This is a genomic window from Acidimicrobiales bacterium (genome assembly GCA_035531755.1).
In the GTDB taxonomy this organism is placed as follows: Bacteria; Actinomycetota; Acidimicrobiia; order Acidimicrobiales; family UBA8190; genus DATKSK01.
Genome location: DATKSK010000042.1, coordinates 1 through 57,671, shown reverse-complemented (window position 1 = coordinate 57,671; position 57,671 = coordinate 1). Strand labels below are relative to the sequence as shown.

57 protein-coding genes (1 of these 57 running past the window's edge) are annotated in these 57,671 nt (G+C 71.4%); 38 read left to right on the top strand and 19 right to left on the bottom strand.

What is annotated here, in order from left to right; translation table 11 throughout:
- Positions 1-812: the beginning of an alpha-amylase family glycosyl hydrolase gene (locus VMV22_08995; protein ID HUY22467.1), read on the bottom strand. Its footprint begins 976 nt before the window's first position; only the first 812 of its 1,788 coding nucleotides appear in the window; its start codon is at positions 810-812; the stop codon falls past the left edge of the window.
- 47 nt (positions 813-859) lie between these two features.
- On the bottom strand, positions 860-2,287 hold the full coding sequence (locus VMV22_08990) for an ABC transporter substrate-binding protein (protein HUY22466.1): 1,428 nt from the start codon (positions 2,285-2,287) through the stop codon (positions 860-862).
- Positions 2,288-2,518: 231 nt separating this feature from the next.
- Between VMV22_08990 and VMV22_08985 the strand changes: the two genes are divergently transcribed.
- Positions 2,519-3,727 carry a family 1 glycosylhydrolase gene (locus VMV22_08985; GenBank protein HUY22465.1) on the top strand — a complete coding sequence of 403 codons (1,209 nt, stop codon included), beginning with the start codon at positions 2,519-2,521 and terminating at the stop codon, positions 3,725-3,727.
- Between the two features lie 275 nt (positions 3,728-4,002).
- Here the strand turns inward: VMV22_08985 and VMV22_08980 are convergent, their stop codons facing one another.
- Both VMV22_08980 and VMV22_08975 read right to left on the bottom strand, forming a co-directional pair.
- Positions 4,003-4,479 (bottom strand): nuclear transport factor 2 family protein, encoded by a 477-nt coding sequence (locus VMV22_08980; protein HUY22464.1) that lies wholly within the window; start codon positions 4,477-4,479, stop codon positions 4,003-4,005.
- Between the two features lie 133 nt (positions 4,480-4,612).
- Positions 4,613-5,107, bottom strand: coding sequence for a hypothetical protein (locus VMV22_08975; protein HUY22463.1), 495 nt, complete (start codon positions 5,105-5,107; stop codon positions 4,613-4,615).
- Between the two features lie 87 nt (positions 5,108-5,194).
- On the opposite strand from VMV22_08975, the gene VMV22_08970 reads away from it, so the two are divergent.
- Both VMV22_08970 and VMV22_08965 read left to right on the top strand, forming a co-directional pair.
- On the top strand, positions 5,195-5,572 hold the full coding sequence (locus VMV22_08970; GenBank protein ID HUY22462.1) for a cupin domain-containing protein: 378 nt from the start codon (positions 5,195-5,197) through the stop codon (positions 5,570-5,572).
- 743 nt (positions 5,573-6,315) lie between these two features.
- Positions 6,316-6,564, top strand: coding sequence for a hypothetical protein (locus VMV22_08965; GenBank protein ID HUY22461.1), 249 nt, complete (start codon positions 6,316-6,318; stop codon positions 6,562-6,564).
- 34 nt (positions 6,565-6,598) lie between these two features.
- Here the strand turns inward: VMV22_08965 and VMV22_08960 are convergent, their stop codons facing one another.
- Positions 6,599-8,050 (bottom strand): aspartate aminotransferase family protein, encoded by a 1,452-nt coding sequence (locus tag VMV22_08960; protein ID HUY22460.1) that lies wholly within the window; start codon positions 8,048-8,050, stop codon positions 6,599-6,601.
- Positions 8,047-8,511, bottom strand: coding sequence for an Lrp/AsnC family transcriptional regulator (locus VMV22_08955; protein HUY22459.1), 465 nt, complete (start codon positions 8,509-8,511; stop codon positions 8,047-8,049). The genes VMV22_08960 and VMV22_08955 overlap by 4 nt, the downstream gene beginning before the upstream one ends.
- A gap of 50 nt (positions 8,512-8,561) precedes the next feature.
- Here VMV22_08955 and VMV22_08950 point away from each other — a divergent pair, with 50 nt between their 5' ends.
- Positions 8,562-9,857 carry an FAD-dependent oxidoreductase gene (locus VMV22_08950; protein HUY22458.1) on the top strand — a complete coding sequence of 432 codons (1,296 nt, stop codon included), beginning with the start codon at positions 8,562-8,564 and terminating at the stop codon, positions 9,855-9,857.
- A gap of 31 nt (positions 9,858-9,888) precedes the next feature.
- On the opposite strand, the gene VMV22_08945 is transcribed toward VMV22_08950, so the two are convergent.
- Complete coding sequence (locus tag VMV22_08945) at positions 9,889-11,268, bottom strand: aspartate aminotransferase family protein (protein ID HUY22457.1); 1,380 nt, start codon at positions 11,266-11,268, stop codon at positions 9,889-9,891.
- Between the two features lie 215 nt (positions 11,269-11,483).
- Here VMV22_08945 and VMV22_08940 point away from each other — a divergent pair, with 215 nt between their 5' ends.
- The 3 genes from VMV22_08940 to VMV22_08930 all read left to right on the top strand — a co-directional run bounded on the left by VMV22_08940 (position 11,484) and on the right by VMV22_08930 (position 13,825).
- The gene (locus tag VMV22_08940; protein HUY22456.1) at positions 11,484-13,097 is read left to right on the top strand and encodes an APC family permease; all 1,614 of its coding nucleotides are present in this window, start codon (positions 11,484-11,486) and stop codon (positions 13,095-13,097) included.
- Positions 13,097-13,525: a universal stress protein gene (locus VMV22_08935; protein ID HUY22455.1), complete on the top strand. Its 429-nt coding sequence runs from the start codon at positions 13,097-13,099 to the stop codon at positions 13,523-13,525. The genes VMV22_08940 and VMV22_08935 overlap by 1 nt, the downstream gene beginning before the upstream one ends.
- A 66-nt stretch (positions 13,526-13,591) precedes the next feature.
- Positions 13,592-13,825, top strand: coding sequence for a hypothetical protein (locus VMV22_08930; protein HUY22454.1), 234 nt, complete (start codon positions 13,592-13,594; stop codon positions 13,823-13,825).
- A gap of 31 nt (positions 13,826-13,856) precedes the next feature.
- On the opposite strand, the gene VMV22_08925 is transcribed toward VMV22_08930, so the two are convergent.
- Positions 13,857-15,242 carry an RtcB family protein gene (locus VMV22_08925; GenBank protein HUY22453.1) on the bottom strand — a complete coding sequence of 462 codons (1,386 nt, stop codon included), beginning with the start codon at positions 15,240-15,242 and terminating at the stop codon, positions 13,857-13,859.
- 44 nt (positions 15,243-15,286) lie between these two features.
- On the bottom strand, positions 15,287-15,739 hold the full coding sequence (locus tag VMV22_08920; GenBank protein HUY22452.1) for an archease: 453 nt from the start codon (positions 15,737-15,739) through the stop codon (positions 15,287-15,289).
- Positions 15,740-15,744: 5 nt separating this feature from the next.
- On the opposite strand from VMV22_08920, the gene VMV22_08915 reads away from it, so the two are divergent.
- Together VMV22_08915 and VMV22_08910 are read left to right on the top strand one after the other, a co-directional pair.
- The gene (locus VMV22_08915) at positions 15,745-16,422 is read left to right on the top strand and encodes a universal stress protein (GenBank protein HUY22451.1); all 678 of its coding nucleotides are present in this window, start codon (positions 15,745-15,747) and stop codon (positions 16,420-16,422) included.
- A gap of 20 nt (positions 16,423-16,442) precedes the next feature.
- Positions 16,443-17,399, top strand: a complete 957-nt coding sequence (locus VMV22_08910) for a hypothetical protein (protein ID HUY22450.1) — start codon at positions 16,443-16,445, stop codon at positions 17,397-17,399.
- A 41-nt stretch (positions 17,400-17,440) separates the two neighbouring features.
- Here VMV22_08910 and VMV22_08905 read toward each other — a convergent pair whose 3' ends face one another.
- Positions 17,441-18,652: a saccharopine dehydrogenase C-terminal domain-containing protein gene (locus VMV22_08905; GenBank protein HUY22449.1), complete on the bottom strand. Its 1,212-nt coding sequence runs from the start codon at positions 18,650-18,652 to the stop codon at positions 17,441-17,443.
- Between the two features lie 239 nt (positions 18,653-18,891).
- On the opposite strand from VMV22_08905, the gene VMV22_08900 reads away from it, so the two are divergent.
- Entirely contained in the window at positions 18,892-20,331 is a 1,440-nt protein-coding gene (locus VMV22_08900; GenBank protein HUY22448.1) for a gamma-aminobutyraldehyde dehydrogenase, read from the top strand.
- Between the two features lies 1 nt (position 20,332).
- Here the strand turns inward: VMV22_08900 and gabT are convergent, their stop codons facing one another.
- Positions 20,333-21,652 carry a 4-aminobutyrate--2-oxoglutarate transaminase gene (gene gabT / locus VMV22_08895; GenBank protein HUY22447.1) on the bottom strand — a complete coding sequence of 440 codons (1,320 nt, stop codon included), beginning with the start codon at positions 21,650-21,652 and terminating at the stop codon, positions 20,333-20,335.
- A 201-nt stretch (positions 21,653-21,853) separates the two neighbouring features.
- On the opposite strand from gabT, the gene gdhA reads away from it, so the two are divergent.
- The 3 genes from gdhA to VMV22_08880 are packed head-to-tail and all read left to right on the top strand — an operon-like array spanning position 21,854 to position 26,253.
- Positions 21,854-23,212: an NADP-specific glutamate dehydrogenase gene (gene gdhA, locus VMV22_08890; GenBank protein ID HUY22446.1), complete on the top strand. Its 1,359-nt coding sequence runs from the start codon at positions 21,854-21,856 to the stop codon at positions 23,210-23,212.
- Between the two features lie 11 nt (positions 23,213-23,223).
- A complete protein-coding gene (locus tag VMV22_08885) occupies positions 23,224-24,960 on the top strand; it encodes an APC family permease (protein HUY22445.1) in 1,737 nt (578 codons plus the stop codon).
- A gap of 57 nt (positions 24,961-25,017) precedes the next feature.
- Positions 25,018-26,253, top strand: coding sequence for an acetyl-CoA hydrolase/transferase C-terminal domain-containing protein (locus VMV22_08880; protein HUY22444.1), 1,236 nt, complete (start codon positions 25,018-25,020; stop codon positions 26,251-26,253).
- 40 nt (positions 26,254-26,293) lie between these two features.
- Here VMV22_08880 and VMV22_08875 read toward each other — a convergent pair whose 3' ends face one another.
- A complete protein-coding gene (locus tag VMV22_08875; protein HUY22443.1) occupies positions 26,294-26,731 on the bottom strand; it encodes a universal stress protein in 438 nt (145 codons plus the stop codon).
- Between the two features lie 202 nt (positions 26,732-26,933).
- Between VMV22_08875 and acsA the strand changes: the two genes are divergently transcribed.
- The 18 genes from acsA (at position 26,934) to VMV22_08785 (ending at position 45,596) form a co-directional block, all read left to right on the top strand.
- The gene (acsA, locus tag VMV22_08870) at positions 26,934-28,724 is read left to right on the top strand and encodes an acetate--CoA ligase (GenBank protein ID HUY22442.1); all 1,791 of its coding nucleotides are present in this window, start codon (positions 26,934-26,936) and stop codon (positions 28,722-28,724) included.
- Positions 28,721-29,761 (top strand): pyruvate dehydrogenase (acetyl-transferring) E1 component subunit alpha, encoded by a 1,041-nt coding sequence (gene pdhA, locus VMV22_08865; GenBank protein HUY22441.1) that lies wholly within the window; start codon positions 28,721-28,723, stop codon positions 29,759-29,761. Before acsA ends, pdhA begins: the two co-directional genes overlap by 4 nt.
- Entirely contained in the window at positions 29,758-30,732 is a 975-nt protein-coding gene (locus VMV22_08860) for an alpha-ketoacid dehydrogenase subunit beta (GenBank protein ID HUY22440.1), read from the top strand. The genes pdhA and VMV22_08860 overlap by 4 nt, the downstream gene beginning before the upstream one ends.
- Positions 30,733-32,226 (top strand): dihydrolipoamide acetyltransferase family protein, encoded by a 1,494-nt coding sequence (locus VMV22_08855; GenBank protein HUY22439.1) that lies wholly within the window; start codon positions 30,733-30,735, stop codon positions 32,224-32,226. It begins immediately after the preceding gene.
- Positions 32,223-32,465, top strand: coding sequence for a phosphopantetheine-binding protein (locus VMV22_08850; GenBank protein ID HUY22438.1), 243 nt, complete (start codon positions 32,223-32,225; stop codon positions 32,463-32,465). Before VMV22_08855 ends, VMV22_08850 begins: the two co-directional genes overlap by 4 nt.
- Before the next feature lie 142 nt (positions 32,466-32,607).
- Complete coding sequence (locus VMV22_08845; GenBank protein HUY22437.1) at positions 32,608-33,042, top strand: hypothetical protein; 435 nt, start codon at positions 32,608-32,610, stop codon at positions 33,040-33,042.
- Complete coding sequence (locus tag VMV22_08840; GenBank protein HUY22436.1) at positions 33,039-33,965, top strand: hypothetical protein; 927 nt, start codon at positions 33,039-33,041, stop codon at positions 33,963-33,965. The genes VMV22_08845 and VMV22_08840 overlap by 4 nt, the downstream gene beginning before the upstream one ends.
- Before the next feature lie 19 nt (positions 33,966-33,984).
- Positions 33,985-35,373 (top strand): V-type ATPase 116kDa subunit family protein, encoded by a 1,389-nt coding sequence (locus tag VMV22_08835; protein ID HUY22435.1) that lies wholly within the window; start codon positions 33,985-33,987, stop codon positions 35,371-35,373.
- A complete protein-coding gene (locus tag VMV22_08830) occupies positions 35,358-35,777 on the top strand; it encodes an ATP synthase subunit C (protein ID HUY22434.1) in 420 nt (139 codons plus the stop codon). Before VMV22_08835 ends, VMV22_08830 begins: the two co-directional genes overlap by 16 nt.
- 4 nt (positions 35,778-35,781) lie before the next feature.
- A complete protein-coding gene (locus tag VMV22_08825; GenBank protein HUY22433.1) occupies positions 35,782-36,000 on the top strand; it encodes a hypothetical protein in 219 nt (72 codons plus the stop codon).
- On the top strand, positions 35,997-36,605 hold the full coding sequence (locus tag VMV22_08820) for a hypothetical protein (GenBank protein HUY22432.1): 609 nt from the start codon (positions 35,997-35,999) through the stop codon (positions 36,603-36,605). Before VMV22_08825 ends, VMV22_08820 begins: the two co-directional genes overlap by 4 nt.
- Complete coding sequence (locus tag VMV22_08815) at positions 36,602-38,329, top strand: V-type ATP synthase subunit A (GenBank protein HUY22431.1); 1,728 nt, start codon at positions 36,602-36,604, stop codon at positions 38,327-38,329. Before VMV22_08820 ends, VMV22_08815 begins: the two co-directional genes overlap by 4 nt.
- Positions 38,326-39,789, top strand: coding sequence for a V-type ATP synthase subunit B (locus VMV22_08810; protein ID HUY22430.1), 1,464 nt, complete (start codon positions 38,326-38,328; stop codon positions 39,787-39,789). The genes VMV22_08815 and VMV22_08810 overlap by 4 nt, the downstream gene beginning before the upstream one ends.
- Complete coding sequence (locus VMV22_08805; protein HUY22429.1) at positions 39,782-40,450, top strand: V-type ATP synthase subunit D; 669 nt, start codon at positions 39,782-39,784, stop codon at positions 40,448-40,450. The genes VMV22_08810 and VMV22_08805 overlap by 8 nt, the downstream gene beginning before the upstream one ends.
- Positions 40,447-40,908: a universal stress protein gene (locus VMV22_08800; protein HUY22428.1), complete on the top strand. Its 462-nt coding sequence runs from the start codon at positions 40,447-40,449 to the stop codon at positions 40,906-40,908. Before VMV22_08805 ends, VMV22_08800 begins: the two co-directional genes overlap by 4 nt.
- Positions 40,909-41,198: 290 nt before the next feature.
- Positions 41,199-43,190: a PAS domain S-box protein gene (locus tag VMV22_08795; protein HUY22427.1), complete on the top strand. Its 1,992-nt coding sequence runs from the start codon at positions 41,199-41,201 to the stop codon at positions 43,188-43,190.
- Positions 43,191-43,208: 18 nt separating this feature from the next.
- Positions 43,209-44,273 (top strand): HD domain-containing phosphohydrolase, encoded by a 1,065-nt coding sequence (locus VMV22_08790; GenBank protein ID HUY22426.1) that lies wholly within the window; start codon positions 43,209-43,211, stop codon positions 44,271-44,273.
- A 384-nt stretch (positions 44,274-44,657) separates the two neighbouring features.
- Positions 44,658-45,596 carry a DMT family transporter gene (locus VMV22_08785; protein HUY22425.1) on the top strand — a complete coding sequence of 313 codons (939 nt, stop codon included), beginning with the start codon at positions 44,658-44,660 and terminating at the stop codon, positions 45,594-45,596.
- An 88-nt stretch (positions 45,597-45,684) separates the two neighbouring features.
- Here VMV22_08785 and VMV22_08780 read toward each other — a convergent pair whose 3' ends face one another.
- Positions 45,685-46,203 carry a hypothetical protein gene (locus VMV22_08780; protein ID HUY22424.1) on the bottom strand — a complete coding sequence of 173 codons (519 nt, stop codon included), beginning with the start codon at positions 46,201-46,203 and terminating at the stop codon, positions 45,685-45,687.
- Between the two features lie 324 nt (positions 46,204-46,527).
- Here VMV22_08780 and VMV22_08775 point away from each other — a divergent pair, with 324 nt between their 5' ends.
- Entirely contained in the window at positions 46,528-46,899 is a 372-nt protein-coding gene (locus VMV22_08775; GenBank protein HUY22423.1) for a limonene-1,2-epoxide hydrolase family protein, read from the top strand.
- On the opposite strand, the gene VMV22_08770 is transcribed toward VMV22_08775, so the two are convergent.
- The 4 genes from VMV22_08770 to VMV22_08755 all read right to left on the bottom strand — a co-directional run bounded on the left by VMV22_08770 (position 46,877) and on the right by VMV22_08755 (position 49,517).
- On the bottom strand, positions 46,877-47,596 hold the full coding sequence (locus VMV22_08770; GenBank protein HUY22422.1) for a pyridoxamine 5'-phosphate oxidase family protein: 720 nt from the start codon (positions 47,594-47,596) through the stop codon (positions 46,877-46,879). The genes VMV22_08775 and VMV22_08770 overlap by 23 nt on opposite strands.
- 166 nt (positions 47,597-47,762) lie before the next feature.
- Positions 47,763-48,641, bottom strand: a complete 879-nt coding sequence (locus VMV22_08765; GenBank protein HUY22421.1) for a glycosyl hydrolase — start codon at positions 48,639-48,641, stop codon at positions 47,763-47,765.
- A gap of 35 nt (positions 48,642-48,676) precedes the next feature.
- On the bottom strand, positions 48,677-48,862 hold the full coding sequence (locus VMV22_08760; GenBank protein ID HUY22420.1) for a hypothetical protein: 186 nt from the start codon (positions 48,860-48,862) through the stop codon (positions 48,677-48,679).
- Between the two features lie 61 nt (positions 48,863-48,923).
- On the bottom strand, positions 48,924-49,517 hold the full coding sequence (locus tag VMV22_08755; GenBank protein HUY22419.1) for a GNAT family N-acetyltransferase: 594 nt from the start codon (positions 49,515-49,517) through the stop codon (positions 48,924-48,926).
- 152 nt (positions 49,518-49,669) lie between these two features.
- Between VMV22_08755 and VMV22_08750 the strand changes: the two genes are divergently transcribed.
- Positions 49,670-50,428 carry a fatty acid desaturase gene (locus VMV22_08750; protein ID HUY22418.1) on the top strand — a complete coding sequence of 253 codons (759 nt, stop codon included), beginning with the start codon at positions 49,670-49,672 and terminating at the stop codon, positions 50,426-50,428.
- 115 nt (positions 50,429-50,543) lie between these two features.
- A complete protein-coding gene (locus VMV22_08745) occupies positions 50,544-52,502 on the top strand; it encodes a long-chain fatty acid--CoA ligase (GenBank protein HUY22417.1) in 1,959 nt (652 codons plus the stop codon).
- A 142-nt stretch (positions 52,503-52,644) separates the two neighbouring features.
- Here VMV22_08745 and VMV22_08740 read toward each other — a convergent pair whose 3' ends face one another.
- Complete coding sequence (locus tag VMV22_08740) at positions 52,645-53,646, bottom strand: TIGR03617 family F420-dependent LLM class oxidoreductase (GenBank protein HUY22416.1); 1,002 nt, start codon at positions 53,644-53,646, stop codon at positions 52,645-52,647.
- Positions 53,647-54,160: 514 nt separating this feature from the next.
- Here VMV22_08740 and VMV22_08735 point away from each other — a divergent pair.
- From VMV22_08735 to VMV22_08720, 4 genes are all read left to right on the top strand, one after another.
- Positions 54,161-55,096, top strand: a complete 936-nt coding sequence (locus VMV22_08735) for a PQQ-binding-like beta-propeller repeat protein (protein HUY22415.1) — start codon at positions 54,161-54,163, stop codon at positions 55,094-55,096.
- 403 nt (positions 55,097-55,499) lie between these two features.
- Positions 55,500-56,681, top strand: a complete 1,182-nt coding sequence (locus tag VMV22_08730; protein HUY22414.1) for a GerMN domain-containing protein — start codon at positions 55,500-55,502, stop codon at positions 56,679-56,681.
- Between the two features lie 129 nt (positions 56,682-56,810).
- A complete protein-coding gene (locus VMV22_08725; GenBank protein HUY22413.1) occupies positions 56,811-56,999 on the top strand; it encodes a hypothetical protein in 189 nt (62 codons plus the stop codon).
- 32 nt (positions 57,000-57,031) lie between these two features.
- Positions 57,032-57,328 carry a hypothetical protein gene (locus tag VMV22_08720; protein ID HUY22412.1) on the top strand — a complete coding sequence of 99 codons (297 nt, stop codon included), beginning with the start codon at positions 57,032-57,034 and terminating at the stop codon, positions 57,326-57,328.
- 123 nt (positions 57,329-57,451) lie between these two features.
- Here the strand turns inward: VMV22_08720 and VMV22_08715 are convergent.
- A partial coding sequence (locus VMV22_08715; GenBank protein ID HUY22411.1) for a hypothetical protein occupies positions 57,452-57,671 on the bottom strand: 220 nt, incomplete at its 5' end.

Below are 57,671 nucleotides of genomic sequence, written 5' to 3'. Positions count from 1 at the left end.
AGGACCCGCGGGGGGTCGTACGACTCGGCCAGCCGGCGCCACCGCCGCAGGACGTCGTGGACCTCCGGGCGGTTCGCACTGTAGACGGGTCGCTGTCCGAAGAGCTGAGCCTCGAAGTCGTCGTCCTCGGTGGCGGGTGGGTTGTCCCGGAGCAGGGCGTCCTTGACGATGATGTTGCAAACGTCGATGCGGAACCCGGCGACCCCCCGGTCCAACCAGAACCGCAGGACGTCGTCGAAAGCAGAACGGACGTCGTCGTTCCACCAGTTGAGGTCCGGCTGCTCGGACAGGTGGTTGTGCAGGTAGTACTGACCGGTGACGGCGTCGAGCGTCCAGGCCGGGCCCCCGAAGCTGCTCACCCAGTTGTTCGGCGGCGTCCCGTCGGGCTTGGGGTCCGCCCAGACATACCACCCGCGTCGCGGCGACGTCCTCGAGGAGCGGGAGTCGACGAACCACGGGTGGTCATCGCTCGTGTGGTTGGGCACCAGGTCCATCAGGACGCGCACACCTCGACGGGCCGCTTCGGTGACGAGGAGGTCGAACGTGTCCAGTGTCCCGAGCTCGGGCAGCACGGCGCAGTAGTCGGCGACGTCGTAACCCCAGTCGGCGTTGGGCGAGACCGTGATCGGGCTCAGCCAGATCCCGCCCACCCCCAACCACACGAGGTGGTCGAGCCGGTCGATGATGCCGCGCAGGTCGCCCGTGCCGTCCGCGTCCGAGTCGGCGAACGAGCGGGGATAGACCTGGTACAGGACGTCGGTCTGCCACCAGGGCGCCGCGGGCGTGTCCCTGTGGCCCGGCATCGCGGGCATGGGCCGAGGCCCCGTCGCGATCGGGGCCGACCCCGTGTCGTCGGGCGTCACGACCCGGGGAGTGGTTGCCAGTCGTTCACGACGACCCAGCACACCGTCTGGGGAGTGTGGTCGAGCGGCATCTTGCACTGGCTCGACACCGGTGCATTGGTGTGGAGCCTGACCACCCGGTACTCGGTGGGGCCCGAGAACTTGTCCGGGCCGTAGGTCAGAGTCGGGGAAAAGCCTCCCGGGAAGTCGGAGATCGTGGCCATGGCGGCGTCGAACGTCCGCCGATCGAGGTGCGGGCCGGCCGCGGTCGCCGCCGCTGCGAACAGGCGGATCTCCTGGCACCAGGCCTGCACCGGCCCCTGTTCCTCGATGTAGAAGTTCTGGTTTCCCTCCGGGACCTGCGGATAGGCCTTGTGCCACGTCGCGAAGCAACTCCGCACGCCGGTGTCGTAGCCACCGTCCGCCTCCGGGCGGGTGTCGTCGATCCCCCCGAGCGTCTCCGTCGTGACGCCCTCCTGCCCGTCGAGCGCCTTTTCGTAGGGGAGGGGGATGAGCCCCAGCGCCGCTTGGATGGAGTTCTCGTAGTCCGACAACAGGAGCCTCGGGAAGTACTGCTGCGTCGTCTCGGCCGCGAGGACAGGGAAGAAGACGTTGAACGGTATGAGCGGGATCACCGAGGTGACGCCGTCCGATTTCAACTGCTGCACGACGAAGGGCGCCTGGGCATCGGTGCCGGCGATGTCTGACGGGTTGGCGGGGATCGTCTTGACGATCGGCGTCACGCCCACCTGTTGCAGGTCGGGCAGCAGGTACTGGTTCAGCGCCAGTTGGTCGCTCGCCCGGTCACCGACGACCACGGCGACCTTGGTGGCGTTCCCGAGCAGCCCGGCGGCCACACCCCACTGCACCGTGGCCTTCAGGATGGCGGCATCGTCGGGGCCCGTCCACCACAGGTAGGGCGCGCCCTGGCGCGTCCAATCCGTCACCGTCGTCCACTGGCTGAGCAAGGGCGTATGGCCCTCCTGGGTGATGCACAGCTGGTTGTCGCCCGACCAGGTGCCCACCCCGTCGAGCACGGCGAAGGCCGGGGAGCCCCCTTCGGTCCAGTCCTTGCACATGGCCCGCATGACCACCTCGTTCGTCGGGTCGAAGTGGACGATCACCGGGTCGATCTTCCGGCCGTGTATTCCCCCGGCGTCGTTGATCTGCTTGACGAAGAGGTCGATCGCCTTGGCCTGCTCGCCGTACTCGATATCGCCGGCGAAGCCGAGGTTGGAGGCCAGCGCCTGCAGGTTGGAGACGGGGAAGACCACCTTGATGGCGTGGGCGCTGACGCCGGCGCCGTCGGCGGCGCCTCTGCCGGGCGCCCCTGCCGGGGTCGGTGCGGTGGTGGAGCCCGGAGAGCCGCCGGACGAGCCCGAACCGACGAAGAAGGAGGCGGCCGCCACGACCGCCACGGCGACGACCACCGAGCCGACCTGCACGCGCCGGGGCCTTCGACGGAACCGCCGCCACGATCGTTCCCAGCGCCCACGGCCCGACCCGGCCATCTCCACCTCCTGCCCCGCCACCCCGGAGGTCCCCCTCGGGCGATCGGCCCTTCCGGCGGCCCAAGATAGGCGGCTCGCGGGGAGGGCCGCGTTCCCGGCAGTGTCTGGTGCCGCCCGCCCGAGGCGGTGCCGGCGAGCGGTGCCGGCGAGAGATACCGTTCGGTCGTGGACGGTCCCGACCCGGCGGCGCCGGCGATCAGCTTCCCCCGAGGTTTCCTGTGGGGAGCGGCGACGGCTGCCCATCAGATCGAGGGGGGCAACGTCAACAACGACTGGTGGGCGTGGGAGCACGAACCTGGCTCGGGATGTGCGGAATCGAGTGGGGACGCCTGCGACTCGCTGCACCGTTGGTCCGAGGATGTCGAGCTCGTCCGGACCATGGGCCTGGGCGCCTATCGGTTCTCACTCGAGTGGAGCCGGATCGAGCCGGCCGAAGGTGAGTTCTCGGTCGCCGCCCTGGACCGGTACCGCCGGATCTGCGCGGCGTGTCGCGACGGGGGCGTCGTCCCGGTGGTGACGTTCCACCATTTCACGAACCCGAGATGGCTCAGCGCGCGCGGCGGCTGGGAAGCGGCTGACGCACCCGACGCGTTCGCCCGTTTCGTGGCGCGGGCCGTCGTCGCCCTGGGCGACCTCGTCGGGTGGGCGTGCACGATCAACGAGCCCAACGTCGTGGGCGTCGCGGGGTACACCACGGGGACCTCCCCGCCGGGGGTGACGGGGGATCTCGCCCGTCACCTGGCGGTGAACGAGGCGATGGTCCGGGCCCATCGCCTCGCCGTCGACGAGCTGCGGTCGGGCCCCGGTGACTTTCCCGTCGGTCTCACGCTGTCCATGGACGAGTTGGTGGCCGAGCCCGGTGGCGAGGGTGTACGTGACGCGGCGCGCGAGATCCTCGAGGACTCCTTCCTGCGCGCCACCGGGGGAGACGATTTCGTCGGCGTGCAGTGCTACACGCGTCTGCACTTCGGGCCACAAGGCCAGGCCCCCGACGACCCCACGGTGCCCACGACCCAGATGGGGTGCGAGTACTGGCCACAGGTGGTGGAGCACTGTGTCCGGCGGGCGGCGGCGGTGACCGGCCTGCCGGTCGTCGTCACGGAGAACGGGATCGCCACCGACGACGACGCCGCACGCATCGCCTATCTGGACGAGGCGCTGCGCGGCGTCCGGCGCTGTCTCGACGACGGCGTGGACGTGCGTGGGTACTTCGTATGGAGTCTCCTCGACAACTTCGAGTGGAGCCACGGGTACCGGCCCACGTTCGGCCTGCACGCCGTCGACCGCGAGACGTTCGCCCGTCGCGCCAAGCCGAGCGCGTCGTGGTTCGGCGCGGTGGCCCGGTCGAATGCGTTGGTGGCGCCGCCGGGCTGAGCCGACGGAGGGCGTCGACCGGCCGAACAGACGCGGCTGCCGGGCCGAACAGACGGCGATGACGCGGTCACATGGTCCGCAGCGCCTCGGACGGCGACAGGCGCGTGGCCCTGCGGGCGGGTAGACCCCGGCGGTGGCCAACGGCGCCCCTTCGTCCCCGAGGACTCCATCCCCGCCCTGTACGAGCCGTTCGGGCGGTCAGAGGTCAGGGTGAGCCCAGAGCGGGGGGCCTGTCTCGGACTGCCCTGGGCGCAGGATCGCGCTCGTCGCGGCGGCTACCCGTGGGCGAAGTCCGTCGTGGTCCCGCCGGCCCGGATCGAGCGCACGGCCCCGGTCGAGTAGTGGCGGTGCTCCTCGAAGATCCGGTCGTAGCCGGTGTGGGCGATCCTCCATGCCGCGCCGTCCTTGGCGTACCGGTCCTCGTACAGCGCGGTGCCGTGAAGCTCGAAGTCGTGCGCGGGGACGATCACGCGGTCCTCCAGGTACCACCGGCCCGTGGCGGTCGTGGCGCTCGTGAGCGAGATCTCGGGATGGTGGCCGTTGTGCATCGTCACGATGCCCGGATCGCCGAGGGACTCCTGGAGGAAGGCCACGATGGCGGCCCGCCCGGTGTGCTGAAGGGTGCCGGACTGGTACCCCGTGGTGGCGTCCTCGGTGAGGAGCTCGCCGAGCTCGGAGAATCGCTTCAGGTCGAGGAGGCGGAAGTACGCGTACTTGAGCTGTCGGATGGCTTCGATCTCGGCGAGGTCCACGGGTCTCCTCGAAGGGGTGCCGGTTCTCGGCACGATCGCGTCGGGCGGGCTCGCCGGACGCCCGCAGTGTACCGGCGGGTCCGACATCCGCTCCGATTCCGCCCGAATGCGACCGCCGGCATGCCGGTGCCGCCTACGCTTTGCACATGTCGCGACGCACCGTCACCGCCGGCGCTGCCGCAGCCGCCATGACGGCGCTGGGCGTGACGCTGGGCGTCGCCGTCTCCGGGGGCACGCCGGCCACATCGCCCGGGCACCATCGCACGACGACGTCGCCGGCCGGGGACCCGGGCCCGAAACCGGCGACGGCGCCGGCCGGCTCGGGCACGGCCCTGGCGACGACGACTCCTCCGCCGACGACTCCTCTGCCGACGACCGCCGTCCCGCATGCGGCCCCCCGTTCGACGACGACGTTCATTCCCCGCTCCTCGAGCACCACCACCACGGCACCGGCACCGGCGGTCGGCGGCCCTGCCGGCTCGTCGCTCGGCGACTCCACCACGACCACCGGTGCGCCGACGCCGACAACCACGACCGGCGCGACCACCACCACCGCGTCGACCACGACGACCGACCCCACCGCGACGACGTCCGCGAGAGCCGTGCCCGGGTCGTCGACTGCCGGCATCGCAAGGTTGCCGCTTCGGTGACCGGCCGCGCCGGGACCCGCTCCACTACGTTGTGCCGCCGACAGCCGAAGTAGGAGATCCAGAGCATGGACGTCCGGTCGATTGAGGACATGGCCCCCACGATCGAGCACAACGGCACCACCCCGGTCTGGTGGCTGGTCCCACCCCAGGAGATGCGTGCTGCCACCGAGGGGGGATTCCTCGAGCTCGTGAGCGAGTGGGAGATCGCGGGTGGTGGGGCGGTCGACGCGCACTCCCACCCGACGCACGAGTTCTACTACATCATCTCTGGCCGCGGGATCATGAAGATCGCCGACGAGGAGCGCGCCGTGCAGGCCGGCGATCTCGTGTACACGCCGCCCGACACGACCCACAGCATCTGGCCCGTCAGCGAGCACGCGCCCCTGCGCGGACTGGCCTTCGCCATCGGCACGCCCGGCGCGGGGAAGGTCGACTACAGCTGACGGGTGGTCACGGCTGAACCGCCGAAGGCGCCGGAGGACGGTTCGCCTTCCGGGCCCGGACGCGTGGCATATCGCGCGGCGCGTGCAGTGAGCAGAAGTAGCCGTCGTTGTAGACGGACAACTCGGTGCCACAGTCACGTTCTCCGCAGACCCGGCCCGACGCGAACCTCCGCGGGGCGCGCTCGTCGGCACTGAGCCCGCCACCGGTGGCGCTGACGTACTTGGCACGTGATTGCACCTGCTCCACCTCCATGCCTCCGCCTGCGCAGTCCCGGGAGCCTCCAAGACACTCGGGCGGTGCAGAGCGAGGGATCGGCACAAGCCGGGAGAGGTTGGCGGTCCAACCAGATCACTGCCTGCAACAGAACCTCGGGTGAGGAACTTGTCATGCCCTGCCCCCAAAGGAGCGTTGGCCCCCGTGCGCCCGTCGGGGGGCAGGACACTCCGACAATGACAGCTAACGATCGCGACGAATAGAGCAGAACGGCACAACACCAAAGATCGTCCAGGGAGCGCGACCTACGGCTGCATCGCGTCGTCGAGCCCGGAGGACGTCTCGAAAACGCTCAGGCATGAACCAGGCGCAGATCGATGATGGCGAAGGCCCGCCATGAGAGCAATGGCTGCAGATAGAGAGAGACGACGCGCTACCATTGACCGCGAAGGTCCCGGAGCCCCGCTTCCTTCTCCCCGGCTGATGGCCTGGGTATTGAGATGGAGGCACAGAAATGGGTTTGACCGGAATGGTCTTCAGCATCATTGCGATGGCGGCCGGTGCGGTCATGTACTGGGCCGTGACGGCGCAAGGGCACGGGTTCAGGCTTTCCACGGTGGGTGTCATCCTCATGGTCCTCGGGGCCGTCGGCCTCGTCGCCTCGGCGATCGTCTACGGCACGTCACGCCGTCCGGCCGGAAGCCGCGATCGCACGTACGACCGCCAGGCGACCGACTCCCAGGGGGTCGCGACGACGGTGCACGAGGAAGTGCACTGACCCACGGTAGGGCGGCGTGCCGACACCGCCGCCGTCACGAGCGTGACAGCGTGGTGCCCGCCTCGGTGAGGACGGCGCGAAGCGTCGCCTCGATCTCGTCGAGCTCGCTGTCGCCGCACACCAGGACCGGCGCGAGCTGGACGACGGGGTCGACACGGTCGTCGGCACGGCACACCAGCCCTTCGGCGAACAGCCGGGGGGCGACATATCCCCGCACGAGGGTGGTCCGTTCCTCGGGAGTGAAACGTACGCTGGGGTCGTCGGGGTCCTTCACCAGCTCGACGGCCCAGAAGAAGCCGTCGCCGCGCACGTCCCCCACGATCGGCAGGTCGCGCAGGCCTTGCAGCCTTGCTCCCAGGGCGGGGCCGGTGGTGGCGACGTGCTCGATGATCCCCTCGTCCTGGAGCACGTCGATGTTGGCGAGCGCCACGGCGCACGAGACCGGGTGCCCGCCGAACGTGATCCCGTGGGCGAAGCTGGCGTCTCCTTCGAGGAACGGCGCGGCCAGGAAGTCGCGGCAGAGCACTCCGGCGAGGGGCGCATACCCCGACGTCACGCCCTTGGCGAAGGTGACCATGTCGGGCTGGTAGCCGTAGCGCTCGGCGCCGAACCACGTGCCCAGGCGGCCGAAGCCGCAGATGACCTCGTCGCTGACCAGCAGGACGCCGTGGCGGTCGCAGATGTCGCGTACCAGGGTGAAGTAGCCGGGCGGGGGGACGAAGCATCCCCCTGTGTTCTGCAATGGCTCCAGGAAGACCGCTGCCACGGTGTCGGGGCCCTCGGCGAGGATGGCGTCCTCGATGGCGCCTGCGCAGGCCGCCGCGAAGCGTTCGTCGTCGACGGTGACGTCGGGGCCGAATGCCGAGCGGAAGCGGTTGGTGTTGGTGACGTGCACCACGCCCGGGACGAGGGGCTCGAACGGGGTGCGCAGTGCCTGCAGGCCGGTGATGGCGAGCGCGCCCATGGTCGTGCCGTGGTACGCCTGGTCACGGGCGATCACCTTGGTACGCGCCGGCTGCCCGATCGCTTTGAAGTACGCCCGCGCCAGCTTCCACGCCGACTCGACGGCCTCGGAGCCGCCCGTCGTGAAGAAGACGCGGTTGAGGTCGCCGGGAGCAAGTGCCGCCAGGCGTGTCGCCAGCTCGACGGCCGAGGGGTGGGCCGCCGACCAGATGGGGTAGTAGGCGAGCTCCTGGGCCTGGCGCCGACCCGCCTCGGCCAGCTCGGCGCGGCCGTGCCCGGCCTGGACCACGAAGAGGCTGGACAGGCCGTCGAGAAAGGAGCGGCCGGTGCTGTCGGTGAGCCGTGCACCCGAGCCCCGCACGAAGACGGGTAGCTCGCCGTCCTCGAAGGACCCGAGCCGCGTGAAATGCATCCAGAGGTGACGCCGGGCCTCGTCCTGGAGCCGGACGTCCTGGAGCCGGACGTCCTGGAGCCGGGCGCCCTGGTGCCGGTCGACGTGCGGGCGGTCGGGCGACGTGCTCACGGCGCGCCCCAGGCGTACGTCTGCTTGTGGATGCGCAGGTACATGAAGGTCTCGGTGTCCCGCACGCCGTCGATGGCGCGGATCTTGTCGTTGAGCAGTTCGAGAAGGTGCTCGTCATCCTCCACCACGACCTCCACGAGCACGTCGAGTGATCCGGCCGTCAGCACCACGTAGACGACCTCGTCCATCGCCGCCACGGTGTCGGCGACCTTCCGGGTGTCGCCTTCCACCGTGAGCCCGATCATCGCCTGACGCCCGAACCCGATCATGCGGGGGTCGGTCACGCCGACGATCTGGACGACACCCGCGTCGATCAGGCGCTGGACCCGTTGGCGCACCGCCGCCTCGGACAGGCCGACGGCCGGCGCCATCTGCGTGTAGGGCCTGCGCCCGTCCTGTTGGAGCTGCTCGATGATGCGCTTGTCGACGTCGTCGAGGACCACCTTCCCTTCGGGCCTCACCGTGGCGCTCCGGGGTTGTCGACGCCGCCGGGCGGTGCGAACCTTGCCCGATGGCCCCGGTCGCGCCCTGCACGCCGGGCTACCGGTCGGCTCCCTACTGGTGGGACGAGGTCGAGCTCCCGCGCCCGACGTCGGTGCCGCTGCCCGCCGAGGCGGACGTCGTCATCGTGGGCGGGGGCACCACGGGGCTGACCGCGGCCCTGGAGCTCGCTCGTCGAGGACGCCACGCCGTCGTCCTCGACGGTGACGGCATCGCCGCCGGGGCGAGCAGCCGCAACGGCGGCATGGTCCACCCCGGGGGCAAGCTGGCCCTGCCCGAGTTGCTCGCCCTGCCGGACGGCCGCCGCCTGTGGGACGACACCGTGGCGGCCTTCGAGGGCGTCGAGTCGCTGTGCCGGGACCTCGGTATCGACTGCGACTGGCGCCGGACGGGCCATCTCGAGTTGGCCCACCATCCCCGCACCGCCGAGCACCTGCGCACCGTGGCGGACGCCCACGCGTCGATCGGCGAGGACGCCCGCTACGTCACCAGGGCGCAGCTGGGGGCCGAGATCGGGTCCGACGGGTTCGCCGGGGCCCTGCTCGTGAACCGCAGTGCCGGGCTCCACCCGGCCAAGTTCGCTGCCGGCATCGCCCGGGCTGCCGCCGCTGCGGGCGCCGACCTCCACGGCGCCACCGCCGTCGCCCGCATCGAACCGAGCGGTGCGGGTTACGTCGTGCACACCTCCGGTGATGTGCTGCGCGCCGGCGAGGTGGTGGTGGCCACCAACGGCGCCACCGACCGGCGGCTGGTGCCGTGGCTCGGCCGGCGGGTGCTCGGCATCGGCAGCTTCATCATCGCCACCGAGCCGGTGGCGCCCGACCTGGCGGCGTCGGTCGACCCGCACGGCCGGATGTTCTTCGACACCAGGAATCTCCTGCACTACTGGCGCTTGTCGCCCGACGGCCGCCGGGTCCTGTTCGGCGGGCGGACGTCGTTCTCCCCGACGACGGTGGAACAGTCCCGCGACCGTCTGTACGCGGCCATGGTGCGCATCCACCCCCAGCTGGGCGGCGTCCGCGTCGACCGCGCCTGGGGAGGCCAGGTGGCGCTCACCGCCGATCGGGTCCCGCATGTGGGCCGTCACCCCGTCACGGGTGTCGTGTACGCCATGGGGTACTGCGGCAGCGGCGTGGCGCTGTCGACCCACTTCGGTGGCGCCGTGGGCCGGTGGCTCGCCGGCGACGGGGACCTGCCGCCCTTCGCCGGCCGGGCGTGGCCGCCGGTGCCGTGGCCGGCGCACGTGCCGTGGCTGCTCGCCGCGGCGGGGTGGTGGTACCGGGCGCGCGACGCCCTCGGACGCTGAGCCCGTTGCCCGCCGGCCGTGCCGCACGTCGTCATCCGGCGACAGCGGCGCAGAATTCGTGGAAGGCGTCCACGAAACGGTCGATGTGACGATCGTCGTGCTGTACCGACAGCGTCCACTGCTCCTCGTTGCCTGGCGTCATGAAGATCCCGCGGTTGACGAGCCACGCCCAGGACGCGTCGAAGAGGTCGGCGTCGGTCTCGAGGAAGCTGCGGTAGTCGACGAGCGGCTCGCGCCGATAGGAGACGCACCCCTTGCAGCCGAGGTCGATCACGTGTGCCGGGATGTCGTGGGCGGCGACGGCCTTGGCGCACCCCTCGGCCAGGCGAGTCCCGATGCGCCCGAAATGCTCGTAGGCGTCGGGGGTGAGTACCTCGGTCAGCGCCGCCAGCCCCGCCGCAGCCACCAGGGGGTTTCCGTTGAACGTCCCCTGTTGGGCGATGCCGGTGCCGATCTCGTCCATGATGTCGGCCCGTCCCCCGAAGGCCCCGGCCGGCACCCCGCCGGTGATCGACTTGGCGAAGCAGGCCAGGTCGGGCTGGACGCCGAAGCGCTCGATGGCGCCCCCGGCGGCGATGGTGGCGCCGCACTTGACCTCGTCGAAGACGAGCACGACCCCGTGGCGCGTGCACAGCTCCCGGACGCCCTCCAGGTAGCCGGGTGCCGGCAGGACGATGCCGATGTTCATCATCACCGGCTCGAGGATGAAGCACGCGATCTCGTCCCCGCGCTCCGCGAAGAGCCGCTCGAGCGCGCCGAGGTCGTTGTAGGGGACGACGAGAGTCCACTTGGCCATCTCGAGCGGGATCCCCTTGGATGCCGGCGGTTGCGCCCCGGTCTGTTCGGTCGCCTCGATCAGATGGAGGCTCGGCGCCACGGAGAACATCACGGCATCGTGATGTCCGTGGTACGAGCCCTCGATCTTGCAGATGACGTCGCGGCCGGTGACGCCCCGCGCCACGCGCACGGCGTCCATCGTGGCCTCGGTCCCTGAATTGGTGAAGCGCACGCGCTCGAGCCGGAAGCGCCGGCACAACTCCTCGGCCAACACCACGGTCGCTTCGGTGGTGACGGCGAAATGCGTTCCCGAGTTGGCGGCGCGCTCGATGGCCGCCGCCACCGCCGGGTGGGCATGGCCCACGGCAGTCGACCCGAAGCCGTTGTGGAAGTCGACATAGGCCCGGCCGTCCACGTCCCACACCTCGGCGCCCTTGCCCCGCGACAGGTAGATGGGATACGGATCGCCCGCCTGGAACGACGACGCCACACCGAGCGGCATGCTCCGGCGGGCGCGGTCGAACAACTGGTGCGAGCTCGGTGTGGCGGCGAGCAGGGTGGCGAGCTCGGATGCGAACAGCTCGCGCGCCCGGGCGCTCAGCCGCTCCCTGTCGGGGTTGGTGTGATCGCTCACGGTCTCCGGTCCTTCCTCCACCGTCCGCGCCGCACCGGGACGATCCCCGTGCTCCGCCGTCGCCATCCGGCCCTCGTCCCCGACGGGCCCGGACTGGCGCTGATGTGGACGGGCAATGGAAACTGCCATTGGCCCCCCAGTATGCAACGAAATCGCTTGTCACGGTCGGCGTGCTCTGCGAATATGCTCCGAACGGCACGGGAGAGGGGTGGTAGTTGACGACCACGACCGCGGACTCCGGAGAGCTCGGCGCAACACCCTTGGGGGAGCCGCCCGGCGGCAAGGGCCTCAAGACCGGGGCCCTCGGGATGGTCTCGAGCCTCGTCATCGGGGTGGCGTCGACAGCCCCCGCCTACAGCCTGGCAGCCACCCTCGGCTTCGTGACCTTCTACGTGGGTGTGCGGTCCCCGGCGGTCATGCTCCTGGCCTTCGTGCCCATGCTGTTCATCGCCGCGGCGTACTACTACCTGAACCGCGCCGACCCGGACTGCGGGACCACCTTCACCTGGGTGACGCGGGCCATCGGCCCCAAGACGGGGTGGATGGCGGGGTGGGGCATCCTGGTCACCGACCTCGTGGTGATGCCCAACCTGGCATCGGTGGCGGGCGTGTACACGTTCTCGCTCTTCGGCGCCCACGGGATCGCCGCCGACTCCTCGGGGTTCTGGGTCACCTTCGTCGGCGTGGCGTGGCTCGTCATCATGACCGCCATCTGCTACATCGGCATCGAGCTGTCGGCCCGCACCCAGGTGGCCCTCCTCGGCGCCGAGATCGTCATCCTCGTGGTGTTCGCCGTCGCCGCGCTGGCCAAGGTGTACGGCGGCGGGATCGCCCACAGCATCCACCCCGCGTGGGCGTGGTTCGACCCGTTCAAGATCCCCTCCCTGGGCGCGCTGTCGGCCGGGATGCTCCTGGCCGTCTTCATCTACTGGGGATGGGACACCGCCGTCACCGTGAACGAGGAGGCCAGGGACACCCGGCGCACACCGGGCCGCGCCGCCCTGCTGGCCACGATCGTCCTGCTGCTCATCTACGTCATCGTGTCGACCGCCGCCCAGGCGTTCCACGGACCCGGGTTCCTCACCAACCACAGCGACGACGTGCTCGGCCACCTTGCGAAGGACGTGCTCGGGTCGCCGTGGGACAAGCTGCTCATCATCGCCGTGCTCACCTCGGCCTCGGCGTCGACGCAGACCACCGTCCTCCCTGCGGCACGCTCGTCGCTGTCGATGGCGGTGCACAAGGCCTTCCCCAAGCGCTTCGCCGACATCCACCCGCGGTTCCTGTCCCCGGGCTTCTCGACCTTGGTCTTCGGGGCGGTGGCGATCGTCTGGTACGTGGGCCTGACCCTCATCAGCCCCAACGACGTCCTCGCCAACTCCATCCTGGCGCTGGGCTTCGGCATCGCCTTCTACTACGGCCTCACGGGCTTCGCCTGCGTCTTCTACTACCGCCGCCACATCTTCAGGAGCATGAAGAACTTCATCTTCATCGGGCTCGCCCCGCTGCTCGGGGCCGTCATGCTGACGATCCTGTTCTTCGTGGCCATCTTCTATTACTCCGACCCCGCCAACTCCAACACCGGCAACCAGGCCTGGTTCCCGGCCCTGCATTTCAGCTTCCACATCTTCCACTGGCACCTGTACGTCAAGAAGGGCCTCGGCCCTCCGCTCGTCCTCGGCGTCGGCCTGTTGCTGATCGGAGTGCCGCTCATGGTGATCTGGCGTCTGCGCCATCCGGAGTTCTTCCGGCGTGACCGCGAGGTCGCCGAGTCCGTCGACGCGCCGGCTCCGCCGCTCACGCCGGGCGTCACCCCGGTGGTCGACTGATGGCCGGCGACATCGTCCTCGGCTACGACGGCACCGACGGGTCGAAGGCGGCCCTGCGCGTGGCGGTCAGCGTGGCCAGGGCCTTCGACGCGCCGTTGACCATCGTGTTCGGCTACGAGCCCAACCCCATGGGCGGGGAGACCGCCGACTACAAGGACCAGCTCGAGAAGATCGGCAGCGACATGCTGCGCACCGCGGTGGCCGAGGCCAACGCGCTCGACCCCTCGGTGCAGGTGGAGCCCATCGTGGCCGCCCTGCGGCCCGCAGAGTCGCTCCTCGAGGCCGCCCTGGAGCGCCAGGCCCGGGTCATCGTGGTCGGGGGGACCGGCGAACGGCCCATCCTGGGTGCGATCCTGGGGTCGGTGCCGCACAAGCTGCTCCACCGCTCGACGGTGCCCGTCCTGGTGGTGCCCGCCGACGGGGAGTGACCACCGGCACACGCGGGGGTACGCTTGACGTCGATGGGGGGGAAGTAGCGAGTGGGAGCGGCCCTGGTGGTCGCGCTCGTGGCCGAGGTGCTCCTGGTGGGGTGCGCCGTGGCCGCCTTCGTGCTGCACCGCGCCCGGCGGCGGCGCCTGGAGGAGCTGTTCACCCGGGCCCACGCCGCGGCACGGCGCCTGGCGCTCGACGCCCGGATCGTGGACGCCAGCGTCGCCGAGCTGTCGGAGCTCGTGATCGACGACGCCCTGCGCGAGCTCGGCCTCGGCTCCTCGACCGACCCGCGCTAGCGGGCCGCCGGCACCGGCGGCCGTGGGACGGTCACCCCTTCAGGACTCCGACCGGCCGCAGCCGGGCGACGCGCCGGGCGAGGCCGGCCCGCTCGCAGATGGCGACCACGTCGTCGACGTCCTTGTATGCGAACGGTGCCTCCTCGGCGAGCCCACGTGCCGATGCCGCCCGTACCGAGATCCCCTGTTCCTCGAGTTGCTGGCGCAACACCGCGCCCCGGATGCTCCGGGTGGCTGCATGCCGGCTCATCGTGCGGCCCGCGCCGTGGCAGGTCGAGGAGAACGCCCCGCCCGGGGCGCGGCCGACCAGGACGTAGGACGCCGTGCCCATCGATCCGGGGACCAGCACCGGCTGGCCCACCGGTCGCAGGTCGTCGGGCAGGTCCGGGTGCCCGGGGGGAAGGGCCCTCGTCGCCCCCTTCCGGTGCACGCACAGGAGCCGCCGTCCCCCGTCGACGTCGTGCCATTCGAGCTTGGCCAGGTTGTGCGACACGTCGTAGAGAAGGTCCAGCCGATCGGTCCCTACGGCCGTGGCGAACGCGCTGCGCACCGCCGCGGTCAGGGCCTGACGGTTCGCCCGGCCGAAGTTTGCCGCCGCTGCCATCGCTCCCAGGTAGGCCCGGCCCTCCCGCGACTCGACCGGGACGCAGGCGAGCTGGGGGTCGGGCACGACGATCCCGTACCGCGCCATCGACGATTGCATCTCCTTGACGGTGTCCGAGCAGACCTGGTGCCCGAGGCCGCGCGACCCGCAATGGATCATCACGCACACCTGCCCCGGCCGGATGCCGAAGGACCCGGCTGCCTCGGCGTCGACGATCTCGTCGACGACCTGGACCTCGAGGAAATGGTTCCCCGAGCCGAGGCTGCCGAGCTGGCCCGCGCCGCGCCGACGGGCCCGGTCGCCCACCGCGCCCGGGTCCGCACCGGCCATCACCCCTCCGTCCTCGCAGCGGGCCACGTCGGCGTCGAGGCCGAGACCCCGGGCCACGGCGTGGCGGGCCCCGTCGCGTAGCACGGCGGTCAGCTCGGCGTCGTCGGCCAGCTCCCACACGGCCCCCGCCCCGAGCCCCTTCGGCACCCGGGCCTCGAGCTCGTCCATGAGGGTCTCCACGTGGGGGGCCAGCTCGTCGAGGCCGACAGGAGAGAGCAGCAGGCGCACCCCACAGGAGATGTCGAAGCCGACGCCGCCGGGGGACACGACCCCGCCCTCGACCACGTCGGTGGCGGCGACGCCGCCGATCGGGAACCCGTAGCCCCAGTGGATGTCGGGCATCGCGTAGGAGGCCTCCACGATCCCCGGCAGGGTCGCCACGTTCGCCACCTGCTCGAGCGACTCGTCGCCGGTGATCTGGGAGAGCAGCGCGGCCGAGGAGAAGACGATCCCCGGGACGCGCATCGTGCCGGTCGGTTCCATCCGCCAACGGTCCGGCCCGGCCGGGTGGAGGCGTCGGGTGCCGCTCACACGTCCACGACCGCTCGACACGTCCACCGCCCCTCGTGCTCGCCGACCTCGAGGTCGTGGTACGACACACCCTTCGGCACGGGCCCGACGAGCTCGACCTGGCGCCCGGTCACGACCACCATGTCACCCGCGATCCCACCATCCTCGGCTTCGACGACGTGGAAGCGGACGGGCACGGCGCCGAAGACGTCGGCGACGTAGATCACCTCCTCGAGCAGGGCCACGAGGACGTCGGCGTCGGGACCCGGCTCCGCTGCCAGGGGCAGCGTCCGAGTGGCCGCATCGTCGCCGTGTACCTCGGCGAACACCTCCACCAGGGCTGTCATGGCCTCGGCGAGGCACGAGGTGCGATCCTCGCCCCACGCCTCGAGGATGCAGTCGGCGGTGTGAGGAGCGAGCCGGTGTCCGCGACCCCGCGACGCTTCCCGCTCGGGTTCCGGAGGCGCCATTCAGGGTGCTGCTTCGGAGGCGGCCATCACCGCACCGTTGCGCGGATGCCCGGAGCGGGCAAGGGTCGAAGGTCCCACGGGTGCGGGCGGGCTGGCCGCAGGACCTTCGCCCCTGGTCGCCTGCGACGTTGGCGGCGCAGCATGGGAGGAGAGATCGCCGCCGGGTTGGCGACCGGTGCCGGACAGGAGGTCCTGACGTGCACGAGCCATCGGCAAGCGGGCGCACGGGCACTGAGCAGCCCTGCGACCCTGACGGGAACCGGATCGTCGTGGGCGTGGACGCCTCCGAGGAATCGAGAGGGGCGCTCCGGTGGGCGCTTCGGTATGCCGAGCTGGTCGGGGCGCGCCTCGAGGTGGTGCACGCGTGGCACCTCGCCGACGAGCACGCCTGGTTGCAGAGCCTGCCCCCGCCCGCCAACCCCACGGACGTCGCGCGCAAGGCGCTCGCCGTCATGGTCGACGAGGTGATGGGGCCGAATCGCGCCGTGCACGTCCACACCGACGTGCGGGAAGGTCACGCCGCGCACGTGCTCACGGAAGCGGCCAGGGGTGCTTCGGTGCTGGTGGTCGGCAGCCGCGGCTTCGGAGGGTTCGACGGCCTCCTGCTCGGGTCCGTGAGCGCACACTGCGCCGCGCACGCACCGTGCTCGGTCATGATCGTCCGCTCCGACGAGGCGCCTTGAAGGATGCACACCCTGGCCACGTGAACCTCGAGCCGAGGTCGATCGAGCTCCCCGGCGGCCGCACGCTCGTCGTGCGCCCGGAGACCGAGGACGATGCCGACGCCCTGGCGGCCTTCTACGCGACCCTCACCGACGACGACCTGTACCGCCGCTTCTTCCAGGCACGCGTGCCGAACCGGCGGTCGCTCGACGCGATGGTGCGCGTCGGCAGCCGGGGCGGTACCGGTATCGTCGCGGAGGTCGTCCGCACGGGCCGGCCGGACGCCATCGTGGCGGAGTGCAGCTACGAGTTGCTCCCCGACGGCGACGGGGAGCTCGGGATCGCCGTGGGCCCCGGGTGGCGGGGTTGGCTGGGCCCGTACCTCCTCGACGTCCTCCTGGAGGCCGCCGCCGCTCGCGGCGTGACGAACGTGCACGCCGACGTCCTGGTCGAGAACCGGCCGATGCTCGCCCTCGCCCGCGCCCGCGGCTACGTGACCGCCGACCACTACGAGCGCCCGGCGATCGTCCGCGTGGTCATGGGAGCGGTCCACAGGCTCCCCGCCTGGCCGGACGGCCACGACCGCACCCGCGTGCTCGTGGAGTCCACCGGGGGGCGGTGGTACGCCGAAGGTCAGGCCCGGGCGGCGGGCCTCCATGTGCTCGTGTGCCCCGGACCGCTCCGGGACTCGTCGCGCTGTCCCGCCCTGGTGGGCGAGCCCTGCCCCCTGGCGGCTGGCGCCGACGTCATCGTCGACGCCATACCGCTCGGAGAGGCCCGGGGGCGGGCCCTGCTCGACGCGCACGGCCGGATGCACCCCGGTGTGCCGGTGTGCGTCGAGCTCTCTGCGGGGGCGTCCGCCCGTCACGGGTCGTCACCGGCGGAAGCAGACGACGCCGTGCTGGTCGTCGACCTCTTGCAGCGGACGGCCGGCGGACGCACCTCGTCCGTGGGGTCGGGACCGCCCCGCCAACCGCGTGGCCGGGGAGGGAGATGACGCCCCCCCCACGCCGAAGGCGGTGAAGAAGGACACCGGGCTCAGCGCACGGCGCGCTCCTCGCATCCCCAGGGCGAGCCGTGGTCGACGAGGAGGTCGAGGAACGGTCCCGCCGGGAAGGCCTCCGGGCCGAGGACGCCCGCACCCGTCCACACGCCCGACGCCACGAGCTCCAGGGCGACGACAGGGTTGATGGCGGTCTGCCAGACGACGGCCTGCGAGTCGTACTCGGCCATGGACCAGGCGTTGTCCACCACGTGGTGCAGGTAGACCTCGCGCCGGTTGCCGTCCTTGCCGGTGCCCTTCACCCACGTCCCCGCGCAGGTCACGCCCTGCATCACGTGCCCGAGCTCGGCCGGGTCGGGCAGGCAGGCGGCCACCACGTCCCGGGGCGACACCTCGCGGCCATCGACGCGGACCGGGCTGGTGGAGTCGAGCCCGAGCTTGTGCAGCGTCTTCAGCACGCCGATGAACTCGTCACCGAGGCCGTACTTGAAGGTGACCCGGTCGGCCTGCACCCAGCGCGGGACGAGCAGCACCTCCTCGTGCTCGACGTTCACGCACTCCACCGGGCCGATGCCGGCCGGGAAGTCGAAGACCTCGAGCTCGCTGAAGGGCTCCGTGGTGTACCACCCCTTGTCCTTCTCGAAGACGACGGGCGGGTTGAGGCACTCCTCGATGGTGGTCCAGATCGAGAAGGTGGGGGCGAAGTCGTAACCCTCCACCACCAGGTTGGCCCCGTCGCGCACGCCCACCTCCTCGATCGAGGAGAAGAGCGTGTCGGCGGCGTGGCGGGCGAAGACGTCGGAGAGCCCGGGCTCGACACCCATGCCCACGATCGCCAGCTTGCCCCGCTCCTCCCACTGCCCGGCCATGGCGAACTGCTCGTCGCCGAGCTTCACCCCCGTCTTGGCGTAGGGCTCCTCGGGGTGGGGGTGCGACAGGGACATGGCCATGTCGAGGTAGTGCGTCCCCGCGGCGAGCGCGCCGCGGAACAGCGGCATGACGAACCGGGGGTCGACGGCGTTCACCAGAACGTCGCACCGCTCGGCCCGGAGCAACTCGGCAACGGCCGTCTCGTCCGACGCATCGAGCTTCACGGCGGTGAAGCGGTCGCTCGCCGCCTGGGCGGCACGCTGGGCGCGGTCGAGCGCATGGTCCGCCACCACGATGTGCTCGAAGACGTCGCGCCGGGCGGCCGTCCGGGCGAACGCCGTCCCCACTCCACCCGCTCCCACGAGCAGGACGCGCATGACGATCTCCTCCCGCCGCCCGCCCGGCCCGTCGTCCGGGTCGACCCGACGCCCGGGCACGGTGCCCGGCGCCGTTCGTGTCCACCACATGTTCCCCCGGCGCAGCCCGGAGCGGCTAGGGCCGGAGGTCCCGGCGGGAGAGCGGGGATGCCCAGGACAGCGGGGGTGGGGCCCCTTGTCCGGCGACGCCGCGAGTGCGATTGTGGGCACCGGCGGACCGACAGGGAGAGGGACCATCCATGGCTGGGGACCGACGTGTGCTGCGCAACTTCGTGGGTGGCGCCCACCTCGACACCAGGGACGGCGACACCGAGGACGTCGTCAACCCGTCCACCGGCGAGGCCTACGCCACCATGCCCGTGTCGGGCCCCGCTGACATCGACCACGCCATGCGTGTCGCCCAGGACGCCTTCGAGAAGTGGCGCGAGGCCACCCCCTCGGAGCGGAGCCTGGCGCTGTTCCGCATCGCCGACGCCATCGAGGCCAAGGCCGAGGAGCTCGTCGACGCCGAGTGCGAGGACACCGGCAAGCCCCGGGCGCTCACGCTCTCCGAGGAGATCCCGCCGATGGTCGACCAGATCCGGTTCTTCGCCGGGGCCTGCCGCCTCCTCGAGGGCCGATCGGCAGGGGAGTACATGTCGGGGTTCACGTCGTACGTCCGCCGCGAGCCGGTCGGGGTGTGTGCCCAGGTCACACCCTGGAACTACCCCATGATGATGGCCGTCTGGAAGTTCGCGCCGGCCATTGCCGCGGGCAACGCCGTCGTCCTCAAGCCGGCGCACACCACGCCGGTCACGACGGTGATGCTGGCCGAGATCGCCGCCGAGTTCCTGCCGCCGGGTGTGCTCAACGTCGTCTGCGGCAACCGCGAGACGGGCCGTGCGCTCGTGTCGCACCCCGTGCCCCGGATGGTCTCCATCACCGGGAGCGTCAGGGCCGGGCGCGAGGTCGCCATGGCCGCCTCGGAGGACGTCAAGCGCGTGCACCTCGAGCTCGGTGGCAAGGCCCCGGTGATCGTCTTCGACGACGCCGACATCGACAAGGCGGCCGAGGCCATCGCCGTGGCCGGCTACTTCAACGCCGGGCAGGACTGCACCGCGGCCACGCGGGTGCTGGCCGGGCCCCGGGTGCACGACGACTTCGCGGCCGCGCTGGTCGAGAGGGCCCGGGCCCAGACGGTGGCGGGCCCCGAGGTGGAGGGGGCCGATTTCGGGCCCCTGAACAGCGCCGACCAGCTGGGGCGCGTCACGACCTTCGTCGACAACCTGCCGTCGCACGCCGACGTCCGCACCGGCGGCCACCGGATCGAGGGACGGGGCTATTTCTACGAGGCCACGGTCGTGAGCGACGTGCACCAGGACGACGACATCGTGCAGCAGGAGGTGTTCGGGCCGGTCATCACCGTCCAGCAGTTCTCCGACGAGAGCGAAGCGCTGCGGTGGGCGAACGACGTGGAGTACGCCTTGGCCTCGTCGGTGTTCACCCGCGACCACGGCCGGGCCATGCGCATGGCCAAGGGGCTCGACTTCGGGTGCGTATGGATCAACACCCACATCCCCCTGGTGGCCGAGATGCCCCACGGTGGCTTCAAGCACTCGGGGTACGGCAAGGACCTGTCGGTGTACGGGTTCGAGGACTACACGCGCATCAAGCACGTCATGAGCGCGCTCGACTCGTGAGTCAGGCGGCTGCCACCGCCTCCTCCAGGATCGTGAGCCCCTCGTCGAGCAGGTGGTCGGGGATGACGAGGGGGGGCAGGAGCCGGATGACGTTGCCGTAGGTCCCGGCCGTGAGGACGAGCAGTCCCCGGGCGTGGCACGCGGCCGCGATGCGGCCGGTGGCGGCCGTGTCGGGCGTGATGCCGTCGGGACCCACGAGCTCGATGGCCACCATCGCCCCCCGCCCGCGGGCGTCCCCCACGACGCCGTGGGCGCCCGCCATGGCCCGGAGGCGGGGCAGCGCGGCGTCCCCGATCCGCCGTGCCCGTTCCAGCAGCCCGTCCTCCTCGATGGTGGCGATGGAGGCCAGCGCGGCGGCGCACGCCAGCGGGTTGCCGCCGAACGTGCCGCCGAGCCCGCCGGCATGCACGGCGTCCATGAGCCCGGCGCGGCCCGTGACGGCCGCGACGGGCAGACCGCCCCCCAGGCTCTTGGCCGTGGTCACCAGGTCGGGGACGACGCCCTCGTGCTCACACGCGTACCAGGCGCCGGTGCGGCCGAACCCGGACTGGATCTCGTCGGCGACGAGCACGACACCCGTGGCCGCGCACCACTCGGCCAGCCCGGCCAGCCACCCGGGCTCGGGCACGACGAAGCCGCCCTCACCGGCGATGGGCTCCACCACGATGCAGGCGATCGAGCCCGAGCCCACGGTGGTCTCGAGCAGGTCCACGACCTCCGACAGCTTCCCCGTCTGCCGGAAGGGGTCGGAGTACGGCGCCCGGTAGACCTCGGGGGCGAAGGGGCCGAACCCGCGCTTGTAGGGCATGGCCTTCCCGGTGAGGCTCATGCCCAGGAGCGTCCGGCCGTGGAACCCGTGGTCGAAGGCCACGACCGCCGGGCGGCCGGTGGCGTAGCGCGCCACCTTCACGGCGTTCTCGACGGCCTCGGCCCCCGAGTTCACGAGGAACGACCGCTTGTCGTGGGCCCCCGGGGTGAGCTCGTTGAGCCGCTCGCACACCTCCACGTACCCCGTATACGGCGTGACCTGGAAGCAGGTGTGGGTGAACCGGTCGAGCTGCTCGCGCACCGCCGTGATCACCCGGGGCGCGCTGCTGCCGACGTTGGTGACCGAGATGCCCGATGCGAAGTCGATGAGGCGGTTGCCGTCGACGTCCTCGACGATCCCGCCACCGGCGCGCGCCACGAACACCCCCAGGGTGGTCCCCACCCCTGCGGGGACGGCGGCGGACCGGCGGGCCATGAGCCGGCGCGAGCGCGGCCCGGGGATGTCGGTCAGCAGCAGGCGCTCCTGTGGGACTCGGTCGGTGGTCGTGTCCATGGGGCCCCTCGTGCTCGGGTGTTCGCCGCTTCGAGCATACGGGCGCGGCGTCGCCGCGTCACGGCCCGAAACCGCCGGTGACCAGCGCCGATGGACAACAGGACCTTCGACCCTGGAGCACCGGTATGCCTGATCGTACGGTCGCAGGGAGGCTGAGGAGGCACGACGCGGCCACAGGGACACCGGGAGGGAGGACAGGGCGTGGACGGCTACGTGGAAGGCGTGCTGGAGCGCGTCCGCGCCAAGAACCCGGGCCAGCCCGAATTCCTGCAGGCCGTCGAGCTGGCCGCCGTCTGCCTGGTGCCGGTCCTCGACCGTCGGCGCGACTTCCGGGAGGCGAAGATCCTGGAGCGCCTGGCCGAGCCCGAGCGCGTGATCATCTTCCGGGTCAACTGGGTCGACGACGCCGACGAGGTCCAGATCAACCGCGGGTTCCGCGTGCAGATGAACAGCGCCATCGGTCCCTACAAGGGAGGCCTGCGATTCCACCCCACCGTCGACCTGAGCGTGCTCAAGTTCCTCGCCTTCGAGCAGGTGCTCAAAAACGCGCTCACCACCCTTCCCCTCGGCGGCGCCAAGGGGGGATCGGACTTCGACCCGAAGGGCAAGAGCGATGCCGAGGTGCGCCGCTTCTGCCAGTCGTTCATGACCGAGCTGGCCCGGCACATCGGGCAGTTCACCGACATCCCCGCCGGCGACATCGGGGTCGGTGGGCGCGAGATCGGTTTCCTGTTCGGGCAGCACAAGCGCATCACCAACCAGTTCACGGGCGTCATGACGGGGAAGGAGCCCGACTGGGGCGGGTCCTTCATCCGCACCGAGGCAACCGGCTACGGCACCGTGTACTTCGCGGCCGAGATGCTCGCCACCAAGGGTGAGGACCTCACCGGGAAGTCCTGTCTCGTGTCGGGCAGCGGCAACGTCGCCCAGTACACCGCGCAGAAGCTGCTCGACATGGGGGCGCGGCTCCTGACCATGTCCGACTCCGGCGGCTTCGTCCTCGACCCCGACGGCATCGACCGGGACAAGCTCGACTGGCTCATGGATATGAAGAACGTCCGGCGCGGTCGGATCCGCGAGTATGCCGAGCGCTTCCCCCGGTCCACCTACGTCCCGGCGCAGCCCAACGGCGAGAACCCGTTGTGGGACGTGCCCGCCGACTGCGCGTTCCCCTGCGCGACGCAGAACGAGATCGGCGCCAAGGACGCCGCCAACCTCCTGCGCAACGGCGTGGTCCTGGTGGCGGAGGGTGCCAACATGCCGACGACGTCACGGGGCGTGGAGCTGTTCGTCGATGCGGGGATCCTCTACGGGCCGGCCAAGGCGGCGAACGCCGGCGGTGTCGCCGTGTCGGGCCTCGAGATGGCACAGGACAGCGCCCATCTGCCCTGGCCGACGGCGCAGGTCGACGCGAAGCTGCGCGCCATCATGCGCGACATCCACGGGCAGGTCCGACGAGCCGCCGAGGAGTACGGGGCGCCGGGCAACTACGTCGCCGGGGCGAACATCGCCGGTTTCGTCAAGGTCGCCGGCGCCATGCTCGACGAAGGCACCATCTGAAGGAGGGCGCCATGTCCACGACGACACCCGCACCGAGCGCAGGACCGCCGCCTCCCGCCACGGCGCTCTCGCATACCGAGGACCCGGCCGAGAAGGGCCTCAAGACAGGGGCGCTGAGCCTGGCCTCGAACATCGTGATCGGCGTGGCCTCCACGGCACCCGCCTACAGCCTGGCCGCCACCCTGGGGCTCATCGTCGTCGGCGTCGGGTTGAAGGCCCCCCTGGTGACGGTGATCGCCTTCGTGCCGATGCTCCTGGTGTCCATCGGCTACAGCGAGCTCAACAAGGCGGACCCCGACTGCGGCACCACCTTCACCTGGGGGACCAGGACGTTCGGACCCAAGGTCGGGTGGCTGGGGGGCTGGGGCATCATCGCCTCGGACGTGCTCGTCATGGCCAGCCTCGCCCAGGTGACCGGGCAGTACAGCTTCCACCTGTTCAACGCCCACGGCATCGGCAGCAACCCCACGAGCGAATGGGTCCTGCTCGTGGGGCTCCTGTTCCTGGTCGCCATGACGTACGTCTGCTACCGCGGCATCGAGATCTCGGCCCGGGTCCAGCGGCTGCTCCTGTCGGTGGAAGTGGTGATGCTCGTGGTGTTCGCCGTGGTGGCGCTCATCCGTGTCGCCATCGGCAGCGCTCCCGCCACCCACCTCACGCCGAGCTGGTCGTGGTTCACCTTCAGCGGGACGTCGTTCTCGGCGATCGTCGGCGGCGTGCTGCTCATGCTGTTCATCTACTGGGGGTGGGACACGTCGGTGTCGATCAACGAGGAGACCGCCGACCAGCGTCGCAACCCGGGCCTGGCGGCGATCATCTCCACCGTGCTCCTGCTGTCCATCTACTTCCTCGTCACCATGGCGGCCCAGGCGTACGCCGGCATCGGCGCCAAGGGCATCGGCCTGGCCAACCCCGCCCACAGCAGCGACGTCATCTCGGTGCTCGGCACGGCCGTGTTCGGCGCCGGCTGGTTCGGGTCGGTGCTCTCCCACCTGCTCATCCTCATGGTGCTCACCTCGGCGGCGGCGTCGACACAGACCACGATCCTGCCGACCGCCCGCACCGTGTTGTCCATGGCGGTCTACAAGGGCCTGCCCGACGTCTTCGGCAGGATGCACAAGCGGTACCTGACGCCGACGGTCGCCACGGTGTCGATGGGGGCCGTCTCCGCCGTGCTGTACGTGGCGATGAACCACCTGGCCGGCGGCTTCCTGATCCCCGACGCCGTCACAGCCATCGGGATCTGGATCGCCTTCTACTACGGCCTCACCGGCTTCACCTGCGCGTGGTACTACCGCAAGGTCCTGACCCGCAGCGCCCGCGACCTGTGGATGAAAGGCATCCTGCCCGTGCTCGGCGGGCTGATGCTCTACTTCGCCATGATCTGGTGCGTCTGGAGGGACTGGAACTTCAACAACACCACCGCCGCCAGCTGGACCTCGTGGCACCTGCCCTTCCCGCCGCACTCCGACGTCGGGGGCGTCTTCCTGATCGCCCTGGTGTCGGCGGTGATCGGCGTCGTCTGCCTGGTGGCGTGGCGGCTCGCCGGCCCGGCGTTCTTCGGGGGGGAGACGCTCAACCGGTCGACCCCGACGCTCGTCCCCGAGGACGTCGGCATGCCCGTCACCCCCGCCTCGGCGGGCACCGACGAGGGCCCCCGCCCGGGCACCGACGAGGGCCCCGGCCCGGGCACCGAGCCGGGGGGCCCCACATCCGGCACCCGATCGGGGACCGCCCCGGCTGCCTGAGCACCCCCGACGGACGGCCACTGGTGGGGCCGCCGCCGGGTCCGTAGGGTCTCGACCGTGGAGACCGTCTCCGAGCGCGAGCTCGTCAACCGCCTCGGTGCCATGCCGTGGGCCGAGCCCCGTGCCGTCGCCAGCGGGAACTTCGCCATGCCGATGCGGCTGGTCGAGCTGTTCGACAGCGCCGTCGAGAACTACCGGCTCTTCGTCCTCAACGCCCAGAAAGGCACACCGTCCCGTTCCGGCGTCGTGCCGGAGACGCCCTTCGTGGGCCCCGGCATGCGGGGCCTGGCCTCACTCGACTACCTGCCCATGCGCCTTTCGCTGGTGCCGATGCTCTTCGATGTGGCGCGCCCTCCCGACGTCGTCCTCGTGCACACGTCGGTCCCCCGTGCGGGACGGGTCTCGCTCGGGATCGAGGTGAACATCCTGCCCGCCGCCATCGAGCGCGCGCGGTCCCGTGGCGGGCTGGTGATCGCGCAGGTCAACCCGAAGATGCCCTACACCCTCGGCGACGCCGAGATCGACTGCGAGCTCGTCGACCTCGCCGTCGAGGTCGAGGAGGCGCTGCCCTCACCGGCACCGCCACCGCCCCGAGCGGCCACCGTCGCGATCGCCGAGAACGTGGCGTCACTCGTGGCCGACGGGTCGACCCTCCAGATCGGCATCGGGGAGGTGCCCGACTCGGTGCTCGGGTTCCTGCGCACGAAGCACTCGCTCGGCGTGTGGTCGGAGGTCATCAGCGACGGAGTGCTCGAGCTCGAGCGGGCCAACGCCTTGGACGAGGCGCGGCCGGTCACGGCGTCGTTCCTCTTCGGGTCGCCTGATCTCTACGCCTGGGTCGACGGCAATCCCCGGGTCCGGATGATGCGGACCGAGACCGTCAACGACCCCGGCAACATCGCCGCGCACCACTCCATGTGCTCGGTGAACAGCGCACTCCAGGTCGACCTGTATGCGCAGGCCAACGCCAGTTACGTGAACGGGCGGATCTACTCGGGCTTCGGTGGGCAGCCGGACTTCGTCGTCGGGGCGCTGCACTCGGCCGGCGGCCACGCCATCATCGCCCTGCCCTCGTGGCACGCCAAGAGCGACACGTCCACCATCGTCGGCCGGCTCGATGCACCCGTGACGTCGTTCCAGCATTCCGTCGTGGTGACCGAGCAGGGTTGCGCGTTCGTGTTCGGTCGTAGCCAGCGCGCCCAGGCCCGGCTGCTGATCCAGGAGGCCGCCCACCCCGACGCCCGCGACGGGCTCTGGGAAGCGGCCGCGCGTATCCGGGGAGACAGCCCCTAGCCTCGGCCCCTGGCCCTGGCGGCCCAGCCCCGCCGGCCCGTCAGCTGCGGATCGGGCTGTGTGTCGGTCGGACGATGACGACGGGGCAGTGTGCGTGGGTGAGGCAGTGCAGGCTGACCGAGCCGAGGAGGAGCCCGGCGAACCCGCCGTGCCCCCGGTTGCCCAGGACCAGGAGGTCCGCCCCGGAAGCCTCGGTGATGAGGACCTTCGCCGCCGGGCCTTCCATGGCGCGGGTCGTGACCGCGATCGACGGATGCTCGCCGAGGACGCGTTCGACGATCCCCTCCACCGCCCGTCGGGTCACCGCCAGCGGATCGGTCCCCGGTGGCTCGTGCGGGATCCAGGCATCGGGGTTCAGGCGCTCCCACGCCATGACCACGTCGAGCGCGGCGCCCGTCGTCTCGGCCTGCCGAGCCGCCCACCGCAGGGCGTCCTTGGAGCGGTTCGAGCCGTCCACTCCCACGACGATCCTCGTCATGGGCCCCACGCTCGCGCCCCGCCCACGCAGGCCGATAGGGAAGAAAGTCCCACGGCGACCTGGTGCGCGGCATGAGGCAGGGGAACCTCGACCTCGGCCCAGGTGACGTTGGACCCTGGGAGCGACGCCGGTCGGGGCGTACCGTCGAACGCGCGGGTGGCATCGGGACGGGTTCGGGCGCCCGGCAGGAAAGGGGTGGCCCGTGCAGTGGCAGGCGATCCGCAAGGCGGAGGGCGGCGGTGGTTCGCCGGCGCCCAACATGGCGGACTACGAGGCCGAACGGGCCGGGTTCACGTGGGCGGCCGCCCGACAGGCGCTCGACGGGCTGCCCGGTGGTCGGGGGCTGAACATGGCCCACGAGGCCGTCGACCGTCACGCCGCGGGGCCCCGGCGCGATCACGTGGCGCTGCGGTGCATCGACCGCTCCGGCGCCCGTCTCGACGTGTCGTACGGTCAGCTCGCCGAGCGGTCCAGCCGCTTCGCCAACGTCCTCGACAGCCTGGGCGTCGAGCCCGGCGAGCGCGTCTTCGTCCTCGCCCCCCGCGTTCCCGACCTCTACGTGGCGGTCCTCGGGACCCTGAAGCACCGCAGCGTGCTGTGCCCCTTGTTCGCGGCGTTCGGACCCGAGCCCATCCGCCAACGTCTGGCGCTGGGATCGGGCCGCGTCCTCGTCACCACCGCCGGCCTCTACCGGCGCAAGGTCGCCGGGATCCGCCACCAGCTGCCGGATCTTCACCACGTCCTGCTGATCGGCGGGTCGTCGGCGGATGCGGGCCCCGACGACACCCTCGACCTCGAGACGCTGCTGGCACAGGCCGCCCCCTCCTACGAGATCGCGCCGACCGACCCCGAGGACATGGCGCTGCTGCACTTCACGAGTGGGACGACCGGGACCCCGAAGGGCGCGGTCCACGTGCACGAGGCGGTGGTGTCGCACCACGCCACGGGGAGGATCGCCCTCGACCTGCACCCTGACGACGTCTTCTGGTGCACGGCCGACCCCGGGTGGGTCACGGGCACCTCCTACGGCATCCTCGCCCCGCTGGTCCACGGTGTGACCAGCGTCGTCGACGAAGGCGATTTCGACGCGCAGCGGTGGTACTCGACGCTCGAGGACGAGGCCGTCACCGTCTGGTACACGGCACCGACGGCATTGCGCATGCTCATGCAGGCGGGTGCGGCGGCGGCCCAGGAGCACGACCTCAGCCACCTCCGCTTCGTGGCCAGCGTCGGCGAGCCCCTCAACCCCGAGGTCGTGCTGTGGGGCCAGGAGGCGCTCGGCCTGCCTGTCCACGACAACTGGTGGCAGACCGAGACGGGCGGGATCATGATCGCCAACTACGCATGCATGGACATCAGGCCCGGCTCGATGGGCAGGCCGCTGCCGGGCGTGGAGGCCGCCGTCCTCGTGCGCGACGAACACGGGAACGTCGTGGTCGGCGAGGACGGGACAGCGACCCTGGCCGCTGCGGGCCAGGAGGGCGAGCTCGCCCTCCGCCCCGGCTGGCCGTCGATGTTCCGCGGGTACCTGGGCGATGACGACCGCTACCGGTCGTGCTTCGCCGGCGGCTGGTACCTGAGCGGGGACCTGGCCCGGCGTGACGCCGACGGCTACTTCTGGTTCGTGGGCCGTGCCGATGACGTCATCAAGTCGGCCGGCCACCTCATCGGGCCGTTCGAGGTCGAGTCGACCCTGATGGAGCACCCCGCCGTCGCCGAGGCCGGGGTCATCGGGAAGCCCGACCCGGTGGCCGGGGAGCTCGTCAAGGCGTTCGTGGCGCTGCGCCCGGGCTTCGAGGCCACCGACGAACTGCGCCTCGAGCTCGTCGGGTTCTCGCGCAAGCGGCTCGGGGCCGCGGTGGCACCACGCGAGATCGAGTTCGACCAGCACCTCCCGCACACGCGCAGCGGGAAGATCATGCGGCGGCTGCTCAAGGCGCGCGAGCTCGGCCTGCCCGAAGGAGACATCTCGACGTTGGAGGGGGCATCATGACCGAGACCGCGGACGCCCCCGGCGCCGCGGGGGCCACCGGCTCCCGGGACCGCGCCGTGACCGTCGAGGCCGATCATCGAATCCATCTGCTGCGCCAGATGGTGCGCATCCGACGGTTCGAGGAGCGCTGCGTGGAGCTCTACAGCGCCGAGCGGATCCGCGGGTTCCTGCACCTGGCGATCGGCGAGGAGGCGTGCTCCGTCGGCGTCATGGAGCGCCTCCTCCCCGACGATGCCGTCGTCACCACCTACCGAGAGCACGGCCACGCACTGGCGCGGGGCATCACCATGCGCTCGGTGATGGCCGAGCTCGAAGGCAAGCGTGAGGGGTGCAGCCGGGGCCGCGGTGGTTCGATGCACCTGTTCGACGCGGCGACGAGGTTCTACGGGGGCAATGCCATCGTCGGTGGTGGTCTGCCCCTGGCGGTCGGCCTCGCCCTGGCCGACCACATGCAGGCGCTGCCGCGCGTGACAGCGTGCTTCTTCGGCGACGGTGCGGTCGCCGAGGGCGAATTCCACGAATCCATGAACCTGGCCGCGCTGTGGCACCTGCCCGTGCTGTTCTGCTGCGAGAACAACCTCTACGGCATGGGGACAGCACTCGATCGCGCCGAATCGGAGACCGACCTGGCGCTCAAGGCGGCCTCGTACCGGGTGCCGTCGTGGGAGGTCGACGGCATGGACGTGCTCGGTGTCGAAGAGGCAGCGCTCCACGCCGTCGAAGCGGTGCGGGCCGGCGGCGGGCCGCACTTCCTGGAGCTGCGCACCTACCGGTTCCGCGCACACTCCATGTACGACCCCGACCGCTATCGCGACAAGGCGGAGATCGAGCAGTGGAAGCACCGCGACCCCATCCCGATGCTCGCCGATCAGCTTCGCAGCGACCAGGTGCTCACGCAGGACGATCTCGACAGCATGGAGGCGGAGGTCGCCGCCGAGGTCGAGGACGCCGTGGCCTATGCCGAGGCCGGCGAGCTCGAGCCCGTCGAGGACCTCGAGCGTTTCGTGACCTCGGAGCCCAAGGGAGCGGCATCGTGAGCACCGTGACCTACCGCGAAGCGATGCGCGAGGCGATTCGTGATGCCATGCAGCGAGACGAGCGCGTCTTTCTCATGGGGGAGGACGTGGGGCGCTACGGCGGCTGCTATGCCGTGAGTCTCGGACTGCTCGAGGAGTTCGGCCCCGATCGCGTGCGCGACACGCCGCTGTCGGAGTCGGCGTTCGTGGGGGCCGGCATCGGGTCGGCTCTCGGCGGCATGCGGCCGATCGTCGAGATCATGACCGTGAACTTCAGCCTGCTCGCGCTCGACCAGATCGTGAACACGGCGGCAGCGCTGCTGCACATGTCGGGCGGCCAATTCAACGTCCCCCTCGTGATCCGGATGACCACCGGTGCCGGTCGGCAATTGGCCGCGCAGCACTCCCACAGCCTGGAGGGCTGGTATGCGCATGTCCCGGGCCTCCGGGTGGTTGCACCGGCCACGCTCCAGGACGCACGGGGCATGCTGTGGCCCGCACTGTGCGATCCGGACCCGGTGCTCGTCTTCGAGCACGGCGGCCTCTACAACGTGGAGGGCGAACTGGCCGATGACGCGGGTGACGTCGCGCTCACCGGTGCGGCCGTGGTTCGCCCGGGGACCGACGTGACGCTCATCGCGTACGGCGGGACGCTGCGGACCGCCGTGGCGGCGGCTGATGCGCTGGCCCCCGAGGGCATCGACGCCGAGGTCGTGGACCTCCGCAGCCTGCGGCCACTCGACACCGAGACGTTCGTGTCGTCGGTCATCAGGACGCACCGGGCCGTCGTCGTCGACGAGGGGTGGCGATCGGGGAGCCTCTCCGCCGAGGTCAGCGCACGGATCGTCGAGCACGCGTTCTACGACCTCGACGCCCCCGTGGCGCGGGTGTGCTCGGTGGAGGTGCCCATGCCGTACGCCAAGCACCTCGAGGATCACGCCCTCCCGCAACGTGACGACGTGGTCGCCGCCGTGCACGGACTGGGGGCGTAGGTGGGGGAGTTCCGCATGCCGTCGCTCGGCGCCGACATGGACAGCGGCATCGTCTCCCGGTGGATGGTGAAGCCCGGCGACGAGGTCCACCGTGGGGACATCGTGGCGGTGGTCGAGACCGAGAAGTCGACCATCGAGGTCGAGATCTTCGAGAACGGGATCGTGGAGGAGATCGTCGTCCCCGAGGGCGCCGAGGTGCCCGTCGGAAGCGTCCTCGCCCGGGTCGGTCCCGGCGAGGCGGCCACGGTCGGCGCCCGGGCTCCGGCTCGAGCTGAGGCGGCCCCGGTGGAGGCGGCACGGGCACCGGCGAAGGCGGCACGGGCACCGGCGATTCCGGCACAGGCACCGGTGGAGGCGGCATCGGGAGCGCTACCGGCGACGGCGGCGCCGCCGCAGCGACCGCCGACGCTTCCCCCCAAAGGCGTGATCACGTCCCCGGTGATCCGCCACGTGGCCCGCACGCTCGGCGTGGACCTGTCGACGATCGTGGGGAGTGGAGCCGGGGGGGCGGTCACGCGGGCGGACGTGGAGGGCGCGGCCCGGGTGGCGCCCGCACGGGCCTCCGTGCGCTCCTCGCCCTTGGCGCGGCGGTTGGCCGCCGAGACCGGAGTCGACCTGGCGTCGGTGAAAGGGACCGGGCCCGGCGGGGCGGTGGTCGAGCGCGACGTGCGCCTCGGCGTGCCGTCACCGCAGGAGGGGGACCGCGTGGCGGCCGCCGCCACCGCGATGCCGATGGGGACGCCGATGGGGACGCCGACGGCGATGGCGCCAGGCGACGTGGGTGGTGGCGGGAACGAGCCGGCCTCGACGGCGGAGGCGGGTGTCGATCGCCAGGCGGCCCTGCGGCACGCCATCGGCGCGCTCATGGCACGCTCCAAGCGGGAGATCCCCCACTACTACCTGAGCACGACCATCGACATGAGCCGTGCGTCGGCGTGGCTCGAGCGTGCCAACCTCGACCGGCCGGTGACGAAGCGCCTCGTGATGCCGGTGCTGCTGCTCAAGGCGACCGCCCTGGCCGTCGCACAGGTCCCCGAGATGAACGGCTTCATGGTCGCCGACCGCTTCGAGCCGAGCCGAGCCGTCCACGTCGGGGTGGCGGTGTCCCTACGATCGGGCGGCGTGATCGCCCCCGCCGTCCACGACACCGATCGATCGAGCCTCGACGACCTGATGGCGAGCCTGCGCGACCTGGTCGGCCGGGCACGCACGGGCGTGCTGCGCAGCTCGGAGATGAGCGATCCCACCATCACCGTCACCAACCTGGGCGACCTGGGCGTCGAAGCGGTGTTCGGCGTGATCTACCCGCCACAGGTCGCATTGGTCGGGTTCGGCCGGGTCGCCGAGCGACCGTGGGCCTCCGAGGGAATGCTCGGGGTCCGCCCGTGTGTCGTCGCCACGCTGTCCGCCGATCACCGGGCGAGCGACGGCCACCGCGGCGGGATCTTCCTCTCCGCCATCGACCGCCTATTGCAGGAGCCGGGGGAGCTATGACAGACGACGAGGCACTCGACGTGATCCGCACCGTGCTGCACGAAGTGGCCCCCGAGGCCGACCTGGCCCAGGTCGGTCCCGGGGAGACGCTGCAGGAAGCGCTCGACCTGGACTCGATCGACTTCCTCAACTTCGTGGTGGGGCTCCACGAGCGGACCGGCGTCGAGATCCCCGAGCACGACTACCCCCGCCTGTCGACTGTCCAGGGGTGCGTGGCCTACCTGGCCGCGGCGGGCTGAGGGCCTGGGCCCAGCCGGGGCGCCCGCTGCCGCCACGGAAGGCAAAAGTCCTGGTAGGAGGGACCTTTGCCTCTGCCATGGTCGGCCGTGCGGCCGTAGGCTCGGGACAGGGTCGCGGCGCGACGGGCGTAAGGAGGTGGCCGTGCCGGCACTCGAGGCGTTCTTGCGTCGTCTGCGTTTCCCGGGCGTGCCCGGTGCGCCGGGAGCGGCCGGCGTCCCGGTGGACCGCGCCGTCGAGGTGGCGTCGGAGCTGGCGCCGGTCTTCGCGCTCCTGGCGGAGGCCGAGCGCCGTGCCGCCGATCTCGTGCGTGGCGCCGAGCAGCACGCTGCCCGTCGGCGCGCCGACGCGGACGAGGAGGCCGAGCGGTTGGTGGCCGAGGCGCGCGCCGGCGCCGGCGCCGAGCTGGCGCGGACGGCCCGAGCCGATCTCGACCGGTCCGCCGATGAGTGCCGGGCGCAGCTCGCCGTCGCCCGGGCCGAGGTCGAGCGGGTGGAGCGGGTGTCCCGGGAGCGGATGCCCGCGGTCGTCGACTCGGTGGTCCGGGCAGTCACCGCCGCCGGGAGGCCGGTCGCGTGAGTGCGGGGTGGGTGGCCGCCGAGGTTCGGGGACGAGGCCTGTGCCGCCGTCGGATCGGGGCCGGAGGGGCCCGGGAGCTGGCGGCCTCACCGTCGCTGGCCCGTGCGGTCGAGGCCCTGGCGCGCACACCGTACGGGCACGACGTGCGGCCCGGGATGGACCGGGGCAGCGCGCAGCATGCGGTGACCGCGACCCTCGTCTGGCACCTCCGCGTGCTCGCGGGCTGGGGGCCGGCGGTGGCGGGGGGCGGGCTGCGGGTGCTGGCCACGGGCATCGAGATCGACAACGTCGCCGGGCACCTGGCCGGCCTCGCCGGGTACGGGGCGGAGCCGCCGTTCCGCCTCGGCGCCTTGTCGACGGCCTGGCCGCGCGTGTCCGGCGCCCGCACCCCCGAGGAGGTTCGCCGGGCACTGGCCACATCGGCATGGGGTGATCCCGGCACCGGCGACCCGTCGGCCGTCCGGCTCGCGCTCGAGATCACCTGGGCGCGTCGCGTGGCCGACGGAGCCCCGGCGGCGTCGCGCTGGGCGGCGTCCTACGCGGCCATGGTGATCGGACGGGCTCTCGTGACGGGGGCGCTGGCGTCGCTGGGCGCACCGCAACGGCGAGACGCCCGACGCGTGCTCGGCGACCGCTGGGCCGGCGCGACCACGCTGCCCGAGCTGGCCCGGAGCGTTCCGCGCTCGGCGGCATGGGTGCTCCACGGCATCGAGGGCCCCGAGGACCTGTGGAGGGCCGAGGCCCGGTGGTGGGCCACGGTCGAGAAGGAAGGGTCCGACCTCGTCGGCAGGTCGCGCGCCGGCGAGGCGTCCACCGTCGGGGCGTTCGGGCTCCTCGCCGCGGACGCATGGCGAGCACGGGGCGCACTCGAGATCGCCGCACGCGGCGGCGCCGAGGAGGAGGTCCTCGATGCGGTGGGGTGACGTCCTCGAGCCTGCCCGCATGGAACGGGTCGCAGTGGTCGCCCCGCGGGACCGGCTGCGCACCGTCCTCGTCGCGGTGGCCGACGCCGGTGTGGTCGAGCCCGAGATCCTCGGCGAGGCGGCACGCGGCCCCGCCACCGAGGTGTGGGAAGAACCGCGACGCGAGGGGCCCGACGGGAGCCCGGTCCGTCCCGTGTTGGCGCCTGAGGAGCTCGACCCGGCGCAGCTGGAGCGGGACGGGCGCCTCGGCGAGCTGGCCGGTGAGGTGGACCTCCGGCGGGTGGCGGCCTCCGCCGTGCACGAGGGGGTCGCCGCCGCCGTCGCCGGTTGGAGCCCCGCCGGCGCCGTCGACGCACTGGCGGACCGGCTGCGGGCGCTCGGCGGCGCTGTCGTCCGGCTCCCGGTGCCCCGGGGCGCGGAGCCGCCCACGCTCCTGCGCGGCGGCGGAGCCACCGGCGCGTTCCAACCGCTCGTGGACACCTTCGCCACCGTTCCGTATGCCGACGTCAATCCCTCGGTGTTCGCCGGTCTGGCCTACGTCGTCATGTTCGGGATGATGTTCGGCGACGCGGGCCACGGGCTGCTGCTGGTGGTGGCCGGGCTCTTGCTTCGGACGGGCCGCCCGGCGCGCCTCAGGCGCCTGCGCCGGGTGGCCCCGTTCGTGATCGGCGCAGGCCTGGCCAGCGCGGCGTTCGGCTTCGCCTACGGCGAGGCGTTCGGGCCGACCGGCCTGGTCCCGACCCTGTGGCTGGCACCCCTCGACCACGCCACGTCCCTGCTGGCCGTGTCCGTCGCCGCCGGCGGTGTGCTGCTGGCCGTCTCCTACGGGCTCGGCACGGTGAACCGTTGGCGCGAAGGCGGCGCCGGGCACGCGTTGACGGCCGTGTCGGGGCTCGCCGGCGTGGGGCTGTACCTCGGCCTGGCGCTGGCCGGCCTCGGCTGGTACCGGCACCTCGGCGCGCTTGTCGTCGTCGGGGTCTCGTGCGCGATCGCAGGGCTCGTGCTCGGGTTCGCAGGCCTCTACGCGGAGTCCGGGGGCCGCGCCGCCGGTGCCGTCCAGGCCGGCGTCGAGATGTTCGACGCCGTCGTGCGCCTCGGCACGAACACCGTGTCGTTCGCCCGGCTCGCCGCGTTCGGGCTGACGCACGCCGCCCTGGGCGGCCTGGTCTGGTCGGGGACGACGGGACTGTGGCACAAGGGGCCGGCGATGTGGTTGGCCGCCGCCGCCGTGTTCGTCGTCGGGAACGCGGTGGCGTTCGCCCTGGAGGGCCTGGTGGCCGGCATCCAGGCGCTGCGACTCGAGTACTACGAGATGTTCTCCCGGATCTTCGTCACCGAGGGCCGGACGTTCCGCCCCTGGCACATCGCGATGCTCACCCCGAAGGAGGGACCATGTTCGCCTGGTTGATCGGTCTGCCCGCGCTCGCCGCGGTGGCGGTGGCGATCGGCGCCCTGCTGCGGCGCCGGCCCCGTGGAGCACTGCGCGTGATGACGGTCCTGAACGTGGTGCTCCTCCTCGGCGCCGGCGTCCTCGTCTTCCTGTCGCTGGCCGCCAACCCGAGCGCGGCGGCCACCACGGCCGCCGCGGGCGCCAAGTCGTACGGCGGCCAGGCGCTCATCGGTGCCGCCATCGCCGTGGCGGGATCGTCGATCGGTGCTGCCATCGGCGTGGCCTACACGGGATCGGCGGCGCTCGCCGCCATGAGCGAGCGGCCGGAGATGTTCGGCCGGGCCATGGTCATCGTCGGCCTGGCCGAGGGCATCGCCATCTACGGACTGGTCGTCGCCATCGTCCTCATCGGCAAGGCGTGACCCCATGGGCACGGTCGTCGTCATCGGTGAGGCTGTCCGTACCGACGGGTTCGCGCTCGCCGGCGCCGTCGTGGTGCATGCGGAGGACCGCCGATCGGTGGCGACGGCGTTGACGACGTTGTCCGCGGAGGTCGCCGTCGTGGTCCTCACGCCGGCAGCCGCCGCCCTCGGATCCGGTGTGCCCACAGCCGCCGGGGTGCTCACGGTGGTGATGCCGCCGTGACCGGCGCGGGGGCGTCGGTGGAGGTGCGCGGCCTGACAGCCGGCACCGGGGGACGACGCGCCCGCGCCCCGGGCCCGCCGCCGATCGGGCCGGACGCCATGCGGGCGTCGCTCGAGCCGGTGGTCCGGGCGATCGAGGACGACGCGCGGCGCGCCGCTGGCGCCGTCGCCGACGCCGCCGAGGAGCACGCCCTGGACGTGCTGGCCGACGCCGCGGCCGAGGCCGCCGCCGTGCTCGACGAGGCCCGGGCCCAAGGCGCGCTCGCCGCGGCGCGCGCCGCCGCCACCGAGTCGGCGGCCACGCGCGCCGAGGCTCGGTCTCTGGTGCTCGGCGCCCACCGCCGGGCGTTCGAGTCGTTACGGGCACAGGCACTCCAGGAATTGGAGCGGCGCCGGGGCTCGGTCGAGGTGCGCGCCCTGGCGGCGCGTGCCGCGACCACGGCGCGGCGCCGGGTCGGCGGTCGTGCCGTGGTGCACACCGGGGGCCCGGCCGGCCTCGACGTGGTGGCGCAGGACGGTCAGCGCCGTGCCGTGGTGAGCGCCGCGGACCTGGTCGACCGCCAGATCGCCGCCATGGCGGGGGAGGTGCAGGGGCTGTGGTCGTGACGCCGCCCGCGGGACGCGTGGTGCGGGTGAACGGCCCGCTCGTCGAGCTCGAGGGCTTGACGGGGACGGCCGTGCTCGACGTGGTGGAGCTCGGGAGCGCGCGCCTGGCGGCCGAGGTCGTGTCGATCCGACGCGGCCTCGTGACCGCGCAGGCCTACGAGTACACGGGTGGCCTGCGCGTCGGGGACCGGGTGGTCGGGCTGGGCCGGCCGCTGTCGGCGATGCTCGGGCCGGGCCTGCTCGGCGGCATCTTCGACGGCCTGTTGCGGCCCCTCGTGCACCGCCCCGCCTGGTTGACGCCGGGCTCGCTCACCGGTGAGGCCGGCCCGGGCCCGACCTGGCGGTTCGTCCCCGGCGTGCGCAGTGGTGCCGAGGTCGCGCCGGGGACGGTCCTCGGGACCGTCGCCACGCCCGGGCGGATCGACCACCGGGTCCTCGTGCCGCCGGGGGTCGCCGGGACGGTGACGTGGGTCTCGGGCGGGGGCGAGGTGACCGATGAGGAGCCGGTCGTGCTCGTGGGGGACCGCCCGGTCACCGTCTGCGAGTGGTGGCCCGTGCGCGTCGCCCGTCCCGTGCAGGCCCGGCTCGGGCCCGGCGCGCCGTTGGCCACGGGCCAGCGCGTCGTCGACCTGCTCTTCCCGGTGCCGAAGGGGGGCACGGCCGCGGTGCCGGGTGGGTTCGGGACCGGCAAGACGGTGTTGCTCCAGCAGGTCGTCAAGTGGGCGGACGCCGACGTGATCGTGTTCGTCGGGTGCGGCGAGCGTGGCAACGAGCTGGCCGACGCGTTGGCCGACCTCGCCGCGTTGGACGACCCGGTGACGGGCGGGGCCCTGCTCGAGCGGACGGTCGTCATCGCCAACACCTCGAACATGCCGGTGATGGCACGCGAGGCCAGTGTCTACACCGGCATGACCGTGGCGGAGTTCTACCGCGACATGGGCTACGACACGGTTCTGCTCGCCGACTCCACGTCCCGGTGGGCCGAGGCCTTGCGCGAGTTCTCGTCCCGCAGCGGCGAGCTGCCCGCCGAGGAGGGCTATCCGGCGGGCCTGGCGTCGGCGCTGGCGGCCTTCTACGAGCGTGCCGGCAGGGTCCGCACCCTCGGCGGCGGCGAGGGATCGGTCACCGTCGTGGGCGCCGTGTCGCCCCCAGGGGGCGACACCACCGAGCCCGTGACGGCGCACACCGAGCGATTCGTCCGCTCGCTGTGGTCCCTCGACCGGGACCTGGCGTACGCGCGCCACTACCCGGCCGTCACCTGGAGTCGTTCGTTCTCCCGCGACGCCGCGGCCATCGGCTCTTGGCACGCCGCCGCGGGCCGGCCGGCCTGGGCCCGCAACCGGGCTCGGGCGGTCGCCCTCCTCGCCGAAGCCGACCGATTGGCGTCGGTGGTCGAATTGGTCGGGCTGTCCGCGCTGCCCGGGCGCGAGCGGATGGTCCTGTTGGCGGGGAGGCTGCTGCGCGAGGCGGTGCTGCAGCAGAGCGCGTTGAGCGACAACGACGCCGCCTGCCGGCCGGACAAGCAGGCGGCCCTGCTCGAGATGGTCCTGGCCGTCCACGACCGGTGCCTCGCCCTCGTCGAGGGCGGGGTGCCCTCGTCGGTGGTGGAGGAGGTCGACCTGTCGGGCGTCACCCGGGTGCGCGACGAGGTGGGCCCGGGTGACGCCGCGGGTGTCGAGAGCCGGCGCGACGAGGTGCTGGCCGTGCTGAAGGCCCTCGGGTGAGCGCGCCCGACGTCGGCGTGTCGGTCGAGTACCGCGGCGCCCGCGACGCCGAGGGCCCGCTGCTCGTGGTGGCCGGGGTCGAGGGCGTCGGCTGGGACGAGATCGCCACCGTGCGCCTGGCCTCGGGCGAGGCGCGCCGGGGCCTCGTGCTCGAGGTGCACCGCGACCTCGCCGTCGTGGAGGTGCTCCAGGGCACCGCGGGGATCGACCCCGACACGGTGTCCGTCGCCTTCGAGGGCCGGCCGTTCGAGATCCCCGTGGGGGAGGGGTGGCTCGGTCGGGTGTGGAACGGCCTGGGTGAACCCCTCGACGACGGCCCGCCCATGCTCGGCACGACGACCCGCCCCGTGGCGGGCGCGCCGCTCAACCCCACCCGGCGCGACGTGCCGCGTGACCCGGTCCTCACCGGCATCTCGGTCATCGACGCGCTGACGACGCTCGTCCGGGGCCAGAAGCTGCCCGTGTTCTCCTCGGCGGGCCTGCCGCACTTCGAGCTGGCGGCACAACTGGCGGCACAGGCGCACGTCGGCGGGGAGCCGTTCAAGGTCCTGGTCGGGGCGATGGGCCTGACCCGCGCCGATGCTGCCGCCATGCGCGGTGTGCTCGAGGAGCGCGCCGCCGCCGGTGACCTCGCGTTGTTCCTCGACACCGCCGACGACCCCGTGGTGCAGCGCATCCTGACTCCCCGCGTGGTCCTCACCGTCGCCGAGCATCTCGCCTTCGACCGGGGGGAGCACGTGCTCGTGGTGCTGGCCGACATGACGAGCTACTGCGAGGCCGTCCGGGAGGTGTCCGCGGCGCGCGGCGAGATCCCGGGCCGCCGGGCCTATCCCGGGTACCTCTACAGCGACCTGGCCTCGATCTACGAGCGCTGCGGCCGGCTGCACGACCGGCCGGGCTCGGTGACCCTGGTCCCTGTGCTCACCATGCCGGCGGGCGACGTGACCCACCCCGTCCCCGATCTCACGGGGTACATCACCGAGGGCCAGGTGATGCTGTCGCCCGACGTCCACGGCGAGGGCCTGTACCCTCCGGTCGACGTCCTGGGCTCGCTGTCGCGGCTCATGCGCAAGGGGACGGGCCGCGGCCGGACCCGGTCGGACCACCCCGCCCTGGCCGCACAGCTCGTCGCCGCCTTCGCTCGCGCCCAGCGGGCCCGCGACCTGGCGGAGCTGATCGGGACCGCGGCGCTGACCGAGACCGACCGGTACTACCTGGCGTTCGCCGACGCCTTCGGCGCCGAGCTGCTCGACCAGCGCCCCGACGAGTCGCGGACGATCGACGACACCTTGGCCCGCGCCTGGCGGGTGGTGTCGGTCCTCCCCGAACGCGAGCTCACCATGGTGCCCGCGGCCGACGTGGCGGCCCGGTACGGGCGTGACGAGCCCGGGTCGGACGCCGTGCCTACCCGGGACGACCGCGACGCCGTGCCCACCCGGGACGACCGCGACGATGGCTGAGCACGTCCCGCCGGGGCGGGCCGGCCGGTTGTGGCTCTCCGGCCGCCTGGCCGCGGCGCGCCGCGGCGCGGAGCTGCTCGACCGCAAGCGCCAGCTGCTCCGGCGCGAACGAGAGCACCTGGCCCTGCTGCGCGGCGACACGCAGCGTGCGTGGGATACGGCGTGCGTCGAAGCCGAGCGCTGGGGACTCCGGTCGGGCGTGCTCGGGGGGGTGACCGACACCGCGCTGGCCGTGGCCTCGTGCGCCGGTCATGCCGAGGTCCACGTGCGGTGGGGCAACACCATGGGGGTGCGACATCCCGACGACGCCCGTGTCACCGCCGCCGCCCCGGGGCCGGCTGCGCTGGCGGCGGGGAACGCCGCGCTGGCCCCGGCAGCCGCCGCCTACCGTGGGGCGCTGGCGGCGGCCGTCGCCCACGCCGTGGCCGACGACGCCTATGGGCGCATCGACGCCGAGCTGCAGGCCACGCAGCGGCGACTGCGGGCGATCGAGCGTCTTCGAGTGCCGCGGCTCCAAGAGGCACTCGACCATCTGGAATTGCGACTCGACGAGCTCGAGCGCGAGGAGCGCGTGGCGACCCGCTGGGCGCAACGGCGCCGGGGCGCGTCCCCGACCGCGGGGGGCGGGCCCGGGTCCGACGACGGTGGGACGGTCCGGTGATCGCCCGCGTGCTCATGGCCGTCGACGACTCGCACGAGAGCCTGCAGGCCGCACGCCGGGCGGCTCCGCTGGCCGCCGGATGGGGGGCGGCCGTCAGGGTCCTGACCGTGGTGGGGGACCATGGCGTCGAGCAGGCGATCGAGGACGTCACCGGTCCCGGCACCGGGGCCCGGCGCCACCGCGAGGCGGAGCAACTCCTGGCCCACGTCGTCCGCCAGGTGCAGATGGCGGGCGTGCGAGCCGACGCCGTGACGTCGGTGGTGCGGGCCGGGCCGCCGGCGCGGCGCATCGTGGAGGAGGCGCGGGCGTGGCCGGCCGACCTGGTCGTGATGGCGGTGTCGGACCGCCGGGGCGTCCGCTCACCCTACGTCGGGAGCGAGACCGAGCACGTGCTGGAGTTCGCACCGTGCCCGGTGCTCGTGGTCCCCTCGCCGCCGGTCGCCGACCGCCAGGCCTGACCCGCCGCCGTCCGGCGCCGCCGCCGGTCGTCCCCAACGGGTGCTCTCACGATGGTCGGGTCGCCACCTGCAGTGAGATGCCCTGGTCAGACCCCTTGCTATTCCTTGTGGGGCCAACAAGACTCGTGGAGGGGCACTGAGTGTCCTGAGGGGTGGGGAGTGGGCGAGGAGGCCGACCAGGGCCTTTCCGGGTCGTCGGCCGCCACGCGCGAAAGCGTGGCGGCTCCGGACTGCGTGGCCTTCGAGCCGTTGTGCCGGCCGGCGAGTGGGCTGACACCTCGGCCGGCACCGTGACCGAGATCGGGGCGTTTCTCGACACCCAGGCGTGGTTGACACCGATCATCGATTCGTCCTTCGACGCCGTCATCGGGACGTCGACGCACGGGACCATCGTGGTGTGGAACCTGAGCGCCGCAGCGTTGTACCGATACGAGTCCTCGGAGGTTCTCGGCAAGCCGATCGACATGCTGTGCCCGTCGGGGGACCGGTCGCGAGAGAACGACGTGCTCGCCATGATCACGCGCGGGGAGCGGGTCCTGCCGTACGAGACCGTGCGCGTGCGCAAGGACGGCTCGCCCGTGCCGGTCCTCCTGTCGCATTGCGCGGTGGTGGACCCGTCCGGCGAGATCGTCGGGGTCGTGACCGTGCACCGCGACGACACCGACCGGCACAGGGCCAGATCGATGTTCCGCGGCGTTCTCGAGGCGGCTCCCGACGCCATGGTGTGCGTCGGCGGGGACGGGCGCATCGAATTCGTCAACGACAAGGCGGTCCGGCTCTTCCGCTACGAACACGATGAGCTGGTGGGTGCGCCCGTGGAGATGCTCGTTCCCGATGAACACCGCGTCGGCCACTCCCGACACCGGGCCACGTATTTCGAGAGCCCCAGCGCGCGGCTCATGGGGGAGGGGCGCCAATTGTGGGCCCGACGTGCCGACGGCACCGAGTTCGCCGCTGACGTCAGTTTGAGCGGGACGTTCGCCACCGACCGGGGCATGCTCGTCTCGGCCGCCATCCGCGACGCATCGGCTTGGATCGAGGCCGAAGAGGAACGCAGCCGGCTCAGGGCCGCGGCCGCCGAGGAGCGATTCGACGGCCAGATGCACCGGTCCCGACGGCTCGAGAGCTTGGGCCAGCTTGCCGGCGGCGTCGCCCATGACTTCAACAACCTGCTGGGCATCATCCTCAACTACACCGCTTTCGCGGCCGAGGAGGTGGCGAAGGCGGTCGCCGAGGAGACGGCCGCCGGCGCCGACCCCCGATGGCGCCTGGTGGCCGACGACCTCGACGAGGCGTACCGGGCGGCGGAACGTGGCGCCCTGATCACCCGCCAGCTCCTGGCGGTCGGCGGCCGCGACGTCGTCCACCCCGAGGTCGTCGACCTCGGCGACGTCGTGCGCGGCGTCGAACAGCTGCTGCGTACGGCTGTCGGCGAGGACGTGGAAGTGCGCATCGCGCTCGCGCCCGACCTCGGCGACGTGATGGCCGACCCCGGGCAGCTCGAGCAGGTGCTCGTCAACCTTGCGCTGAACGCCCGCGACGCCATGCCCGGTGGGGGGACGCTGACCATCGATACCGAGAACGTGGTCATCGATGAGGCGCACGCCTCGCAACGCCGCGAGGGATCGGTCGGGCCCCATGTGCGCCTACGGGTGAGCGATACGGGCATCGGCATGGAGCGCACGATCGTCGAGCGCGCCTTCGAGCCGTTCTTCACGACGAAGTCGGCGGGCGTCGGAACGGGTTTGGGTCTGGCCACCGTGTACGGCATCGTGAACCAGGCGGGCGGGGACATCCAGATCTACTCGGAGCCCGGATTCGGCACGACCGTCAGCGTGCTGCTCCCGCTCACCGACGTGTCAGCCGAGCAGGTCGGGATCGAGGAGGAGGTCGAGGAAGAAAGCAAGGACACCAAGGGCGTGACGGTGCTCGTCGTCGAGGACGAGGACGCCATGCGCGCCCTCACCGTGCGCATTCTCACGCGCCACGGGTATCGCGTCATGTCGGCGAGCTGCAGCGCGGACGCCATTGCGGCTGCATCCGCGCACCAGGGTGAGATCGACCTGCTGGTCACCGATGTCGTGATGCCGCACATGCTGGGCAACGAGATGGCAGAGCAGATCACAGCGGCCGATCCGGATGTGCGCGTGATCTTCATGTCCGGATACGCCCAGTCCGTGCTCTCCGCCCGAGGAACGTTGGAGAGGGGTGTCGCACTCATCAGCAAGCCGTTCACAGAGGCCGCGCTCCTGGTCAAGATCCGGGCAGTGCTCGGTGATTGATCGTCGCGGGTTCGCCGCATGATCCTGGTCGTCGACGACGAGGACGCCGTCCGCCGGGCCCTGGTTCGCATGCTCGCCCGGCACGGCTACGGCTGCGACACGGTGTCGACGGTCGAAGAAGCCCGCCACGCCCTGAGGATCAATCACTACGAGCTGGTCCTGTGCGATGTGATGATGCCCGACGAGCACGGCGTGGCGCTCTTGCGCTACGTGCGCGCCCAGTTTCCGTGGCTGCCCATCGTGATGGTCTCGGGCGTGACCGACCCGGGGTTCGCCACCATCGCCCTGGGGCTCGGGGCCTACGGGTACGTGACCAAGCCGTTCGAGGTGAACCAGGTGGTGATCGCGGTGGCCAACGCACTGTTGCGCGCCCGCGTCGAGACCGAGAACGACACCTACCGGGTTCAGCTCGAGCAGATGGTGGTGGAGCGCACGCAGGCCCTCGGCGAGACCGTGCACCGTCTCGAGGACAGCGAGACGAGCCTCCGTCGGACGAGCGAGGACACCATCAAGGCCCTGGCCCGGGCCATCGAGGGCCGTGACTTCGAGACGGGCCAGCACATCGAGCGCATGAGCCAGTACGCCGAGCTGCTCGGCGGGTTGTGCGGGTTGGGGGACGAGCAGTGTGCGTCGATCCGGCTCGCCGCCGCCATGCACGACGTCGGCAAGGTGGGCGTTCCCGACAGCATCCTCCTGAAACCCGGGCGGGTGACGCCGGAGGAGTTCGACGTCATCAAGCAGCACGCCGAGTTGGGATTCGAGATCCTGGACAAGTCGGACCAACCCCTGATGGTGATGGCGGCGGTGATCGCCCACACCCATCACGAGCGTTGGGACGGCAGCGGCTATCCCCGGGGGCTCGCCGGAGAGGAGATCGCGCTCGAGGGCCGCATCGCGGCCGTGGCCGACGTGTTCGACGCCCTTGTGAGCCGTCGCGTGTACAAGCCGGCGCTCCCGGTCGACGAGGCGCTCGATATCATGCGATCAGCTCGAGCCACCAGCTTCGATCCCGACGTGCTCGACCTCTTCCTGGATCACGCCGGCGAGGCGGTTGCCGTCCTGGAGATGTTCCCGGACACCTGAGCGGCTGCATGGCGGCGTCGGCGTTCGAGGGCAGCCGGTCGGCCGTGGTGCGGTGGTCCGAAAGGCCACGCTTCGTGATCTTGTCACCACTCGACAAGGCGGGCTGGGGTGGGGAGGCGACCAGGGCCGGACGTCGCGGCCCCGCGGGGCGAAGGACTCGCCTCTACGCGAGGAGTTGCCCGGTACGGGTCAGGTGGTGGCGCGGCCCGGCCCGGGGCCCCTCCCGACCCCGGGGCGGGACGTCGGGCGCGGCCACGCCCGCCGACGCGCCGCGGCGCCACGCGCCGATCCCGACCGTGGGCCGGCGGCCCACCGGGAGCCAATAGCATCTACCCGGAGTGCGAACGTGACGGGATCGGCGATGCAACCTCGGAGAGCGGGCTGATGGCGCGGGCGGTCATCCTCGCCCTGGCCGCGAGCTTCTGCACGGCCACGTCGTCGGTCTGCCAGCGGCTCGGCGCCGCTCCCGCCCCGGGCGGCGAGCGCCTGAGCCCCCGTCTGCTGCTCTACCTGGTGCGCCAACCCATCTGGCTGGCCGGCATCGCCAGCATGATCCTCGGGTTCGTCTTCCAGGTCACGGCGCTGCACTTCGGGGACCTCGCCCTCGTGCAGCCGATCCTGGCCACCGAGCTCTTGTTCGTGTTCGCCTACATGGCGCTCATCGGCACGCGCCGGGTGGCGCGCCACGACTGGCTGGCTGCCGGTGCCATGGCCGCCGGCCTGGGTGTGTTCCTGTTCACCGCCAGCCCGTCGGGCGGGCACCTCCACGCGCAGGCGTCGTCGTGGTGGTTCGCGGGGATCTCGGCGATCGGCCTGACGATCATCACCACGGCCGTCGCCTTCGCGCCGTTGCGACGTGGCGCCCCGGCCTCACCGGCGCGCAAGGCGGCCACGCTCGGTGTGGCCACGGGGATCTCGTGGGGTTTCGTCGCAGCTGTCATCAAGGAGCTCAGCGCGCACACGGGGAGCGGGTTCTCGATCTTCCTCACCTGGTCGCCCTACGTGCTCGTGGCCGTCGGCGCGGGGTCGATGATCCTTTCCGCCCATGCCTTCCAGGCGGGGCCGCTGGCGGCCTCGCAGCCCGGGTTCACCATCGTCGACCCGCTCGTCGCCAGCCTGCTCGGGTTGTTCATCTTCAAGGAGCACATGCAGCTCGAGCCCTTCGCGGTGGTCATCGAGGCCGCCGCATTGGGCGCGCTGGTGGCGGGCGTGGTGGCACTCAGTCGCAGCCAGCTCGTGCAGGGCGCCACCCACGAGGACGAGGCCGGGCTGCGCCCCGTGCCGGCCGCGCTCGAAGTGCACGACCTCCCGGGCCTGCGGTGAGTCCGGGGCCCGCCGGCCCGATCGCCCGGTGGACGAGGTCGATCAGCACCGCCGGGGCGTCGGCTCGCGCCCCGCGTGGGTGACGATGTCAGGGGTTGAGGGAGACGATCACGGCCGCCCCGACGGGGAGGCTGTGACCGGCCGTGTCGACGAAGGAGACGCCGTTGTAGGCGCTCGGGACGGTCGGGGGCACGCCGCTGCGATCGCCGACCACCCGGCTGAACAGGATCCGGCCGGGCGTCGCCTGTTGCCGGCGCTGCAGCGCCGTCATGTCCAGCCAGTAGACGGCCCCCGGGTCGCGGCCGTTCGCGAGCTGGAAGGCGTACCAGCGCCGTCCCGAGGGATCGATGTAGTCGACGGGATCGTCGACCTGGACCTTGGTGCCGACGGGGACGGACTCGGTGCCGGCGTCGGCGGCCCCCGAGGGATCGGGCGCCAGCGCCACGCCGTGGAACAGGAAGAGGGTGAGGCCGTCGGCCCCGGGGGCCGAGGGTGTCGCCCGGGTGGTCATGGCGGCGAGCGCGGCCGCCGCCGCCCGGTCTCGGGCGAAGGGCGCCAGCTGGTCGAGGGCGGCTGGGGGGAGGTGACCACCCGGTGGGAGCGCCACCGGGGGCGTCGTTCGGGCCGGGGTGGTGGTCTCGGGACGCGTCGTCGGGTCATGGGCAGGTGCACCGCACGCGCCCAGAGCGACGAGGGCCATCGCACTGGCCGCCGCGCCCGCACGGAACCCCCGGCGACGCCCGGGCCCACCGACCCGGCGGCGCCCCGGCCGGGCCCGGGGGGCGCGCCCGCGGCTCACCGGGCCGGCGTCCATCAGGACCGAGCGCCGGATCGATCGTGGCCGACCGGGTGGGACCCGACTACGGTCCGGGGGCGACAAGGTCGCAGTGCCCGCACGACGACCACCACCGCCTGACCGGGGAGGCCAACCGTGACCGCACCGATCGACGTCGTCACGAGCTTCTGTGCCGCATGGTCCACGCTCGACATCGACCAGATCATGGGGTACTTCCACGACGACGCGGAGTACCACAACATCCCGGTGGACCCGCTCGTGGGCACGGAGGACATCCGCGCCATGATCGTGGGGTTCACCGCGGGGTGGGACCGCGTCGAATTCGACGTGCGCCACATCGTGGCGGACGGCGACGTGGTGCTCACCGAGCGCGTCGACCGCTTCGTGTCCCCGGAACGCACGGTGAGCCTCCCGGTCATGGGCACCTTCGAGGTGGAGGGTGGGCGCATCAAGGCATGGCGGGACTACTTCGACCTCAACCAGTTCATGAGCCAGCTGTCGGACTGACCGGCGCGTCGCCGTTCCCGCCGGCGGCCGACCGCCGGCGGGAGGGATACCCGCGCACGTACGCCGGCGGCTCCACCCCGGGCGCCAGCCCGTCGTCCGGGATCGCCGCACCCGCCACCATCTCGAGCGGGATCTGCCCCGCCCACACGGGCAGGCCGAGGTCCTCGGGCTCCTCGATGGGCCCTCCTTGCCGCACCTTGGCGGAGCCCTCGTCGATCGGGAAGCGCACCACGAGCGTCGCCCGCAGCTCCTGGGCGCTGGGTGGGCGGGTGTCGGTGCTCCGGCCGGCGGCGACGTGGTCGAGCAGGGCGGACATGGCGGCCCGCTTGCCCTCGTCGTCGTCGACGCGCTCCGCCGTCCCGAGGAGCATGACGGACCGGTAGTTCATGGAGTGGTGGAAGGCCGAGCGGGCCAGCACCAGGCCGTCCAGGAGCGTCACGGTCACGCAGGCGGGGGCGCCGGCCGCCAGGGCGCGCAGCATGCGGTTGGCCGGCGCCCCGTGGAAGTAGAGGTCGTCGCCGATGCGGGCGTAGGCGGTCGGTTGCACGAACAACGACTCTCCGTCCGCGAAGCCCACGTGGCACACGAGCCCTTCGTCGAGGATGGCGTCGATGGCGCCCCGTTCATGGGTGCCCCGCTCGCGCTTTCGGCGCAGGGTCGTGCGCGGCGATTCGCGCAGCGGGCTGCTCTGGGTCATGGCCCATGATGCCCCACGGCCGGTCGCCCTCCGGTCGCCCTCCGGTCGCCCTCCGGTCGCCCCTCCGGTCGGCCCGTCGCCCCACTGCGCTCGTGTCACGGCCAGCCGTCGAGGCCCAGTCCAGCTGACGGGGCCCGGTCCGTCGGCACGAGCCCCGCGACCGGTCCTACCCGGCGAAGTCCCGGGTGAACGCGGCCTCTGCGTTGGGGAATTGGGTGATGTCGGAATCGACGCCGGCGTTGTCGGAGAAGTACGAGCTGTAGCCCACCTGGTTGGCGGGATCGGCGATGAACGAGTGCATCAGGTCGACGAATGTCGGGTCGTCGGTTCCGTTCAGGCCCCATTCGGGGATGCTGACGACCTTTCCGTGGGCCACGGCGAAGCTCACCGTGTATGCCAGGCCGCCCACCATGGTGAGGTTGTCGTTCCAGCTCGTGACGGGATTGTCGTACTGGTCCGTGCCGATGTAGTCGACGTACTGGTCCCCGGGGTACGAGTCCGCGTAGGAGCCGTTCGTCGGCGTGTTGCCCGAGCCCGCGCACCAGTCGAACCGGAACTGCTGCCCGGGCACACTGCGCATGGTGGAGACGATGTCGTCGAAGGCCGTCACGTACTGCGCTGGGGTGGTGTTCTGCTCCCCCCACGAGAAGAAGGTGGTGTTCCACTCCCACCCGATCCGGATGATGGCGTACGGCTGGCCGCCGTTCACGAGGGACTGCGCCAGCCGCTGGTACACGGCGAGGTGGGCAGGCGTCTGGGACGGGGCGCCGTTGTCCGGGGACATGCTGACACCCAGGTACAGGCGCAGCGTGGTCGCGGGCGGCTGGTAGCTGCCGATCGAGGACCACGACGTCCCGTCGGTGTACGCGGAGATGCCCTGGACCTGGACGCCGAGGGTGTTGGCCAGGGAGCGGACGCCCGAGGGCTGCTGCGACGACACGAAGAACCCCAGCGCGCTCGACCCCGAGTGCGTGGTGAGTGTGCAGCCCGCGATCGACGACAGGGCCAGCACGAGCAGTGCGGCCCCGAACCCCCCCCTGCGCATCCGGCGACTCCCCCCAGAGTTGACCGTTGCCCAGGCTAATCCCGATCGCGATCCTGTTCGAGGAGACGCTCCAGCCCGGCGCGCATGGCGTGGAGGCGGCGCTCCAGTTCCTGGAGCTCGGCCAGCAGCCGCATGGCCGCCTCCCGGTCGAGGGCCGCCGAGCCGGGCCGGAGCATGGCGATCGAGCGCCGCAGGTTCTCGAGCTCGTAGCGACGGTCCATTCACATCGAACATACGTTCGCCGAGGGCGGCGCGCAACCCGATGTCACGACCCCGGCGGGATCACCTCGGGTCGCGCCACATGGCCCACACCACCGGGCCCGCCGGGACCCTGACCTCCTCGGTGACGGCAAACCCGTGCCGCACGTAGAAGGGGATGTTGCGTTCTTTCGACGACTCCAGGTAGACGCGCTCGCCCTCCCGGTCGCAGCGCTCCAGGACCGGAGCCATGATCGCCGAGCCCATGCCCCGGCCCTGGTCGTCGGGGTCGGTGCCCAGCATCTGCAGGTACCAGTGGGGCTCCTTGGGGTGGTGGCTGGCGAAGTACAGCAGGCCCCGTGCCCGCGTGACGATGCGCCACCCCACGAGGCGCGTCGTGGTGAGCCCGAGCCGGGTGTCGGTGCGCCAGCCCATGGGGAAGGTGCCCGGGGGGTTCCAGATGGCGGCACATCGGGCGTCCTCGGCGGTGTAGACCTCGCCCACGGGGAGCGCCACCCGGAGCAGGGACCGGAAGAAGGCCGGGAGCCGGCGCCGGCGAGCGGCGGCGTCCGGGAAGAGCCACATCGTCAGGGGGTCGTCGTCGAAGGCGCGCGCCAGCGTCGTGGCGAGTGCATCGACATCGGCGGGTTGCGCCCTTCGGACGCCGTGGGCGGGCACGGCGCACAAGATATCGGACGCCTCCGCCGGGGCCCGGGGGTGGGCGCGAATCCTCCGTCGGACGCCGGTCCCCGGTCGTGCCCTCCGGTCGCGCCGAGGGTCGCCACGTCCGCATCGTCACGGCGGGCTCCGGCGGCAGTACTGTCACCGCCGTGCTTCTCCTCCTCGGGGCCGTCCTGGGCGGGCTCCTCATCTCCCAGGTGTGCCTCCTGGTGACCACGGTGTACCTGCACCGATGCCTGGCGCACCGGGCCCTGCGGCTCTCACCGGGCGTCCGGACGGTGTGCCGGGTCCTGATCTGGATGGGCACCGGCACTCGGCCGCGCCAGTGGGTCGCCGTGCACCGAAAGCACCACGCCTTCACGGACACCGAGCGTGACCCGCACTCCCCGCTCGTCCTGGGTTTCGCGCGGGTGCAGTTCGCCAACGCGCTGCTCTACCGCAAGGTGGCCCGGGACCCTGCCATGGTCGCCCGGTACGCCCGGGACATGCCCGGCGATCGTTGGGACCGCGTCGTGTTCGACCACGCCCTGCTCGGCCTCGGTCTCGGGGTGGGCATCCTCGTGGTCCTGATCGGCTGGCAGCTCGCCCTCGTCACCGCTGGGGTCCACGCCGCCTACTACCTCCTGAGCGGAGGCGCCATCAACGCCGTGGGCCACCGGTGGGGACGGCGGCCGTACGACAATCTCGCCACGAACAACCAGTGGTTGGCGTGGCTCGTCGTCGGCGAGGGGCTCCACAACAATCATCACGCCGCCACCACGTCGAGCCGACTGAGCCTGGCGAAGGGGGAATTCGACCCGGGGTGGTGGTGCATCCGGGTCCTCGTGCTCCTCCGCTGCGCCACCCTTCGGCACCCTGACCGGCCGTCCACGGTCTCCGCAGGCTCTGTCCGCTCTGTCGGCCGGTAGCCGTGAGCGGCGTTCGCGCCGGCCAGGGTGTCGCCTCTGGCTGTGTGCCGCCATCCTCTGACGACAGGTCCTCGTAGCGGGCTCGGGCCTGCCCAGCTGTCACTCGACCAGCGCGGTGAACCTGCTCCGTCACATCGAAAGAGCCCTTCGGCTCTGGCATCGATCTGTCGGGTCGTCGTATGGAATAGGTGTGATGGCGCTTCTCCACGACCGGGACCACCTGATGGGGACCGAGACCAGATCGGTCGGGGTGGCAGCCGAACAGGGCGCCACGATCGTCGACGCCTTCATCGCGAACGGGCAGCGACATCCCGGCCGCCCGGCGATGCGGCACTGCCCGGGGGAGCGTTCCACCGCCGGGGAGTGGGAGGCCGTCACGTGGGCCGAATACCTGCTGGCGGCCACGCAGATTGCCGGGGGCCTAGCCGAGCTCGGCGTCGAACCCGGTCAGCGGGTTGCCATCCTGTCGGCCAACCGAGTGGAGTGGCATCTGGCCGACCTGGGGACGCTCTTCAACAGGAGCGTGACGGTCCCCGTCTACCCGACGAGCTCACCGGCACAAGTCGCCTACATCCTCGGCCACGCCGATGTCGCGGTGTGTTTCGTGGACACCCACGCGCAGCTGGGCAAGGTCCTCGAGGTTCGAGACGAGTTGCCCGCCCTCGAGCGGGTGGTCTTGGCGGACGGTGCCCGCCGGACCAGCGACAGCTTCGTCATCAGCTTCGACGAACTCCGAGGTATCGGTGCCGATCGGCTCGTCCGCGATCCCGACGCCGTGCACGAACGGTCCCGTGAGGTTCAGCCCGATGACGTCGCGACGATCGTCTACACGAGCGGCACGAGCGGCCCTCCCAAAGGGGTGGTGATCAGCCACGCCAACATCATGTGGTCGTTGCGTTGTGTCGCCCCTGTCTATGACATCGGTGACGGCGAACGCTTCTTGTCGTTCCTGCCGCTCAGCCACATCGCCGAGCGTATGGTCAGCGACTTCATGCCGATCGCGGTGGCCGGTGAGACCTGGTTCGCCCGCAGCCTCACCACAGTCGCCGAGGACCTCCCGGCGTGTCGGCCGACCGTGTTCGTAGCCGTGCCCCGGGTGTGGGAGAAGCTTCGCGAAGGTATCGAGCACCATGTGCGGACCCAGGCCCTGCCGGTGCGAGCAGCCGTGGACCGCTACGTCACACTCGGGCTGGGCAATGTCGCCGCCGAGCAGGAGGGCACGCCGCAGGCCAGGTCCGCCGCCGCTCTCTACCGGGCCCTGGACCGGACAATCGGTGCAACCATCCGCCGACAGATCGGCCTCGACCAGGCCCACGTTCTGGTCACCGCGGCGGCGCCGACCCACCCCGACCTCATCCGCTGGTTCCACGCCATCGGGCTGCCCCTGATCCAGCTGTACGGCCAGACCGAGGGCTGCGGGGCCGGCGCCGGCAACCCCGTCGATCACATCCGGATAGGCACCGTCGGAACCCCGCTGCCCGGCATCGGTGTCAGGATCGCCGACGACGGCGAGATCCTGATCAAGGGTGGCAATGTGTGCCTCGGCTACGTCAACGACCCCAAGGCCACGGACGCGCTCGTCGACGTCGACGGATGGATGCACACCGGCGACACGGGAGCCTTCGACACCGATGGCTCCCTCCGCCTCCTGGGTCGCAAGAAGGACCTGATCATCACGGCCGGCGGCCAGAACATCGCCCCCCAGGACATCGAGAGCGACCTGCGCAACCACCCGCTCGTCTCCGAGGCGATCGTCGTCGGCGAAGGGCGCAAGTACCTCGCTGCCCTGCTCACTCTCGACCCCGAGAAGCTCACCCGCTGGGCTCAGCAGCACAACAAGCTCGGCGAGCTCGAATCCCTGGCGGCCGATCCGGACCTGCTGGCCGCCATTCAGGCGGGCATCGATCAGATCAACACCAAGCGGTCACACGCCGAAGGCATCCGCAAGTTCCGAGTGCTGGCTCATGACCTGACGGCCGAGGCCGGGGAGCTCACCCCCACGATGAAGGTCAGACGATCAGTCGTGTACGAACACTACGACGAGATCATCGACGACATCTATGCCGGCGGCTGAGTGTCGTGCGCCTCCCTGGGGAGCTCTGCCGGGTCAAGCCCAGCCCGACCGTCCGAGGTCACTGCGGGGGCCGTCGTCACAGAGCGGGCGAACCCCGGGGCCGAGCCCAAACGCAACGGCCGGCTCGCGCCCGCGGGGTGGTTCAGGCGACGGGTCTGCTCCTCAGCGCGTCCACCAGGGCGCCGAGGCTCTGCTCGTCGATGGCCTGGGGCGTGTAGAAGGCGACCCGATGGACGCGTTCGCCGAAGCGCGCTGCGATGTCGGTGGCCACCTCCTCGGGTGTCCCGCGAGCAGCGAGCGTGGAGAGCATCGCCGGTTCGATGCGTCGTGGCATCTCGTCCCAGCGTCCCTCTTTGGAGAGGGCATGCAACTCCGTCTGCACATCGCCCCAGCCCTCGACGTCGAGGACGGGTCGGTAGGACGGCGTCGACGCGTAGAAGCTGAGAAGCCAGCGAGTTGCCTCGTCGGCCGCGGCCAACTCCTCCTCGGTGCGGCCACAGCACACGATGACCTCGCCGACGAGATCGAGATCCGCCGTGCTGCGGCCGGCTCGAGCCAGGCCCTCGTCGACCATCGGCAAGGTCCGCTCCTGGAAATGACGTCTGGTGTTGAAGGGCATGACCAGCAGGCCGTCGGCGATCTCGGCGGCAAGGCGGGTCATCTGCGGGCCCAGTGCCCCCAGGAAGATCGGCGGCATCCCGTAGGGGTTCGGCCCCGGGTTGAACATGGGTGGCATCAGCGTGTGACGGTAGAACTCACCGTCGAACGCGAGCCCTTCGTCGTACTGCCAGGCGGCGAAGATCGCCCGGAGAGCCCCGATGAGCTCCCGCATACGGGCGATGGGACGGTCGAAGGGTACGCCGTAGCGCTTCTCGATCTGCCCCCGGACCTGGGCCCCGAGCCCGAGGGTGAAGCGCCCGTGCGACAGGCATTGCAGGTCGTTGGCCTGGTGGGCGAGCTGAATCGGGTTGCGGGGAAACGCGATGGCGACGTTGGTCATCAGTTCGATCGTCGAGGTGTTCGCTGCCGCGAGGATGAGGGGCAAGAAGAGATCCCGAGGTCCCTCGAAGGTGAACACGCCCTCCACCCCGAGTGCTTCGAGGCGACGAGCACGCTCGCCGGCATCCTCGAGCCCGGAGAGCATGGTGTGGATCTTCATCGGGCTGGCTCCTCGGTGAGCGGGTGGACGATCGGGTAGGGGACCTGGTCGACAAGGGGGATCACCCGGGATGCGGAGATCGGCTTGCAGTTCATCCGACCTTCGTACCCCGGCACCCGGTGGTGGCCGCCTCAGACCGTAAATGCTGCGCCAGGAGCTGGTCGAGCCAGGACGACAGAAGGGACCAAGGTCCCTGCGACTCAGGACCAATGGCCGCCACAACGCCGGTGGAGAGCCATCATGGTGACGTATGCAGCGCCAGCGGGCATCGCGACGTGTCCGGCGCAACCGCACGATTGTCGGGGCCACCACTGCCATCCTGGTGGGCGTGGGCGTGGGTGCGGCGCTCAGCTCCGGTGGTCGTCCAGGTCACACCATCGTTCCCCGGACCGCCACGACGCACGCGGAGTCAGCGGCCCGTGCACCGCTGCTTCCCAGCACCGGAACGGGTCCTGCTCGCCTGGCGCCAGGCTCTGACCCGAGCGTGCTTCCCGGTCCCGTGTTGATCGCCGACGAGGGCAACAACCGGCTGATCGTGGTGGATCCCCACGGCCGCACCATCTGGACCTTTCCCCGGCCCGGCGATCTTTCCCCCGGGGTCGAGTTCAAGAGTCCGGACGACGCCTTCTTCACCCCGGACGGGAGGCAGATCATCGCGACCGAGGAGGAGTTCTCGGTGGTCACGTTGATCGATGTGGCCTCGCGGAAGATCCTCTGGCGTTACGGCACGCCGGGTGTGCCCGGCGATAGCCCGAACCATCTCTCGAACCCCGACGATGCCGTGGTCCTCCCGAACGGGGACGTGCTCACGGCCGACATCAAGAACTGTCGCATCCTGCTCATCGCCCCGCACACGCAGACACCGGCCCGCGTCTATGGCGCGACCACCTCGGCCTGCCACCACGCACCACCGGCTCGCTTCGGGAGTCCGAACGGTGTCTTTCCCATGGTCAATGGGCATTACCTGGTCACCGAGATCAATGGGGACTGGGTGGACGAGATGGACCTGGCCGGGAGGATCTATGCCTCATGGCACCCTCCGGGCGTGAGCTACCCCTCCGACAGTAACGAAGTGCGCCCCGGCACCTACCTGACGGTGGACTACTCCGACCCAGGCCAGATCGAGACCTTCGACGCATCTGGCCGCCTCCTGTGGCGGTATCGCCCGAGCGGCAACGTCGCCCTCAACCACCCGTCGCTGGCCCTCGCACTCCCCAACGGGGATGTGATCGCCACCGACGATGCCAACGACCGGGTCATCGTGGTGGACCCCAAGACCGAATCGGTCGTCTGGCAGTACGGGGTCAGGGGCCAGCCCGGCGACACCCCGGGGCTCCTTGACGCCGTCGACGGCCTCGACCTGGTACCGCCGCACTCCGAACTCGGCGTGCACGCCAAGACCATGGGTCTGCCGCCAGCATCGACGACCTCGTAAAGACCCACAGCCTCGGTCCCAGCTCGGAGCGCTGATCTCCCGACTCGTCAACACCGCGGCGGATGACCGCATTGGAAGTGTCTGGGGCGAGCGGTCCGGGTTGGGTCGACCCCGCCCTGGCTCTGGCCCCTCCCATACGTGAACGACGCCGGGACCTTCGGCCCTACATGCCTCTCGGGATGTGTTGTCTGATGACAGCAGGGCGGTGGAGACGGAGGGTGGGATGAGGGTACCCCGTGGTCGCCTGTCGGGATTAGCAGTCGCATGTTGCGTGCTCCTGGGTCTCGCCGCATCTGTGGCGGAACCCGCCGCAGCCGCGGTCGGCGAGACGGTTCTGCCCTTCGGTGACGCCGGCTTCTACGGCTCCACTGCATCCGTCTTGAACACACAACCGGTCACAGCAATGGCCGCCACGCCCGACGGCCAGGGCTACTGGGAGACGGCATCCGACGGCGGGGTCTTCGCCTTCGGTGACGCCGGCTTCTACGGATCCATGGGCGCCGTCAGGCTCAACGCTCCGGTCACGGCGATGGCCGCCACGCCCGACGGCGGGGGCTACTGGCTGGCGGCATCCGACGGCGGGGTCTTCGCCTTCGGTGACGCCGGCTTCTACGGATCCATGGGCGCTGTCAGGCTCAACGCTCCGGTCACGGCCATGGCAGCCACGCCCGACGGCAGGGGCTACTGGCTGGCGGCATCCGACGGCGGGGTCTTCGCCTTCGGTGACGCCGGCTTCTACGGATCGGGTGCCGCGATCCCTGGCATCAGATCAGTCGTGGGGATCGCCCGCTCCCCGGATGGCCTGGGCTACTGGCTGGCGGCAGCCGACGGCGGGGTGTTCGCCTTCGGTGACGCCGGCTTCTACGGATCGGGTGCCCCGATCGCCGGAATCCAACCGGTCTCTGGGGTCGCCGCCACTCCCGACGGAAGGGGCTATTGGCTGACCGCCCGAGACGGCGGGGTCTTCGCCTTCGGTGACGCGGGCTTCTTCGGTTCCGCCGCGGGTCTGACCCCAGGTCGACTGGTGGTCGGTATCGAGCGCAGCCCCTCGGGACTGGGCTACTGGCTCGTGGTTCGAAACACGCCGGTCGGTCCGATCGGGCCTGCGGCCTCCCCGCCTGCTGCGATGCCGGCACCGGTGGCGACGCTCCCGACCGGCACGCCCCCGGTCGCCCTGGGGGTGAACGTGTATTTCGGACAAGTTGGCAAGACAAGCTGTGACGCCGTGTTCCCGGTGACTCGTGCCGTGCAACCTCCGCAGGTCCTCGCCGGGGCGATGAACGCGCTCCTGGCAGGTCCGACCTCAGCCGAGCAGGCTGCGGGGTACACGAGCTACTTCTCGTCGCAGACAGCCGGAATGCTCAATTGGGCCCATGTGGGCGATGGAGTGGCTCGAATCGATTTCGCCAACTTCTCGGCCATCATTCCCAACGCTTCGAGCTCGTGTGGCAGCTCGGCGCTCCTGGCATCACTCGATACCACTGCCGAACAATTCGCGAGCGTCGACAGCGCCATCTATTCGTTCAACGGCAACATCCGAGCGTTCTACCTGTGGCTCCAACTGACACCCCCGCCTGGCTATTGACCCTGAATCGGTAGCCAAGGCACTGACTCGTCCGCACAGCGGGGGAACTGCGTGGGACCTTGTCGGTGAAGCTCTCGACACCTCAAGCGGCACCGCCAGCTTGCCGATCTTCTCCGTATGCGCCGGGTGGTGGCACGAGGGCTAGGGATCGCCGCCCTGGCGTGGGCGCTCGGGTCCTCCGACTGGCGCGGCTACTGGTCCGAGTTCTGGACCACGGCTCGCGCCCAGCTCACGGCGTCCGATACGGTCACCGGTAGCCAACGCCCCACGACCGACACCTCGGCCACCATAAAGCGGGACGCCGGGGCTTTCTCGTAGTCGAAGGCTTCGGACGTCCAGGAGGAGCCAAGGTGCACCAGGACAAGAGCCAGGACTTCCAACGGTCCGCTACCGGGAGCGGCGCGCTCGTGCCCACGCTGGCTGTAGGCACGACGGTCTGTGTCCGCAACAGATTCCTCGGAGACTGGACCAGCGGCTTCGAGGTGGCAGAGGTCCTCGGTGGCGGCTACCGGATACGGAGGCTCTCGGATGGTCACGACTTCCGCGACGTCTTCCCGTTCGAGGACGTCCGTGAGGAGCGGCGCCAGAACCCTCTGCGCGGGATCGCCGGATCACACCTGGACCGTCGTCACCAAGACCGTTCGTGACGAGGAGTCGGCGGAACTCATCGAAGCGGTTCCCTCCGGTCGGGGTGCTTGCCTGGCGGTGACCCCCTGTGGGCCGCCTCGGCGAGGAGACCCGTGCGAGACTCGGCCCGTGTTCAGCTCGGATCACGGGGCCCCGAGGGGGCCTTCCTGGGTGCTGGCCTCTGTGGCTGTGGCAGCCCTGATGACAGCGTGTGGTTCAACAGGCGTCCCGCCGACGGGCAGCCCACCAACCACCACGTCGCCCGGTAGCTCGACCACCACCGGACCCGCTGCCCCGCCATGCGGGGTGGTGGCAAGCCCCGACGTGGTCATCACCGCCCAGCCCGAACCGTGCAGGGTGACC

Bases quoted from the DNA above. Each gene is read 5' to 3' on its own strand.
- VMV22_08730 (HUY22414.1), top strand. From the start codon at position 55,500: ATGGCCGCCACGCCCGACGGCCAGGGCTACTGGGAGACGGCATCCGAC.
- VMV22_08900 (HUY22448.1), top strand. From the start codon at position 18,892: ATGGCTGGGGACCGACGTGTGCTGCGCAACTTCGTGGGTGGCGCCCAC.
- VMV22_08965 (HUY22461.1), top strand. From the start codon at position 6,316: ATGGTCTTCAGCATCATTGCGATGGCGGCCGGTGCGGTCATGTACTGG.
- VMV22_08825 (HUY22433.1), top strand. From the start codon at position 35,782: ATGGGCACGGTCGTCGTCATCGGTGAGGCTGTCCGTACCGACGGGTTC.
- VMV22_08765 (HUY22421.1), bottom strand. From the start codon at position 48,641: ATGCGCAGGGGGGGGTTCGGGGCCGCACTGCTCGTGCTGGCCCTGTCG.
- VMV22_08830 (HUY22434.1), top strand. From the start codon at position 35,358: ATGTTCGCCTGGTTGATCGGTCTGCCCGCGCTCGCCGCGGTGGCGGTG.
- VMV22_08850 (HUY22438.1), top strand. From the start codon at position 32,223: ATGACAGACGACGAGGCACTCGACGTGATCCGCACCGTGCTGCACGAA.
- pdhA (HUY22441.1), top strand. From the start codon at position 28,721: ATGACCGAGACCGCGGACGCCCCCGGCGCCGCGGGGGCCACCGGCTCC.
- VMV22_08835 (HUY22435.1), top strand. From the start codon at position 33,985: ATGGAACGGGTCGCAGTGGTCGCCCCGCGGGACCGGCTGCGCACCGTC.
- gabT (HUY22447.1), bottom strand. From the start codon at position 21,652: ATGGACACGACCACCGACCGAGTCCCACAGGAGCGCCTGCTGCTGACC.
- VMV22_08975 (HUY22463.1), bottom strand. From the start codon at position 5,107: ATGCCGGCAGTCGACGACCCGGGCACGGCTCTCGCGGACGTCGTCGCG.
- VMV22_08770 (HUY22422.1), bottom strand. From the start codon at position 47,596: ATGACCCAGAGCAGCCCGCTGCGCGAATCGCCGCGCACGACCCTGCGC.
- VMV22_08925 (HUY22453.1), bottom strand. From the start codon at position 15,242: ATGGAACCGACCGGCACGATGCGCGTCCCGGGGATCGTCTTCTCCTCG.
- VMV22_08950 (HUY22458.1), top strand. From the start codon at position 8,562: ATGGCCCCGGTCGCGCCCTGCACGCCGGGCTACCGGTCGGCTCCCTAC.
- VMV22_08875 (HUY22443.1), bottom strand. From the start codon at position 26,731: ATGACGAGGATCGTCGTGGGAGTGGACGGCTCGAACCGCTCCAAGGAC.
- VMV22_08790 (HUY22426.1), top strand. From the start codon at position 43,209: ATGATCCTGGTCGTCGACGACGAGGACGCCGTCCGCCGGGCCCTGGTT.
- VMV22_08740 (HUY22416.1), bottom strand. From the start codon at position 53,646: ATGCTCTCCGGGCTCGAGGATGCCGGCGAGCGTGCTCGTCGCCTCGAA.
- VMV22_08885 (HUY22445.1), top strand. From the start codon at position 23,224: ATGTCCACGACGACACCCGCACCGAGCGCAGGACCGCCGCCTCCCGCC.
- VMV22_08785 (HUY22425.1), top strand. From the start codon at position 44,658: ATGGCGCGGGCGGTCATCCTCGCCCTGGCCGCGAGCTTCTGCACGGCC.
- VMV22_08905 (HUY22449.1), bottom strand. From the start codon at position 18,652: ATGCGCGTCCTGCTCGTGGGAGCGGGTGGAGTGGGGACGGCGTTCGCC.
- VMV22_08970 (HUY22462.1), top strand. From the start codon at position 5,195: ATGGACGTCCGGTCGATTGAGGACATGGCCCCCACGATCGAGCACAAC.
- VMV22_08805 (HUY22429.1), top strand. From the start codon at position 39,782: ATGGCTGAGCACGTCCCGCCGGGGCGGGCCGGCCGGTTGTGGCTCTCC.
- VMV22_08920 (HUY22452.1), bottom strand. From the start codon at position 15,739: ATGGCGCCTCCGGAACCCGAGCGGGAAGCGTCGCGGGGTCGCGGACAC.
- VMV22_08760 (HUY22420.1), bottom strand. From the start codon at position 48,862: ATGGACCGTCGCTACGAGCTCGAGAACCTGCGGCGCTCGATCGCCATG.
- VMV22_08935 (HUY22455.1), top strand. From the start codon at position 13,097: ATGGCCGGCGACATCGTCCTCGGCTACGACGGCACCGACGGGTCGAAG.